46 protein-coding genes (2 of these 46 only partly in view) are annotated in these 57309 nt (G+C 68.6%); 21 read left to right on the top strand and 25 right to left on the bottom strand.

Annotated features, from left to right (window positions below; genetic code table 11):
* From ATO3_RS07055 to ATO3_RS07045, 3 genes are all read left to right on the top strand, one after another.
* Positions 1-1127, top strand: the 3' portion of a protein-coding gene (locus ATO3_RS07055; RefSeq protein WP_088649114.1) for a pyridoxal phosphate-dependent decarboxylase family protein. Its footprint begins 292 nt before the window's first position; only the last 1127 of its 1419 coding nucleotides appear in the window; its start codon lies beyond the left edge, outside the window; the stop codon is at positions 1125-1127.
* 15 nt (positions 1128-1142) lie between these two features.
* Positions 1143-1910 (top strand): HpcH/HpaI aldolase family protein, encoded by a 768-nt coding sequence (locus ATO3_RS07050; RefSeq protein ID WP_088649113.1) that lies wholly within the window; start codon positions 1143-1145, stop codon positions 1908-1910.
* Between the two features lie 158 nt (positions 1911-2068).
* Positions 2069-3091 carry an aspartate-semialdehyde dehydrogenase gene (locus ATO3_RS07045; protein WP_088649112.1) on the top strand — a complete coding sequence of 341 codons (1023 nt, stop codon included), beginning with the start codon at positions 2069-2071 and terminating at the stop codon, positions 3089-3091.
* 21 nt (positions 3092-3112) lie between these two features.
* Here ATO3_RS07045 and ATO3_RS07040 read toward each other — a convergent pair whose 3' ends face one another.
* Both ATO3_RS07040 and ATO3_RS07035 read right to left on the bottom strand, forming a co-directional pair.
* The gene (locus ATO3_RS07040; RefSeq protein WP_233152055.1) at positions 3113-3592 is read right to left on the bottom strand and encodes a hypothetical protein; all 480 of its coding nucleotides are present in this window, start codon (positions 3590-3592) and stop codon (positions 3113-3115) included.
* 154 nt (positions 3593-3746) lie between these two features.
* Positions 3747-4397, bottom strand: coding sequence for a carbonic anhydrase (locus ATO3_RS07035; RefSeq protein WP_088649110.1), 651 nt, complete (start codon positions 4395-4397; stop codon positions 3747-3749).
* Between the two features lie 166 nt (positions 4398-4563).
* Here ATO3_RS07035 and ATO3_RS07030 point away from each other — a divergent pair, with 166 nt between their 5' ends.
* The 3 genes from ATO3_RS07030 (at position 4564) to ATO3_RS07020 (ending at position 7362) form a co-directional block, all read left to right on the top strand.
* Positions 4564-4947 (top strand): hypothetical protein, encoded by a 384-nt coding sequence (locus ATO3_RS07030; RefSeq protein ID WP_198963218.1) that lies wholly within the window; start codon positions 4564-4566, stop codon positions 4945-4947.
* Between the two features lie 217 nt (positions 4948-5164).
* On the top strand, positions 5165-6547 hold the full coding sequence (locus ATO3_RS07025) for a leucyl aminopeptidase family protein (RefSeq protein WP_088649109.1): 1383 nt from the start codon (positions 5165-5167) through the stop codon (positions 6545-6547).
* Positions 6544-7362 (top strand): C40 family peptidase, encoded by an 819-nt coding sequence (locus ATO3_RS07020; RefSeq protein WP_088649108.1) that lies wholly within the window; start codon positions 6544-6546, stop codon positions 7360-7362. Before ATO3_RS07025 ends, ATO3_RS07020 begins: the two co-directional genes overlap by 4 nt.
* A 111-nt stretch (positions 7363-7473) precedes the next feature.
* Here the strand turns inward: ATO3_RS07020 and ATO3_RS07015 are convergent, their stop codons facing one another.
* Both ATO3_RS07015 and ATO3_RS07010 read right to left on the bottom strand, forming a co-directional pair.
* On the bottom strand, positions 7474-8700 hold the full coding sequence (locus ATO3_RS07015) for a hypothetical protein (protein WP_088649107.1): 1227 nt from the start codon (positions 8698-8700) through the stop codon (positions 7474-7476).
* A 237-nt stretch (positions 8701-8937) separates the two neighbouring features.
* Positions 8938-9291 (bottom strand): DUF2794 domain-containing protein, encoded by a 354-nt coding sequence (locus ATO3_RS07010; protein WP_088649106.1) that lies wholly within the window; start codon positions 9289-9291, stop codon positions 8938-8940.
* Between the two features lie 158 nt (positions 9292-9449).
* On the opposite strand from ATO3_RS07010, the gene paaI reads away from it, so the two are divergent.
* The gene (gene paaI / locus ATO3_RS07005) at positions 9450-9884 is read left to right on the top strand and encodes a hydroxyphenylacetyl-CoA thioesterase PaaI (protein ID WP_088649105.1); all 435 of its coding nucleotides are present in this window, start codon (positions 9450-9452) and stop codon (positions 9882-9884) included.
* A 214-nt stretch (positions 9885-10098) separates the two neighbouring features.
* On the opposite strand, the gene ATO3_RS07000 is transcribed toward paaI, so the two are convergent.
* From ATO3_RS07000 to ATO3_RS06985, 4 genes are all read right to left on the bottom strand, one after another.
* On the bottom strand, positions 10099-12141 hold the full coding sequence (locus tag ATO3_RS07000) for a DUF7408 domain-containing protein (RefSeq protein WP_088649104.1): 2043 nt from the start codon (positions 12139-12141) through the stop codon (positions 10099-10101).
* The gene (locus ATO3_RS06995; protein WP_088649103.1) at positions 12138-14915 is read right to left on the bottom strand and encodes a DUF4159 domain-containing protein; all 2778 of its coding nucleotides are present in this window, start codon (positions 14913-14915) and stop codon (positions 12138-12140) included. The genes ATO3_RS07000 and ATO3_RS06995 overlap by 4 nt, the downstream gene beginning before the upstream one ends.
* A 165-nt stretch (positions 14916-15080) precedes the next feature.
* Entirely contained in the window at positions 15081-15968 is an 888-nt protein-coding gene (locus ATO3_RS06990) for a DUF58 domain-containing protein (protein WP_088649102.1), read from the bottom strand.
* On the bottom strand, positions 15965-16987 hold the full coding sequence (locus ATO3_RS06985; RefSeq protein ID WP_088649101.1) for an AAA family ATPase: 1023 nt from the start codon (positions 16985-16987) through the stop codon (positions 15965-15967). The genes ATO3_RS06990 and ATO3_RS06985 overlap by 4 nt, the downstream gene beginning before the upstream one ends.
* Before the next feature lie 71 nt (positions 16988-17058).
* Here ATO3_RS06985 and ATO3_RS06980 point away from each other — a divergent pair, with 71 nt between their 5' ends.
* Entirely contained in the window at positions 17059-17652 is a 594-nt protein-coding gene (locus ATO3_RS06980) for a DUF1285 domain-containing protein (RefSeq protein ID WP_088649100.1), read from the top strand.
* A 223-nt stretch (positions 17653-17875) separates the two neighbouring features.
* Here ATO3_RS06980 and pbpC read toward each other — a convergent pair whose 3' ends face one another.
* Both pbpC and ATO3_RS06970 read right to left on the bottom strand, forming a co-directional pair.
* Positions 17876-19906, bottom strand: a complete 2031-nt coding sequence (pbpC, locus tag ATO3_RS06975) for a penicillin-binding protein 1C (protein ID WP_088649099.1) — start codon at positions 19904-19906, stop codon at positions 17876-17878.
* On the bottom strand, positions 19903-25320 hold the full coding sequence (locus ATO3_RS06970; protein WP_088649098.1) for an alpha-2-macroglobulin family protein: 5418 nt from the start codon (positions 25318-25320) through the stop codon (positions 19903-19905). The genes pbpC and ATO3_RS06970 overlap by 4 nt, the downstream gene beginning before the upstream one ends.
* A 158-nt stretch (positions 25321-25478) precedes the next feature.
* Here ATO3_RS06970 and ATO3_RS06965 point away from each other — a divergent pair, with 158 nt between their 5' ends.
* Entirely contained in the window at positions 25479-27668 is a 2190-nt protein-coding gene (locus ATO3_RS06965; RefSeq protein WP_088649097.1) for a response regulator, read from the top strand.
* Between the two features lie 9 nt (positions 27669-27677).
* Here ATO3_RS06965 and yaaA read toward each other — a convergent pair whose 3' ends face one another.
* The 3 genes from yaaA to ATO3_RS06950 form a co-directional block, all read right to left on the bottom strand.
* Positions 27678-28463: a peroxide stress protein YaaA gene (gene yaaA / locus ATO3_RS06960; RefSeq protein ID WP_088649096.1), complete on the bottom strand. Its 786-nt coding sequence runs from the start codon at positions 28461-28463 to the stop codon at positions 27678-27680.
* 127 nt (positions 28464-28590) lie between these two features.
* Positions 28591-30639 carry a DNA helicase RecQ gene (gene recQ / locus ATO3_RS06955; protein ID WP_088649095.1) on the bottom strand — a complete coding sequence of 683 codons (2049 nt, stop codon included), beginning with the start codon at positions 30637-30639 and terminating at the stop codon, positions 28591-28593.
* 170 nt (positions 30640-30809) lie between these two features.
* Positions 30810-31097, bottom strand: a complete 288-nt coding sequence (locus ATO3_RS06950; RefSeq protein WP_088649094.1) for a YggT family protein — start codon at positions 31095-31097, stop codon at positions 30810-30812.
* A 190-nt stretch (positions 31098-31287) separates the two neighbouring features.
* On the opposite strand from ATO3_RS06950, the gene ATO3_RS06945 reads away from it, so the two are divergent.
* The 7 genes from ATO3_RS06945 to ATO3_RS06915 all read left to right on the top strand — a co-directional run bounded on the left by ATO3_RS06945 (position 31288) and on the right by ATO3_RS06915 (position 38121).
* A complete protein-coding gene (locus tag ATO3_RS06945; RefSeq protein WP_198963217.1) occupies positions 31288-32655 on the top strand; it encodes an MFS transporter in 1368 nt (455 codons plus the stop codon).
* Complete coding sequence (gene mepA, locus ATO3_RS06940) at positions 32640-33509, top strand: penicillin-insensitive murein endopeptidase (protein ID WP_088649093.1); 870 nt, start codon at positions 32640-32642, stop codon at positions 33507-33509. Before ATO3_RS06945 ends, mepA begins: the two co-directional genes overlap by 16 nt.
* Positions 33506-34471: an esterase-like activity of phytase family protein gene (locus tag ATO3_RS06935; protein ID WP_088649092.1), complete on the top strand. Its 966-nt coding sequence runs from the start codon at positions 33506-33508 to the stop codon at positions 34469-34471. Before mepA ends, ATO3_RS06935 begins: the two co-directional genes overlap by 4 nt.
* 78 nt (positions 34472-34549) lie before the next feature.
* Positions 34550-35179: a queuosine precursor transporter gene (locus ATO3_RS06930; protein ID WP_088649091.1), complete on the top strand. Its 630-nt coding sequence runs from the start codon at positions 34550-34552 to the stop codon at positions 35177-35179.
* A gap of 445 nt (positions 35180-35624) precedes the next feature.
* Positions 35625-36044: an alternative ribosome rescue aminoacyl-tRNA hydrolase ArfB gene (arfB, locus tag ATO3_RS06925; RefSeq protein WP_088649090.1), complete on the top strand. Its 420-nt coding sequence runs from the start codon at positions 35625-35627 to the stop codon at positions 36042-36044.
* A 222-nt stretch (positions 36045-36266) separates the two neighbouring features.
* Positions 36267-37007, top strand: a complete 741-nt coding sequence (locus ATO3_RS06920) for a glucose 1-dehydrogenase (RefSeq protein ID WP_088649089.1) — start codon at positions 36267-36269, stop codon at positions 37005-37007.
* A 100-nt stretch (positions 37008-37107) separates the two neighbouring features.
* A complete protein-coding gene (locus ATO3_RS06915; RefSeq protein ID WP_088649088.1) occupies positions 37108-38121 on the top strand; it encodes a P1 family peptidase in 1014 nt (337 codons plus the stop codon).
* A gap of 66 nt (positions 38122-38187) precedes the next feature.
* On the opposite strand, the gene ATO3_RS06910 is transcribed toward ATO3_RS06915, so the two are convergent.
* The gene (locus ATO3_RS06910; RefSeq protein ID WP_088649087.1) at positions 38188-38610 is read right to left on the bottom strand and encodes a c-type cytochrome; all 423 of its coding nucleotides are present in this window, start codon (positions 38608-38610) and stop codon (positions 38188-38190) included.
* Between the two features lie 166 nt (positions 38611-38776).
* Between ATO3_RS06910 and idi the strand changes: the two genes are divergently transcribed.
* The gene (idi, locus tag ATO3_RS06905; RefSeq protein WP_088649086.1) at positions 38777-39295 is read left to right on the top strand and encodes an isopentenyl-diphosphate Delta-isomerase; all 519 of its coding nucleotides are present in this window, start codon (positions 38777-38779) and stop codon (positions 39293-39295) included.
* A gap of 250 nt (positions 39296-39545) precedes the next feature.
* Here idi and glpK read toward each other — a convergent pair whose 3' ends face one another.
* Genes glpK through ATO3_RS06885 form a run of 4 tightly spaced genes read right to left on the bottom strand, consistent with a single transcriptional unit; the run spans position 39546 to position 43773 of the window.
* Positions 39546-41024 carry a glycerol kinase GlpK gene (gene glpK, locus ATO3_RS06900; RefSeq protein ID WP_088649085.1) on the bottom strand — a complete coding sequence of 493 codons (1479 nt, stop codon included), beginning with the start codon at positions 41022-41024 and terminating at the stop codon, positions 39546-39548.
* A complete protein-coding gene (gene glpD / locus ATO3_RS06895) occupies positions 41021-42595 on the bottom strand; it encodes a glycerol-3-phosphate dehydrogenase (RefSeq protein WP_088649084.1) in 1575 nt (524 codons plus the stop codon). Before glpD ends, glpK begins: the two co-directional genes overlap by 4 nt.
* Positions 42596-42653: 58 nt before the next feature.
* Positions 42654-43286, bottom strand: coding sequence for a ferric reductase-like transmembrane domain-containing protein (locus ATO3_RS06890; RefSeq protein ID WP_233152054.1), 633 nt, complete (start codon positions 43284-43286; stop codon positions 42654-42656).
* A gap of 4 nt (positions 43287-43290) precedes the next feature.
* Positions 43291-43773 (bottom strand): peptidase associated/transthyretin-like domain-containing protein, encoded by a 483-nt coding sequence (locus ATO3_RS06885; protein WP_088649083.1) that lies wholly within the window; start codon positions 43771-43773, stop codon positions 43291-43293.
* Positions 43774-44078: 305 nt separating this feature from the next.
* On the opposite strand from ATO3_RS06885, the gene ATO3_RS06880 reads away from it, so the two are divergent.
* Both ATO3_RS06880 and ATO3_RS06875 read left to right on the top strand, forming a co-directional pair.
* Positions 44079-45563, top strand: coding sequence for an ABC transporter substrate-binding protein (locus ATO3_RS06880; protein WP_088649082.1), 1485 nt, complete (start codon positions 44079-44081; stop codon positions 45561-45563).
* A 309-nt stretch (positions 45564-45872) separates the two neighbouring features.
* Entirely contained in the window at positions 45873-46322 is a 450-nt protein-coding gene (locus tag ATO3_RS06875) for a hypothetical protein (RefSeq protein WP_088649081.1), read from the top strand.
* 115 nt (positions 46323-46437) lie between these two features.
* On the opposite strand, the gene ATO3_RS06870 is transcribed toward ATO3_RS06875, so the two are convergent.
* From ATO3_RS06870 to ATO3_RS06840, 7 genes are all read right to left on the bottom strand, one after another.
* Complete coding sequence (locus ATO3_RS06870) at positions 46438-47484, bottom strand: response regulator (protein WP_088649080.1); 1047 nt, start codon at positions 47482-47484, stop codon at positions 46438-46440.
* Positions 47477-47920 carry a response regulator gene (locus ATO3_RS06865; RefSeq protein ID WP_088649079.1) on the bottom strand — a complete coding sequence of 148 codons (444 nt, stop codon included), beginning with the start codon at positions 47918-47920 and terminating at the stop codon, positions 47477-47479. The genes ATO3_RS06870 and ATO3_RS06865 overlap by 8 nt, the downstream gene beginning before the upstream one ends.
* Positions 47917-50817, bottom strand: coding sequence for an ATP-binding protein (locus tag ATO3_RS06860; RefSeq protein WP_143747240.1), 2901 nt, complete (start codon positions 50815-50817; stop codon positions 47917-47919). Before ATO3_RS06860 ends, ATO3_RS06865 begins: the two co-directional genes overlap by 4 nt.
* A gap of 4 nt (positions 50818-50821) precedes the next feature.
* Positions 50822-51799, bottom strand: coding sequence for an ABC transporter substrate-binding protein (locus ATO3_RS28440; RefSeq protein WP_143747239.1), 978 nt, complete (start codon positions 51797-51799; stop codon positions 50822-50824).
* A 391-nt stretch (positions 51800-52190) separates the two neighbouring features.
* Positions 52191-53516, bottom strand: a complete 1326-nt coding sequence (locus tag ATO3_RS29450) for a calcium-binding protein (protein WP_088649076.1) — start codon at positions 53514-53516, stop codon at positions 52191-52193.
* A 350-nt stretch (positions 53517-53866) separates the two neighbouring features.
* Complete coding sequence (locus tag ATO3_RS06845) at positions 53867-55018, bottom strand: acetoin utilization protein AcuC (protein WP_233152053.1); 1152 nt, start codon at positions 55016-55018, stop codon at positions 53867-53869.
* A gap of 5 nt (positions 55019-55023) precedes the next feature.
* Positions 55024-56145, bottom strand: a complete 1122-nt coding sequence (locus tag ATO3_RS06840; protein WP_088649075.1) for a DUF3095 domain-containing protein — start codon at positions 56143-56145, stop codon at positions 55024-55026.
* Positions 56146-56266: 121 nt separating this feature from the next.
* On the opposite strand from ATO3_RS06840, the gene ATO3_RS06835 reads away from it, so the two are divergent.
* Complete coding sequence (locus tag ATO3_RS06835; RefSeq protein WP_088649074.1) at positions 56267-57214, top strand: ABC transporter permease; 948 nt, start codon at positions 56267-56269, stop codon at positions 57212-57214.
* Positions 57211-57309 carry the 5' portion of an ABC transporter permease gene (locus ATO3_RS06830; protein ID WP_088649073.1) on the top strand. 717 nt of this gene lie beyond the right edge of the window, so 99 of the gene's 816 nt are visible here — the first part of the coding sequence; the start codon lies at positions 57211-57213; the stop codon falls past the right edge of the window. The genes ATO3_RS06835 and ATO3_RS06830 overlap by 4 nt, the downstream gene beginning before the upstream one ends.

Below are 57309 nucleotides of genomic sequence, written 5' to 3'. Positions count from 1 at the left end.
TCGCGCCGAACTGCCTCATCTGGCAGACCTCTCCGGCGGGAACCGAGATGGAGACCCGCGTCATGGACTGGCTGCGCCAGGCCATCGGCCTGCCCGAGGGCTTTGCCGGGGTGATCCAGGACAGTGCCTCGACCGCGACACTTGCCGCCGTGCTGACAATGCGGGAAAGGGCGCTGGATTTCACCGGCAATACCAAGGGGCTGTTCGCGCGCGCGCCGCTGCGGGTCTATTGTTCGGCCGAGGTGCATACCTCGATCGACCGGGCGATCTGGATCGCCGGCATCGGGGCCGAGAACCTGGTGCGCGTGCCGATCAAGGGAGAGAACCGGGGCATGGACCCCGACGCCCTGCGCGCGCTGATCGCGGCGGACCGCGCGGCGGGGCTGCAGCCCGCGGGCGTGATCCTTTGCGTGGGCGCCACCGGGGTCGGCGCCACCGACCCGGTCGCGCAGGTCATGGAGGTCGCCGAGTCCGAAGGACTATATACACATGTCGACGCCGCCTGGTCCGGCTCGGCCATGATCTGCCCCGAGTTCCGCGAGATGTGGGCGGGGGTCGAGCGCGCCGACAGCATCGTGTTCAATCCGCACAAGTGGCTTGGCGCGAATTTCGACTGTTCTGCGCATTTCGTGCGCGCGCCCGAGGACCTTGTGCGGACGCTGGCGATCCGGCCGGAGTACCTCAAGACCCACGGCAAGGACGGGATCATCAACTATTCCGAATGGTCCGTGCCGCTGGGCCGCCGGTTCCGCGCGCTGAAACTGTGGTTCCTGATCCGCAGCTACGGGCTGGACGGGCTGCGGACCGTGCTGCGCAACCATGTCCGCTGGGCCCGCGCGCTGCATGACCGGCTGGCCGAAGAGCCGGGGTTCGAGATCGTCACCCCGCCGATGTGGTCGCTGTTCTCCTTCCGCTACGTGCCCGATGGGGCCTCCGACCTCGACGCGCTGAACCAGCGGCTGGTGGATGCGATCAACGACGACGGCCGGATCTACCTGACCCAGACGCGCGTCGACGGCGCCCTGGTGATCCGGTTCCAGGCCGGTTCCTTCGAGACGACAGAGGCCGACGTGATGATGGCGCTGGACGTGATCCGGGAGATCGCGCAGGGATTGGAGACAGGTTAACAGGAGGATCCGCCCATGCCCGCCCCCACGAACCAGTTCAAGCAACGGCTGCTGGCCGGAGAGACGCTGATCGGCTGCTGGCTGAGCTTCGCCGAGGCGGCCCCGGCCGAGATCATGGGCTCCATCGGGTTCGACTGGCTGCTGATCGACGGCGAGCACGGGGCGAACGACATCCGCTCGATCCGCGACCAGCTGATCGCGCTTGAGGCCAGCGTGTCCACGCCGATCGTGCGGGTGCCGACCGGGCTTGACTGGGTGCTGAAACAGACGCTGGACGTGGGCGCGCAGACGATCCTGGTGCCGCTGGTGGAAACCGCCGACCAGGCCCGGGCGCTGGTGCGGGCCTGCCGCTATCCGACCTCGGGCATCCGGGGCGTGGGCGCGGCGGCGGCGCGGGCGGGGCGGTTCGGCGGGCTGCCGGATTACGTGACCACCGCGAACGACCAGATCTGCGTGCTGGTGCAGGTCGAAACCGTCAAGGGGGTCGAGAACCTGGACGAGATCCTCGCCGTCGAGGGGATCGACGGGGTGTTCATCGGCCCGGCGGACCTGTCGGCCGACATGGGCCATCTGGGCAATTCCAAGCACCCCGAGGCGCAAAAGCTGATCTGCGACGCGCTGGACCGCATCGCCGCCTCGGGCAAGCCGCCGGGCTGCCTGGCCCTGGATGACGAGACGGCAGAGCTGTACCTGTCGCATGGCACGCGGTTCCTGGCGGTGGGAATCGATGTGCAGCTTCTGGTCTCGGCCGCGCGAGCGAAGATGTCGGCCTGGATGCGCTGAGGGAAAGGCGCCGGTTGCGGGCGGATCTGCCCCGGAACGGCCGCTTTCGCCGCGAAATCACGATGCATCATGGCCCCGGCAACCGGTATTCATGGCGGGGCCTATTTCATTCTGCGGGCCGATCCATTATGTCGCGCCCGTCAAAGGAGAACGAAGAGATGGGTTACAAAGTCGTCGTCGCAGGCGCCACGGGCAACGTGGGCCGCGAAATGCTCAACATCCTGGCCGAGCGCGCGTTTCCGGTGGATGAGATCGCCGTGCTGGCCAGCCGAAAATCGCTGGGCACCGAGGTGAGCTTCGGCGACACCACACTCAAGACCAAGGACCTGGACACGTTCGACTTCACCGGTTGGGACATCGCGCTGTTCGCCATCGGCTCGGACGCCACGAAGAAGTACGCGCCCAAGGCCGCGGCCGCCGGCTGCGTGGTGATCGACAACTCGTCGCTCTACCGCTACGACCCGGACGTGCCGCTGATCGTGCCCGAGGTGAATGCCGACGCGATCGAGGGATATTCCAAGAAGAACATCATCGCCAACCCGAACTGCTCGACCGCGCAGATGGTCGTGGCGCTGAAGCCGCTGCATGACCGGGCGCGGATCAAGCGGGTGGTCGTGTCGACCTACCAGTCCGTGTCGGGCGCCGGCAAGGACGGGATGGACGAGCTCTGGGACCAGACCAAGGCCGTCTACAACCCGACCGACGACAAGCCGGCGAAGAAGTTCACCAAGCAGATCGCCTTCAACGTGATCCCTCATATCGACGTCTTCATGGAAGACGGCTCCACCAAGGAAGAGTGGAAGATGGCCGCGGAGACGAAGAAGATCGTCGACCCCAAGATCAAGGTCACGGCGACCTGCGTGCGGGTGCCGGTCTTTGTCGGCCATGCCGAGGCGATCAACATCGAGTTCGAGGATTTCCTCGACGAGGACGAGGCCCGCGACATCCTGCGCGAGGCGCCGGGGATCATGGTGATCGACAAGCGCGAGGACGGCGGCTACGTCACGCCGGTCGAATGCGTGGGTGACTTCGCCACCTTCATCAGCCGGATCCGCCAGGACGGAACGATCGAGAACGGGCTGAACCTGTGGTGCGTCAGCGACAACCTGCGCAAGGGCGCGGCGCTGAACGCGGTGCAGATCGCCGAGGTTCTGGGCAACCGGGTGCTGAAGAAGGCCTGATGCCGGGTCATCGGGCGCCGGTCACGGCGTCTTCATGACCTCGAAGACATGATCGTCCATCTCCGGATCCTGTTCGGGGGTGGGCAACACCCGGTCCGTCAGCGAGCGGTGGCGATGACCGGGAAATGGCGCCCCGATGCGGCGCATCAGCCGGCTGTAGCCGAAGCCCAGGTCGGATGCCTTGCAGATCCGGCGTCCGTCGGGAAAGGCATGCAGCGCCAGCCCGCCGCCCGCTTCCCGCAATTCGAACCCCTTGTCACGCAGCCGCACGTGCAGGTCCTGCCACGTCGGGGCCTCGGACAGGTCGGGGGCGAGGCGCGCCCGCAAGGGAGCGACGAGCTGCTCATCCGCCCTGTCAGGCGGTCTCGCGTTGAGACGGCGCGAGATCTCCTTCGAAATCAGACGCCGCACCAGCTGGCCGGGGGTGATATCCTCGTCCCGGGCCATTTCGTGCAGGATCAGCCGCATGTCGCGCGGCAGCCGCAGGGGTTCTTCTTCCATAGCCATGCCCGGATCAGACCGGAGAAGGCTTAACAAACCCCTAAAATTTTATGGATCGCCCGGGCAAAATCAGGACCCGACGCGGCACCCGCACGGGGCGCGTTGCGCGGCGTCCCCGGAAACGGACCGCCGCGCCTTTGCTCGTCCCGCCGGATCAGACCGCCAGGAATTCCCCGCGTGCCGGGTCATAGACCTGCAGCCCGCCTTCACCGATATCGGTCCACAGCCCGTGCAGGCCCAGCTCTCCGGAGGCCACGCGCTCTTCCACGAAGGGGAAGCTCATCAGGTTGTCGAGCGAGGTCAGCACCGCCTCCTTCTCGAGCGCGCGTTCCTGCGCGACATTGTCCGGCAGGTCTGCCACCTTGTCGTACTTGGGCTTCAGGATATCCATCCAGCGGCCGACGAAGCTTTCCTTGACCTCCAGCTCGGGCGCGTCGCCCTTGCACATGTCCAGGCAGCCCTTCACGCCGCCGCATTGCGAATGCCCCAGCACCAGCAGGTGCGAGACCTTCAGAACCGTGACCGCGTATTCCACCGCGGCCGAGGTGCCGTGGTGGTCGCCGTCGGGCTCGTAGGGCGGCACCAGGTTGGCGATGTTGCGGTGGATGAAGAACTCTCCCGAATCCGCACCGAAGATCGAGGTCACGTGCACCCGGCTGTCGCAGCAGGAAATCACCATGGCCCTGGGGCGCTGCCCCTCGTCGGCCAGTTTTCGGTACCATGACCTGTTCTCGGCGAAAGAGGTCGCCTTCCAGCCGTGATACCGCTGGAGAAGGTAGTTTGGCAGAGGCCGAGCATGTTTCATGGTCCGTAATCCCTGGTTAGATGACGTGATCAAATGCGGTCGTCCCGCCGCAGATAAGCGCGTTTCGGGGAAAATTCGAGAGATAACAGATCCCGAGGGCAACCTTTTGCAAACATTCCTGCGCCAAGACTGAGCGTTGCCGTGGGGGCAATGATGTGGGGACAATATGGTGGTGGACGTTGTAGAACTGACGCCGGACGAAACCGTGCGGCTTGATCCTTCCCGTCTGGGAGATCTTTACCTTCAACTCGGAGAGGCTGGCGCGGAGGACGTGGTCTGCCGCGCGATCGAGGAGCTCGCCGTGCGCCTGTCGCATTGCGAACGGCTCTGGCGGCGCGACGACCTGGACGGGTTGCGCAAATGTGCCCGGTCGCTGATCGCCATTGCCGAACAGGTGGGGATGAACTCGCTCGCCCGGGTGGCCGGCGATGTCACCCAGGCGATCGACGCCTGCGACGGGGTGGCCACCTCGGCCACGCTGACCCGGCTGATCCGGATCGGCGCGCGCTCTCTGACCGCGGTCTGGGATCTGCAGGATCTCTCGGTCTGAACGTCCCTCAATGCCCTGACCTGACCGCCCGGCTCTGCCGGGTTTTCGTGTGTCTGGGGCCGGCCCGTGCTGCGATCCCGCCCTCCGGCAGGCGGCCGGGACCGCGTCACCCGCCGCCCTGGCCTGCCTTCCCCGACGGCCTCCGGCCCGACAGCCCCTTGCAGCCACCGCTGGCAGGCATAGTCTGTGCGCGACACTTGCCGGAGACCGCAGATCCATGCCCCTCACTTTCGCCGCCCCCGAGACCGACGCGTTACCGCTGCATATCCTTGCGCAGGACGGGCTGGACGATTTCCTCAAGGACCAGTCCGACCGGGTGACCGCCTGGGTCCGCGCCAGCGGCTTTGCCGCCGGCATCGGCGAGACGCTGCTGATCCCCGGGGCCGACGGCACACCGGAGCTTGCGCTGGGGGGCTTCGGGACCGCGGCACAGCGTGCGCGGGGCCGTTTCCCGCTGGCCGCCGTCGCCGCCAGCCTGCCTTCCGGCGCCTATCGCCTGGCCTCCTCCCTGCCCGCCGGTGACCTGGAGACCGAATGCCTGGGCTGGCTGCTGACCGGTTACGCCTTCACCGAATATGCCGGCACTCCGCGCGACGGCGCGACCCTCGTCGCCCCGGACGGTATCGACGCCGCCCGGGTCGAGGCGCTGGCCGCCGGCGAGGCGCTGACCCGCGACCTGATCAACACGCCCGCCAACGACATGGGCCCCGCCGAGCTGGAGGCCGCCGCGCGCGATCTCGCCACCCGTTTCGGCGCCGACATCTCGGTGACCGAGGGCGAGGCGCTGCTGGAGGCCAATTTCCCGCTGATCCACACGGTCGGCCGCGCCTCTACCCGCGCGCCGCGGCTGATCGACATGTCCTGGGGCTCGGACGGGCCGAAGCTGACGCTGGTCGGCAAGGGCGTGTGTTTCGACACCGGCGGGCTGAACCTGAAGCCCGGCGGGTCCATGGGGATCATGAAAAAGGACATGGGCGGCGCCGCGACCGTTCTGGGACTGGCGCAGGACATCATGGCGCTGGGTCTGCCGCTGCAACTGCGGGTGCTGATCCCGGCGGTGGAAAACGCGGTGGCGGGCAATGCCTTCCGCCCCGGCGACATCCTGCCCTCGCGCAAGGGGCTGACGGTCGAGATCAACAACACCGACGCCGAGGGGCGGCTGGTGCTGGCCGATGCGCTGGCGCTCGCCGATGAGGACAAGCCGGATCTCATCATCTCGATGGCCACGCTGACCGGCGCCGCGCGGGTCGCGGTGGGCCAGGACCTGGCGCCGTTCTACGTGGATGACGACAGCACCGCCACGGCACTTGCCTCGGCCGCGCAACGCGTGTCGGACCCGGTCTGGCGAATGCCGTTCCACAACGCGTACGAGCCACTGATCGAACCCGGCATCGCCGATCTCGACAACGCACCTTCTGGCGGGTTCGCCGGCTCGATCACCGCCGCGCTCTTCCTGCGCCGCTTCGTGACCGAAACCCCCTACATGCATTTCGACATCTACGGCTGGAGCCAGTCCTCCTTCCCTGCCCGCCCCAAGGGCGGCGTCGGCATGGGCGCGCGCGCCCTGCTGGAGGCCATTCCGGAGATCCTGAAGCAATGACCGACCGCCGGTTCTGGCGCGCCAACGCGCGCATCGGGCACGACAGCCTCGAAGGCCAGCTCACCGACCGCCCGCTGGTCCCCGGAGTGACCCGGAGGATCCGCGTGCCAGTGGCCGATCTCTGCGCCTCGCCCGGGGGCAAACGCGACAAGCAGCTTCTGTTCGGGCAGGCCTTTGTCCTGCTCGAAGAGCGCAACGGCTGGGCCTTCGGCTTCGACCCCGCCGACGGCTATGTCGGCTACCTGCGTGGCGACGTGCTGCACGATGCGCCCGAGCCGACCCATCGCGTCACCGCAAGGTCGACCCACATCTACACGCTGGACGACATCAAGTCGCCCGACCGGCTGCAGCTAAGCTGTTTCTCCGAGCTGGCGGTGGTGGACGAGACCGAGGAGTTCGCCGAGCTGACGACCGGCGGATTCGTCCCCGCGCAGCACTTGGCGCGGCTGTCCTGGCAGGCAGAGGATCCGGTGGCCGTCGCCGAGGCCTTTCTCGGAACGCCCTATCTTTGGGGGGGCAACAGCACGCTGGGGATCGATTGTTCGGGGCTGGTGCAATTCGCCTTCCACGCCGCCGGGCGCAGCTGTCCACGTGACAGCGATCTGCAGGCCAAACTCTGGGACGATGCCGGGGATGATCTGCGGCGCGGGGACCTGGTGTTCTGGAAGGGCCACGTTGCGCTCATGCTGAACGCAACGCAGATGATCCACGCCAATGCCCATCACATGGCCGTCGCGGTGGAGCCTTTCGAAGAGGCCCGCACCCGGATCGCGAAGAAGGAATTCGGCGAGATCCTGAGGATCGCCCGGCCCTGAGCCGCCCGGGCCGTCACCGGCCCTGGCCGCCCGGACCTTGCCGTTCCATACCCCGGGCGCTTGCGCATCATGGCCGGAACGCGCCCCGACCCCGGTCGGCGCGGGAGACGGTCAGCTTTCGACTTTCCCTTGCCGGGCCTCGCGCCGGGTCCGGGGCGCCTTCGGCCTCTTGCGGTCGGCGGCGGGGCCGCCCGGCTTTGCCTTCCGCGCCAGGGCGCGCAGGATCTGCGCCTCCTGCGTGGACAGGGTGCCGCCGCTCTCGATCTTGTCCGCCATCCCGGTCAGCGCCCGGGCATCTTCGGCCTCCAGCCCTTGTTCGGCGAAGGGCAGCAGCGCCGAGACGACATCGCCCACGATCTGCTGCACCTGCCCCATCGAAAGGTCCGGCCCCGGATCCGCCTGCGGACCGCCCGCGTGGAACCGGTTCCCGCACCCGAAATATTTCTGGAAGAAGGCCCGGTTGGAGGCATCGAACCTCTGCTCGATCTCGGCCCGCGCGTCGGATTGCACGCGCCCGACCTTCAGCGTCTCGACCTTAGACAGGGCCGCCTTGATCCGGCGGTTCAGCAGGTTCTGCCCGCCACTCTCCCCCTTCCAGTAGGGGATCCGGGCGTTCAGCGCGCGGAAGGCGCTGACCTGCAGCGCATAAAGCGATTCATTCGCGCTCTCGACCGAGAAATCGAGCGCACCCGCGTCCAGCGCCGGGTCGATCCGGTTCAGGAAATCCAGCCGGATGTCGCCGCCCGGAAACTCCGCCCGGTCGTAGATCCGGAAATCGCAATTCTCGCGCCCGAAGGCCGCCGCCCAGAGGTCGGCGACGGCCAGGTAATTGTAGAAGCCATCCTCGGGGCTGGCCGCGTTCAGGAAGCTTTGAAGGTCGGATCGAGCGTTCTTTTTCAGCGCGGTGCTGTAGCGGGACACGATCAGGTCGAACTGGTTGCGGAAGTAGCAGACGACCGTGACGTTGTCGAAGACCTCGACCAGAAACGCCCGCAGCGCCCGGATCTCGTCGGGATCGTCCATCCGGGCGTGCATGTATTCGCTGGTGATCACGAAATGGGAATGGGTCCTGGACGCCTCGGCGATCTCGGCCCGGAAGCGGTCCGGGAAGCCTTTGAAATGGGCCGCCTTCTGTTCGGGCGTGGTGATCCGCCGGGCCTTCGCCCAGCTTTCCAGGCGGGCCATGAAAAAGGCCGGCAGAAGGCGGTTGTTCGGTTTCTCCAGCATGTCGGAGAGATAGACGCCCCGCGCACTCAGCGCCTCGCGGTTGCTGTAGAGCCATTGCTGGATCAGCGTGGTGCCGGTCTTCGCCGTGCCGATATGGAGAATGCACTTCATGAATGGATGCCCTTGACGGTGCGTCCCGGCAATTGCGGCCCGGGACTGCCGCGTTCCAGCGCCGCCTGGCCGGCAGGAGGCGCGGCGACTATAGGCCGGCGCCCCCGGGGAAACACGCGAGAGTGAGCGGGGTTTCGGATGAACGCGACGTCAATCGCCGGGCACCGGACAGGCGTCCTGACCCCGGGAGTTCATCGCAGGCGTCCGGCCCGGGACGCCACGGCAGGCGGGGCCGGCCTAGTCCACCGCGCGGATCAGCTTGCGTTCCAGCACGCGCAGCACCGATTTCAGGTCATGGCCGCGTTTCAGGACCTGCCCGTCCATGCCGACGACGGAATACATCCCCTGCCGGTTGCGAAGCTTTGGCCGTTTCTCGATCCGATAAAGCGGGTTTTCCGCCGTCCGCCGGAACACCGAGAAGACGGCCATGTCCCCAAGGCAGGATATCCCGTAATCGCGCCATTCCCCGGCCGCCACCATGCGGCCATAGATCGACAGGATTTCGGAAAGCTCGCGCCGGTCGAATGCGACCTGGCTCGGGATCCCGCGGGAGGGGCCGGCGGGTATCGGCGTGGGCGGCTGCATGGTCATGTCCCAGAGTTGCGCTGAATGGCCGGCGATTCAAGCCTCTTGCATCAAAATGGACAACGCCCCTGCCGCCGCTGCCGCTCAACCTTGCACTCCCTGCGCCGGCTTGACCGGCGGGACTGCGGCGTGGTCCTGTCCCGGGGGCAGGGAGGATCATGCCGATGACGCCGCAGGAGCGGGCAGATCGCAGCGCGGCCGCGCTCTGGGAGGGGGATGCCGCCGCGCGGCAGCTGGGCGCGCGGCTCGACGCCATCGGCCCCGGCACGGCGACCCTGTCCTTCGAGGTGCAGGCCCAGCACCTGAACGGCCACGGCATCTGTCACGGCGGCTGCATCTTCACCCTGGCCGACAGCGCCTTTGCCTGTGCCTGCAACAGCTACAACCAGGTCACGGTGGCGCAGGAGAACACGATCACCTACCTCTCTCCGGGTCAGCCCGGCGAGCGCCTGAGCGCCACCTGCGTGGAGGTGTCGCGCATCGGCCGGTCCGGTGTCTACGACGTGACGGTGACCGGCCCGGACGGGCGCCGCGTGGCCCTGATGCGGGGGCTCAGCCGCACGGTCCGGGGCGTGATCTTTGCGGAAGAGGACGGCTGAGGCCGGTCTTGCTCCTCAAGCGGCTGCATTTTACCGACCGTTGAAATCGCGCATGCCGCGCGATGCCTCCGGCGGGAGGTATTTGGGCCAAGAAGAACGAGGGGGGCGTGCGAAAGGGCCCGCGCGTTCCGCCGGGAGCGGGAGAGCGGGCCCTGGGTTTACCTTTGTACGAGTACCTCTGCGGCAGTCTCTGAGCCCGGACGGCGCCGGGGGATCAGCGCCGGCCCTCGCGCAGCCAGCCGGCGAGGATGAAGCCCGAGGCCAGCAGCAGCACCAGCCAGGGCGGCAGGAGCGGGGTCTGGCGGACATCGCGGGTCTCGTAGGCGTCGCGGGGGGTCAGGCCGATCCAGCCGCGGCCCGCGGCCGGGCGGCCTTCGCGGACGTTGCGGAGGGTGGGCAGCCCCTCTTCGAGCCGCAGGATGCCGCCGCGCAGGGGGGCGAGGATCGGGTCGAGGATGTCACCGGTGGCGATGGTCTGTTCGAATTCGCGCGGGGCGGCGGGCCCGAGGCCGATGACCGCCTCCTGATCGCCTTCGGACAGCCGGTAAAGCCCGATTTCCGGGCCGTCGTACATCGCCTCATGGCGGCCCGGCGAGACCTCCTGGAGCGTGATCGTCTCCTCGGTGCCGTCGGGGCGGGTAACGGTGACCGTGCCCACGCTTTCGCCCAGGGTGCGGCGGATGATGCGCATGGTCTGGCCGGTGGCCTCGGCCCAGAGCGCCTCTTCCTCCAGCTCGGGTTCCTTCATCATCCAGTGGGCAAGTCGGCGCAGCAGTTCCAGCTGCGGGCCGCCGCCCTGGTAGCCGCGGTTCCACAGCCAGGCGTGATCGGAGGCCAGAAGCGCCACGCGCCCCTCGTCGACCCGGTCGAGAATCAGCAGCGGGCGGTCGTCGATGCCGGTCATCACCACCTCGCCCTCCGAGGGCGTCACGTCGATCTGGCGCAGCCAGGGGCCCCAGGTCTCCTGGCCCGACAGGTCAGAGGTCACCGGGTGGCGTTCGCCGATCTCGGTCACCGTGGGGCGGTACTGGTCCTGGATCACCCGCGCCGTGGGTTCGGCCGGCAGCACCGCGCCCAGGGGCGAGCGGTAGATGGAGGAGGCATTGGCGAAGTCGGGGCCAGCCGCCACCAGCACGGCGCCGCCGTTGCGGACATATTGCGCCACGTTGTCGAGGTAGAGCGAGGGCAGGATGCCGCGCCGCTTGTAGCGGTCGAAGATGATCAGGTCGAAATCGTCGACCTTTTCCAGGAACAGCTCACGCGTGGGGAAGGCGATCAGCGACAGCTCATCCACCGGCACGCCATCCTGTTTCTCGGGCGGACGCAGGATGGTGAAATGCACGAGATCGACGGAGCTGTCGGATTTCAGCAGGTTGCGCCAGGTGCGGCCACCAGGGTGGGGCTCGCCCGAGACCAGCAGAACACGCAGGCGGTCGCGGACGCCGTTCATCTGGATCAGCGCGGTGTTGTTGCGGTCGGTCAGCTCGCCCTCCGCCTCGGGGACGGAGAACTGGATCACGTTGCGCCCGCCATGGGGCAGGGTCACGGGCAGGTCGATGTCCTGTCCGATCGGCACGTCGTAGCGCGCCGGTTCTCCGCCATCGACCGAGATGTCGAGCGGGGCCGTCGCCGCCCCTTCCGGGGCGTCTCCGGTATCCTCGATGCGCAGGGTCAGGGTCACCGGCTCGCCGATGATGGCGAAGGCGGGGGCGTTGCGCACGGTCAGGCGGCGGTCCCAGTCGTCTTCGCGCCCCGTAAGAAGAAGGTGCGTGGGCGCCGGCAGGTCGGGGGCGAATTCCAGGTCGTGGACCCGGCCGTCCGACAGCAGGATGATCCCCGCCACGCGGGCGCGCGGTTCTTCGGCCAGCGCCTCGGACAGGGCGGTCATCGCCTGGGTGCCGGCATCGCCCGGCCCGTCGGGGATGGTCACGCGGCGCAGTTCCGTGTTGGGGCGTTCGGCGATCTCGGCGGCCAGCGCCTCGGCGGCCTCGGCGGTCTGGGTCGGGCGGTCCGACAGGCTCTGCGACGAACTTTCGTCCTCCAGCATCACCACGATGTCCGACAGGGGCGCGCGGTCCTCGACCTGGTAGGCCGGGCCCGACAGCGCGCCGACCACGACCAGCGCGGCCAGCCCGCGCAGCGCCCAGCCGGTCAGCCCGCGCCAGGCGGCAAAGATCACCGCGGCCAGCGACAGCACCGCCACCACGGCCAGCAATTGCCATGGGATCAGCGGATCGAAAACGAGTGTTCCAGTCATTGGCCAAGCCTGTCGAGGAGCGCAGGCACGTGCACCTGGTCCGATTTGTAGTTGCCCGTGAGCACGTGCATCACGAGGTTCACGCCGAACCGGTTGGCCAGTTCACGCTGCCGTTCGCCGGCAAAGCCGCGCCCCACCGGCAGCACCGGCCGCCCGCTCTGATCCACCGCCCAGGCGCCGGCCCAGTCGTTGCCGCCGATGATCACCGGCGTCACCCCGTCGTTGAGGTTGCGGAACGGCATGCCTTCGACCTGCTCGGCATCGGGCGGCGCGGATTCGACCCAGACATCGCGGTTGGCATAGCGGCCGGGGAAATCCTGCAGCAGGTAGAAGGTGCGGGTCAGCACGTGGTCATGCGGGATCGGCTCCAGCGGCGGGATGTCCAGCGGCGCGGCCAACCGTTGCAGGCGGCGGCCGTTCGGGCTCGAGGCACCGAAGCCGGCCACGTCGGCATCGCGGGTGTCGAACACGATCAGCCCGCCGGAACGCAGGTAGGCGTTGAGCCGGGCATAGGCCTCGGCCGAGGGGATCGGCTGATCCGCCGTGACCGGCCAGTAGAGCATCGGGTAGAAGGCGAGTTCATCGGTCTCAAGGTTCACGCCGGCGGGATCGCCCGGTTCGACCGAGGTGCGGTAGCGCAGCGTGTCGCCCAGCCCCCGCAGCCCCGCATGGGCCAGCTCGTCGACCTGCGGATCGCCCGTGATCACATGGGCCAGCACCAGCTCTTCGGTCGCGCGCAGGGCGGCGTCCTCGTCCGCCACGACCTGCGCCTGGCCCTGGTGCGCCATCGACAGGGACAGCCCCAGCGCCAGCATGGCCAGCGCCGCCGCGGCTGCCCGCTGCCCGCGCAGCCGGCCCGACAGCGCCAGCGAGGCCAGGATATCGGCCGCCAGCAGCCCCAGCGCCAGCGTCAGCAGCAGTCCGCCCAGCGGGCGTTCGGCGCCCAGGCCCAGCCCCTCGACTGGGACGTCGGCCGGCCATGTCGCGGGCATCAGCTCAGTCTCGGCGGTCAGCACGTTGCGGGCCAGCCTGCGGTCGCCGGACTCATAGATCCCGGGCAACAGCTCGGGGCCCAGCGGCGCCTCGGCCAGGTCGGGGCCGTCCACGCCGGGGCGTGTGCCAGCCTCGGACAGGGCGCCGTAGCCATCCATGACCTGGACCGGCTCCCATGTCGTGCCCTCCAGATCCATGGCCGAGGGCGCCTGTGTCGCGGTGGAAACCGCCAGCCGTTCCAGCATCTCGACGAAGAGACCCGAGAGCGGCAGGGTCGACCATTCGGCATTGGCGGTGACATGGAACAGCACCACCTGGCCCTGGCCCAGCTCCTTCCGGGTGACCAGCGGCGTGCCGTCGGCGAGCGAGGCGATGACGCGGTCGGCCAGGGTCGGGTCCGGCTGGGCCATGACCTGGGCGTTGACCGTGACGTCCTCGGGGATCGACAGGCCGAAGAAGGGGCTCTCGGCCGCGAAGGGCGCCAGGCCCTTGGGTTCGCCCCAGCTCATGGCGCCACCGACCGACCGGCCCCCGGCGCGCAGGCGCACGGGCATCAGCGGATCTTCGTCCTCGCGGCTGACATCGCTGGCGGCGAGCCGCGGCCCGGCAAAGCGCAGCAACATTCCGCCATCTTCGACCCAGGCGGCCAGCGCCTCGGATTCGGCCTGCGACAGGGTGGCGATATCGGCCAGCACGACCACGTCGGGATTTGCGGGCAGCAGGTCGAGCAATGCGCCTTCCAGCAGCTCGGCCGAGGGCAGCAGCGCCTGGTGCAGATAGTGCAACGGCGAAAGCAGCTGCAGCCCCTCGCGGTCCTCGCGGCCCGAGATCAGCGCGACCTCGCGGCGGCGCAGGCTGTCGTCGGTCAGCGTGGTGGCGCCGGCGGACTGCTGGGCCTGGATCTCGAACCGGGTGATCCGCGCGCGCAGCTCTGCGGGCAGGGACAGGGCGGTCTCGGCCTCCAGCGCGCCATCCTCGAAGGTGGCGGTCGCGGTGGAGAGAACCCGCGCCGTGCCGGCCGGGTCGCGCCCCTGGGCCAGGATCACCACGTCGCGAGACGGTCCGGCCACGGAGCGGCGAGCGGTCAGCACGATGGCGCCGTCGTCGAAGACTGGCGGGGCCAGTCCCATCACCGCGCTGCCGGTCTGATAGACCCGCAGATCGCCCCGCGCCTGCAGCGCCTCGGTCACACGCGCGCGGCCGTCGTAATCCAGCCCGTCGGAAATCCAGTGCGTGTCAAAGGTGCCGGCCTCGTCCAGCGCGGTCAGCATGGTGTCGATCTGGCGCTGCGTGGGGGCGTAGGGCGCGGGCGTCAGCCCCGCGATGCGACTGCGCCAGGCATCGGCGGCCTGAAAGCTGGGCGCCTCGGGATCGGTCAGACGCAGCACCGCGACGGGGCGGTTGGCGCGCCCGGCCTCGGCCAGTTGCGCGGCGACAAGGTCCTGCTTCTCGGACCAGCGGGTCGCCCCGGCCCAGGTGCCATCCAGCAGGATCAGAAGCGGCCCGCGCCCGCCCGCATCGCGCTGCGGGTTCAGGACCGGCCCGGCCAGCCCGACAATCACCGCGGCCACGGCAAGCACCCGCAGCAACAGCAGCCACCACGGCGTACGGTCGGTCACCGTGTCCTCGTCCGACAGCCCCAGCAGAAGCGCCACGCCCGGGAACCTCCGGCGGATCGGCGCCGGCGGCACCGCGCGCAGGATGATCCACAGCACCGGCAGTGCCAGAAGCGCCAGCAACAGCCACGGCGCGGAAAATCCGATGCCCGCAATCACGGTCATGTCATGCCTTTCCCCGGCGTTTCGGGGTCCATCCCCGCCGCCGGATTGTCACGTCGCGCCCGATGCGCGCGCAGGATGCGGCCTGGACGTCTCGGGCCCGGGCCGCCGGTTTGCAAACAGGATCGTCCGGGCCGCCGTGTCGTCCTGATGCGACGGCCCGGCGGATCACGATGTCCCCCCGTCCAGCGCCCGGTACAGCCACAGCAGCGCCGATTGCGCGCTGTCGCCGGTGTGATGCGTGCCGAACCGCCAGCCCGTCGCCCGGCACAGCCGCGACAGCTCGTCCTTCCGCTCTGCCAGCCGGTCCTTGTACCTGTCCCGCAGGTCGCCCGCCTTCAGCGTCTCGTGCCGGATCGAGCCGCCGACGCTTTCAAAGATCGTCCGCCCGTGGAACGGGAACATCTCTTCGGACGGGTCCAGCACCTGCATCAGCACGCCGCGCACGCCCCGGTCCGCCGCCTTGGTCAGCGCCAGCCGGACCTCGGCCATGTCGCCGAGGAAATCCGACAGGAACAGCGCCCGCGCATGCGGGATCATCGCCCGGTGTTCCGGCGGAGCATAGTCGGCGGCATCGTCCCGCGTAAAGAATTCGGCCAGCCGCATCACCTGCATGTTGCCGCGCCGGGGCGGCAGGGTGGTGCCGGTCAGGCCCACGCGTTCCCCACCCCGGATCAGCAGTACGGCGGTCGCCAGCCCCAGCAGCCGCGCGCGGTCGATCTTCTCGGGCAGCGCCGCCTTTCCGCCCGGTGCCGAGGTGAAGCGCATCGACGCGCCCTGATCTACCCACATCATCACCGATTGCGCGATCTGCCACTCGCGCTCGCGCACATATTGCTGATCGCCCCGGGCCGAGCGCCGGTGGTCGATCATCCGCCGGCTGTCGCCGACCTGGGCCGGGCGATACTGCCAGAAATCGTCGCCCATGCCGGCGCGCCGCCGGCCGTGATCGCCCAGCAGCACGGTGCCGGCCAGCTGCTCGGCCCGCGCCAGCAGCGGCGGCAGGGCCGAGGCCTCGGTCTCGGATCGCTGTCGAAGATCGCGCGCCGGGATCACGCGGCGGCCCCGGTTCCCGCGTCCGAGCCGGTCGCGAGGCTCGCGGCGGTGGTGTCGATCAGCTCGCTCAGGCTGTCGCCGCGGGCGCGGGCGGCGAAATTCAGCGCCATCCGGTGGCTCAGCACCGGTTTGGCCATGGCGATCACGTCCTCGGCATTGGGCGCCAGCCGCCCCTCCAGCAGGGCGCGCGCCCGCACCGTCAGCATCAGCGCCTGCGCCGCGCGCGGGCCCGGCCCCCATGCGACGGTATCGCGCACGCGCTCGGACACGCCGGGCTCGTCCGGACGGAAGGCGCGGACCAGATCGAGGATCAGCTCGACCACCGAATCGCCCACCGGCATCCGCCGCAGCAGCCCCTGCGCCGCGATCAGCTCGTCCCGGGTGAAGACCTGGTGCGCCTCCTCCTCGGTCAGACCGGTGGTCGCCAGAAGGATCTCCTTCTCGGTCGCGCGGTCCGGATAGGCCACGTCGATCTGCACCAGGAACCGGTCCAGCTGCGCCTCGGGCAGCGGATAGGTGCCCTCCTGCTCGATCGGGTTCTGGGTGGCCAGCACGTGGAACGGCGCCTCGAGCGCGCGATCCTCGCCGGCGACTGTCACGGTCTTCTCCTGCATCGCCTGCAGCAGCGCCGACTGGGTCCGCGGCGAGGCGCGGTTGATCTCGTCCGCCATCAGCAGCTGACAGAAGATCGGCCCGGGAACAAAGCGAAATTCCCGGCTGCCGTCCGCGTTGGTGTCCAGCACCTCGGAGCCCAGGATATCAGCGGGCATCAGGTCCGGCGTGAACTGGATGCGGTTGCCGTGCAGGCCCAGGACGGTCGAAAACGTCTCGACCAGCCGGGTCTTGCCCAGGCCGGGCAGGCCGATCAGCAGGGCATGACCGCCGCAGAGGATCGCGGTCAGCGACAGGTTCACCACCTGCTCCTGGCCGATGAAGCGCCGGGTGATCGAGGCCTTGGCCTCGGCCAGTTTCGCCTCGACCGCCTCGATCTCGGCGACAAGGTCCGATTGGTCCGACATGACAATCCTTTCGCGGCTTCTATATGCTGTTGGGAAAAAGTGTATCGCGGCAATCTGGAATGGCAAAAGCTATGAGTGGACAAAAACCCGTGACCCCCTCGGCAGATGGCATCGCTGCCTCAGCGAGGGCAGCCCGGTCCGGGGGCAAGGGCCGGGGTCTGCCGCCGGTGGAAAAATGGGATCCGCCGTTCTGCGGCGACCTCGACATGCGCATCGCGCGCGACGGCACCTGGTTCTACCTGGGCACCCCGATCGGCCGGCCGGAGCTGGTAAAGCTCTTCTCGTCGATCATCCGCAAGGACGGCGACGACTATTTCCTCGTCACCCCGGTCGAGAAGGTCGGCATCACGGTCGAAGACGCGCCCTTCGTCGCCGTCGATTTCGAGGTCCGAGGCGAAGGCGCAGACCAGGTTCTGGTGTTCGAAACCCATGTCGGCGACGTGGCCGAGGCCGGGCCCGAGCACCCGATCCGGGTCGAACGCGACCCCGAAACCGGCGAACCCTCGCCCTACGTCCTCGTCCGGCGCAACCTCGAGGCGCTGATCGACCGCAAGAGCTTCTACCGCCTGGTCGAGATCGGCGCCCACCACGACGGCTGGTTCGGCCTCTGGTCCGGCGGGGAATTCTTCCCGGTCATCCCCTCCCGCGAACTCGACGCCGCCTGACGCACGGCGCCCCTTTCCGCCGCGGCCCACACACGGGCTGCGCGCCTCCCCATGTCTTCACCTTTGCGAAATACCTCCCGCCGGAGGCTCCCGTCGCTTCCGCCCGCGCCCGGCCCGATCAGGCGCGCCATGCCTTGCAGCCGACCATCGGTCACCCGGCGCGTGCGTCCGTCCTTCTTCTTGGCCCAAATACCTCCCGCCGGAGGCACCGCGCCTGCGCGGTTCATCTCACCCGGATGCGCACGCGGTCCGACCGGCCGTCCGCGTCGATCACCGTCAGCGTCGAATAGCCCGGCCCGGGCCGCGCCAGTTCGACCACGCGGCGATGCAGCTCCGTCACTACCGGCGCCCCGTTCGCCAGCAGCGTGAAGGGCGCCGTGCCCCCGTCCAGCTTCACCACCAGCGGCACGTCCGGAAAGGTTGCGCCGTCGGGCGGGAAGGCCAGCCGCGGCGCCGGGGCGGCGGCCACGATCCGGTCGGGACCGAAGCGCTGCAAGGGGCGCGGCAGGTCGGCATTGGCAAGGATCAGCGTCGCGGGCGGCGGCGGCCGCAACGGCGTGGCCCGGGCACCAAGCCGCCCGAAGGCGGTGAACAGCACCGGCGCGGCCGAGGCCGCCCCGGACAGGCCCGGCACCGGGGTACCGTCGGCCCGCCCGATCCAGACACCGATCACGTGCCGCCCGTCGAACCCGATCGCCCAGGCGTCGCGGTACCCGTAGGATGTGCCGGTCTTGTAGGCGATCCGCCGGGGCGGCGCGCCGGGCGGCGGGGCAAGATCGGCAAGAATGTCGCTGACCTGCCAGGCCGCGACCTCCGACACCAGCCGGTCCGGCGCCGGCGCGGCCGCGGCCTCCGCGTGCAGCGGCGGGGCCAGTCCGCCGCCGGCGAGCCCCGCGTAGAGCTGCACCAGGTCCCGCAGAGTCAGCCCGACACCACCCAGCGCCAGCGCCAGGCCCGGGGCACCGCCCGGCAGCACCGGATCGGCTCCGGCACGGTCCAGGGCGGCCATCACATGGGCCGGGCCCAGCGCCTCGGTCAGCTTCACCACCGGCACGTTCAGCGACAATTGCAGCGCCTCGCGCATCCGCACGTCACCCTGGAAGGTGCCGTCGAAATTCTGCGGCGCGTAGCCCCGGAAGGTGGCCGGCGCATCGCGGATCACCGTCTCGGGATGGCCCAGCCCCCGGTCGAAGGCCAGCGCGTAGATCAGCGGCTTGAGCGTCGAGCCGGGCGAGCGCAGCGCCGTCACCATGTCGACATAGCCCTGCCGGTCGTCCATGTCCGAATAGCCGGGCGACCCGACCGAGGCAAGGATTTCGCCGCTCTGGTGATCGGCGGCAAGAATGGCGACCGAGATCTTCTCGCCCGCCGCAATGGCTGCGGACCGGGCCAGATCCTCCAGCCGCGACTGGATCTCGCGGTCGATGGTCAGGTCGAAACGCGCTCGGTCCGGCGCGGCCTCGTGCAGGGCATCGGCCAGGTGCGCGGCATGCTGGGGAAAGCGCAGCATGGTCGCGGGCACCGGGTGGGACAGGGCGGCCCGGTAGTCGCCCTCGTCCAGAAGCCCCGCGTCGAGGGCGCGGGTCAGGATCTTGTCGCGGGCCGCGCGGGCGTTTTCGGGGTGCCGGTCGGGGCGGCGGGCGACCGGGGATTGCGGCAGGGCCACCAGCAGCGCCGCCTCCTGCGGATCAAGCCGGGCGGGCGGCTTGCCGAACCAGGCCTGCGCCGCCGCGCGCACGCCCTCGAGGTTGCCGCCATAAGGCGCGTGCGTCAGGTACAGGTCCAGCACGCGGTCCTTGCCCAACCGCCGGTCCAGCGCCCAGGCCACGCGCATCTGCCGCAGCTTGCCGGCGATCTGTCCGGTCGTGCCGTCCTCCAGCAGGCGCGCGACCTGCATGGTAAGGGTCGAGCCGCCCGAAACCGCATGGCCGTACCACAGCGCCTGCGCCACGGCCCGGGCCATCGCGCGCAGGTCGACACCGGAATGGTCGTGATACCGCCGGTCCTCGTAGTTCAGCAGCATGGTGACAAATGCCGGATCCACCCCGCCGGGGCGCAGCCGCCAGATGCCGTCGGCCACCGGGTAGGCGCGCAGCAGGGCGCCGTCGCGGTCGCGCAGCTCGACCGAGGTGTCGGCCAGCGTCTCGGGCAGCACCGTGGCGTCGATCCAGGCGTCGAACCCGTCCCTTGCCCCGGCCGCCAGCAGCAGCACCACCGCGAGCCAGATCAGCCCCGTGCGCCGCAGCCACCTCATTGCGCGATGGTCACGCGGCCCGTCGCGGTACGGGCGCGGCGGTCGGGGCGGTACATGGCCTCTACCGTGGCGGCCGGATGGTGATAGCTGCCCGGGCTGACCGCGCGGGTCACATAGGCCAGCGTCACCGGCGCGCCGCCTCGGACATTGACGGCCGCGACGAAGCGGTCGGAGCGGAACTCGGCATGGTCCGCCTCGGTCGGGTCGAGCCACGACAGCGCGCCGACATCGCCGGAGCGCAGGAGGTTGGGATTGTCGATCTCGAAGCCCGCCGGCAGCGGGTCGTCGATGATCAGCCGCGCACCGACAGGTTCGGCAGAGGTGACGCGCAGCACGGTGACGAACCGGTCGCCCACGGCCCAGTCGCCCGGGTCAAGCCGCGCGCCGTCCATGCCGTAATATTCACGTGTGATCACATAGCCCGCGCCGCCCGCCGGCGGGGGCACGTCGGGCACGCCGATGGTGGTCACGGTGACATCCACAGCTCGGTCGCCGTCAGCTGTGATCACAACCTCGCCCGCATCGCCGCTTTCCCGAAGCCGCACGAAAGGCCCCTGGGCAGGCGCGCCGTCGATCAACAGGCCCGAGACCTCGGGCGACTGCACCAGCGCTTCGGCCGCAAGCAGGGTCCAGGCGCTCTCCTGGGTCGACCGGCGCCCGCTGGGCGCCGAGACGCGCTGAACAAGCGGGGCGAGGTCGACCGCATCGGACCCGCTGACCACCGCCAGCCGCAAAAGACCCGCCGCATCGCGCAGGTCGGAGCCGAAATCGGCGCGCCAGACGTCCTGCGGAAGGCTCTCGCGGCCCAGCTTCGCGCTCGCGGCGTGGAACATCTCGTCCGCGCGCAGCTGATCCCCGTAGGACGCCAGCGCGGCGCCCAACTGCGCCAGCGACAGCGCGGTGGAGAAATCGCCGGATTTCACGTCGGCGAAATAGCGCAGATCGGCCATGGATGCCTGCCCTTCCCGGGCCAGCACCATCAGCGCATAGGCGATGTCTTCGCCGCCCTCGTCGAAATCCGGGGCGTAGTTGATCCGGTTGCGCAGGTTGTCCATCGCCAGCGAGAAGGCGAGATCCGGCACCGCGTGCCCCCCGGCCCGCGCGCGGGAGAGGAAATCGGTGACATAGGCGTCGAGCCAGAATTCCCCGCTGTCCGGCCGCCAGAGACCGAAGGCCCCGTTGGGCGCCTGACGGGTCAGGATACGGTCCACCGCCTGGGCGATCCGGGTGTCGACATCGGATTGCGGCAGGCCCATCGCGCCGGAAACCGACGACAGGTAGAGCAGCGGAAGCGCCTGGCTGGTGACCTGTTCGGTGCAGCCGTAGGGATATCGGTCGAGCTGCGCGAGCAGGCCGGGCACGTCGAAGCGCGCCAGCGGGCCGGCGGAGATCAGGGCCTCACCGGTGCCGGGGCGCAGGTTGGCGAAGACATTGTCGTCGAAGGTGAAACTCTCGCCCTGCGACAGCCGGAAACGCCGGGTCTCGGCCACCGCCGGATCGTTGGAACGCACCGGCAGGGTGATGGTCTGCGTGAGTTCTGTACCATCGGGCGTGGTGAGCGTCAGCGTCACCGGGTAATCGCCAACCTCACCTGCCGTGACCGGCAGTCTCAGGCGTTCCGTCGCGCCCTCGCCCAGGGTCACCGAGGCGGGCAGCGCGCCGGCCTCCAGCCCGGGCGCGTCGAGCGAAAGGGCAACCTTTCCGGCCGGACCATCGGCATGGATCAGTTCCAGCGAGATGCGGCTCTGGTCGCCGGGGGCCAGGAAGCGCGGGGTGATCAGCGTGGCCACGACCGGGTCGCGGACCAGCATGTCGGCCTGGGCCTGCCCGACGCCGGTGTCGGACCAGGCCACGGCCATCAGCCGCACGGTGCCGTTGAAGGCCGGCAGAGGCACCTGCACCTCGGCCCGTCCGTCGGGTCCGATCTGCACCGGGCCGTCGAACACCGCCATCAGTTCCTGCGTCGGCGGCGGGCTTTCGCGGCGCAGCCCGTCACCGGCATCGCCGCCCGAACGCACGCGGCCCATCGCCCCGGTCATCCCGTCGATCAGCCGGCCATATACATCGCGCATCTCCACGCCCAGCCGGCGCTGGCCGAAGTAATGCGCCTGCGGATCCGGGCTTTCAAATCCGGTCAGGTTGAGGATGCCCAGGTCCACCGCGGCAAGGGTGACCCAGGCCGTCTCGCCCTCGGCCATGCCGTCGACCTCGATCCCGATGGGGACCGTGCTGCGCGGCTGCACCGTCCCGGGGATGTCCAGGGCGACATCCAGCGCCTTGTCGCCCGGGGAAATCGCGGCATGTGCCACCCCCAGCGCCCGCGCCGGGCCAAGCGCCTCGGCCACGTCCATCGGGCGCAGCACCGTGGCGGTGACATAGGCGCCGGTGCCCCAGGCCTCTGTCACCTCAAGCGGGATCTCGGACGCGCCCTCGGGCACCTCCACCGCCTGCCGCGCGATGACCCGGTCGGACATGACCGAGATCAGCGCCGTGCCCGCGTTGCGCGGCACAAGCCGCAGGATCGCCGTGTCACCCGGGCTATAGGACGCCGCGTCCAGCGACATCTCAAGCCGGTCGGGCGTCGTGGCGGCGTCCGCGGCCGCGTACCAGCCGGCGTCGAAGCTGACCGAGGCGGCGGTGTAGTCGCCTCCGACCCGTTCCACCACCAGCTCGTACTGCCCCCAATCGACCTGCGCCGAGACCGAGGCCGCCAGCCGTCCCGGCGTGGCCATGCCCGAGGCGACACGGGTGCGCCGCTCGATCGGCTCCCAGGTCCAGTTGCCGTAAAGCTGATACCATTGATAGCGCGTTTCGACCCGGTTCAGGGTCCATTGCACCTGCATCTCCACCTGCTCCAGCGCAGGCGACAGGGCTATGATGTCAAAGCCCGCCTCGGCGCCTTCGGGCACCATCATGTCGTCGAACCGCGGCTTGATCCCGATCACCGGGCCGGACGGCAGGACCGGGGCCGAGATCCGGCGTTCCACTGGCCGCGCGGCGCCGTCGGCGACCCGGGCGGTCACCTGCGCCTGAAGCGGGCGGTCGGCCCCGGGCATCTGGGGGATCTCCACCGCGATCCGCGCGATGCCGTCGGCATCGGTGCGTTCGCCGCCGAAGAAGCTGCGCACCGGCGACAGGCCGGTGTCATGGCGGCCGAAGCGGTAGCCGGGCCAGGCCTCGACCGTCTCGGCCGGGCTCAGCAACACAGAGCCCTCGACATCCAGGTCGGCGCCGGGCGCACCGAAGAGATACCGCGCCTCCACCGTCAGGGGCGGCACGTCGCCGGGGCGCAGGGGCGCGGCCGGCAGGGAGAGGTCGAAGTCGATGCGTTCGGGCAGGAAATCCTCGACCAGCAGCGCCTGCGAGGCAAGCGGCGGCGCATCGGCGTCGACATGGATGTCCAGCGTCCAGGGTCCGCGCGGAACGGTCTCGCCCAAGGCGATGTCGAAGACGTGGCCGCCGGCGACCCCGCCGTCCGACACGATCCGCGCATGTTCCACGCCGTCGGGGCGCTTCAGGATCGCGATCAGCGGCATGTCGGGGATCGCCGCGGCCTCGGCATCGCGGGCAAGTGCCGTGGCATGGATCGACTCGCCGGCGCGGTAGGCACCACGATCGGTGGTCAGGAACACGTCCACCGGACCGGGCGACGGCCGCCCCTCGACCCCGCGGTCCGACAGGTCGAAGGCCGGGTCGGTCAGCGACAGGAACGCCATGTCATCGCCGGTGCGCGCCACGATCAGCGCGGGCGCTGCGGCCCCGGTGCCCCGGGCCAGGCCGGGGGCAAAGAGAGCGTGGCCCTCGGCATCCGTTTCCGCCTCACCCAGCACGGCGTTGGCACGCGACACCAGCTGCAGCGAGACGCCGTCCAGCGCCGTGGTTTCGGCCAGGCTGCGCACGTCCACATGCAGCCCGTCGCTGCCCGAGAGCGTCGCAAGGCCAAGGTCCGTCAGCACGAACCATTGGGTGGCGCCGGGCTGGTCATAGGGATCGGCCCCCGGGATTCGCGCCGTCAGCGTGTAGATCCCCGGCGGCTGGTCGGCGATCGCCTCTCCCATCGGCAGGCGCGTGGTCATGTCGCGGTTCAGCGTGGTCTCGACCTCGGCCGTGCCGGTCCAGACCTCTTCGGCCATCGCATCCGAGAACTGCTCGGCCTGCCAGTAGGACAGCGGCCGGGCGAACATGTCCTCCTGGAAGGCGCGCACCAGGTTGCGGTCGCTGACCCGTTGCAGGACCAGGTCCAGCTCTGTCGTGTTCACCGTCTCGACCGGCAGGTTGGCGCCAGCTGCGCGCGGCAGCACATAGGACCGCCCCGGGAACCGGACCGAAGGGCCGCGATCACGCACATATTGCGTGATTTCCACGTCTTTCCAGAGGGTTTCGCCACTGGCCGCCGGCAGCCCCTCGCGCAGGGTAAACCGGTAGCGTTCCCCGTGTTCCACCCCGTCGAGGCAAAGCGACTGCCCCTCGGCCACCACCGCGAGCCGGTCGTCGTCGAGGCCCACGAAGGGCGCGTAATCCTGCCCGGCGCGGATCAGCTCTTCGGAGAATTCCACGCAGATCCGGGGCGCGGCGGCATCGCTGTCGACCCGCGTGTCGGCGACGCGGAAGCCATATTGCCGGATCGCCTCCTCCAGCGCCTCGTCTATATCGGGGCGCGGCTGCGTGGCCTGCGCCAGCCGCAGCGCGCGGATCATGTCGCGGCCGCGGTTCACCCGCTCCAGCGCCTCCGACATCTCGATCAGCGCGGCGGCGCCCTGGCCCGGGCTGGTCGCGCGCAGGTAGCCGTTGGCCGAGGCCCGCAGCGCCCGGTCGGCAAAGCGCCGCTGCTCTGCGCTGTCGCCGTCCAGCGCCAGCAGCAGCCGCGCGTATTCCGTCCAGAGATCGGCGCGGTCGCTCACCGACACGGCCATCCCGATGAAGCGCATCGCCCGCGCCGGATCGCCCGCCTGCGACGACGCCCGCGCGCCCTGCAGCAATTCGTTCAGATCGGCGCCGCCAGCCGAGTGGCGCAAGCCCAGGTCCCGCGCCTGCCGCCCGGCGGCGGCCAGCACATCATCGCCGAGAAAGTCGATATCCGCCGCCCGCGCCCGCGCGGACTGCAACAGCCCCAGGTCCATCGGCACTTTCGCGGCCGAAATCGCGCCCTCATAGGGCTGGCGGTCGGAAATCGTGCTTTTCGGGAAGCAGGAATTGGAGCGCGCGTTGAAGGTGAAGGCCGCGCAGGCCGCGTCGGCCGCACATTGGCGAAGGCAGCTGTCGAGGTCGGTGTCGAACAGCGCCTGCAGGTCCGATCCGTAGAAATCCACATCGCGCGAAACCACGAATCGCGCGTCCGGAACCGTCTGCGCCATGGCGGGCAGGCCGCCCAGGGCCAGGACCGCACTTGAAATCAGGGCGTTCAACCAACGCATGATCGTCTCCTTCCGCTCTTGCCTTCAGGATCGCACGGGCCACGGCACCGAGGCAACGATTCCTCCCCGTGCCCCCGGTGATAGCCTGCAGGGATTAAGCCATTCTTCACCGTGATCCCGGAGGATGCCGGCGAAGATTGTCGGGAGAATCCGGGTCCATGAGTCTGGCCAACAAACTGGCGGAGGAACGCCGCGCGCGGCTGGCGGCCGAACGCCTGCTGGAACTGAAGCAGGCGGAGCTGTCCGCCGCGAACCGCAAGCTGGGCCGCCACGCGCTGGCGCTGACCAAGAAGATCGGCCTGACCCAGGCCGAGATGACGACAGTGCGCGACGAGAACGAGCGGTTCCGCTCGGACCTCAGCGCCGCCAACCAGAAGATCGAGCTGGCCGAGCGGCGCCTGTGGCATTCGATCCAGTCGATCCGCGACGGCTTTGCCTTCTTCGACGCCGACAACATCATGATCGGCGCCAATTCCGCCTATCTCTCGATCTTCGACGACATGGACGAGATCGCCCCCGGCGTGGCCTATACCCGCATCCTGCAGGTCCTGACCGAGGAGGGCATCGTCGACACCGGCGATCTGCACCCCGCCGACTGGCGCGAGATGATGGCCGAGCGCTGGCACGCGCCGACCCCGCCGCCGATCAACATAAGGCTCTGGAACGATGAATATATCCGCCTGGTCGACCAGCGCGGCCATGGCGGCGACGTGGTCTCGCTGGCGCTCAACATCACCGAAACCGTCCGCTACGAGGAACAGCTGAAGGCAGAGCGCGAGAGGGCCGAGGCCGCCAACCGCGCGAAATCCGCCTTTCTCGCCAACATGAGCCACGAGATCCGCACGCCGATGAACGGTGTCGTCGGCATGGCCGAACTGCTCGCCGACAGCGACCTGACCGAAGAACAGCGGCTCTACGTCTCCACCATCCGCAATTCGGGCGAGGCGCTCTTGGTCATCATCAACGACGTGCTGGATTACTCCAAGATCGAGGCGGAGAAGCTGGTCCTGCACCCCGAACCCTTCGATCTGGAACGCTGCATCCATGAGGTGGTCACGCTGCTGCAGCCCGCGGCACGCGACAAGGGGCTAGCGATGCTGATCGACTTCGACATGTTCCTGCCCACGCGCTATGTGGGCGACCCCGGGCGGATCCGTCAGGTGCTGACCAACCTCATTGGAAACGCGGTGAAATTCACGCTTGAGGGCCACGTTCTGATCCGCGTGACCGGCGTGCCCGAACAGCCCGGGCAAGAGGCGTCGATCCATGTCACGATCGAGGATACCGGCATCGGCATCTCGCACCAGAAGGTCGAAGCGATCTTCGGCGAATTCAACCAGGTCGAGGGCGAGGCCAACCGCCATTTCGAGGGCACCGGCCTCGGCCTCGCCATTTCCCGCCGGCTGGTCGAGATGATGAACGGCCGGATCTGGGTCGACAGCGAAGAGGGCAAGGGCTCGTGCTTCGGCTTCCAGCTGGGCATGGTGGCCGAGGGGGCGCAGCCGCAGGTGCCGCACCTGCCGCACGGGTTGCGCCGGGCGGTGGTGGTGGATCATCACCGGGTCAACGCCTCGATCCTCGACAAGCAGCTGCGCCAGCTGGGGATCGAGGTCACTGTCTGCACCTCGACGCCCGAGGCCCTGGACAGGACCGACGCCTCGGTCGGGCTGGTGATCTGCGAACACACGATGGCCGAAATGGACGGGTTCGAGCTGGCCGAGGCGCTTCGCGACAAGGGCATCACGGCGCCGATCCTGATGCTCAGCTCGACCCCCGATTACGCCGACAACGATCCGGCCCGCGCCCTGGTGACGGCGGTGCTTCAGAAACCCCTGTCGCGCAGCGACCTCTTCGCCGCCCTGTCGGAACTGCCCGAACCGGCCGGCCCCATGCCCGCGGAAGAGCCCGAACCGGAGCCCGCACCGCCGCCGCGCGATCGCCCCCTGCGCATCCTCGCTGCCGAGGACAACAAGACCAACCAGCTGGTCTTTCGCAAGATGATCAAGGACCTGGATATCGAGCTGCGCTTTGCCTTCAACGGGCAGGAGGCTGTCGATGCGCATCGCGAGTTCGCGCCCGACCTGATCTTCATGGACATTTCAATGCCCGGCATGGACGGGAAGGAGGCCGCCTCGCTGATCCGCGCCGCCGAGGCGGAGGCCGGCGGCGACAGGCGCGTGCCGATCATTGCCATGACGGCCCATGCCATGGATGGCGACCGCGAAGAGATCATGGCCTGCGGGCTGGACGATTACCTGACAAAGCCCCTGCGCAAGGCCGCGATCCACGAGCGCATCGCGCAGAACTGCCCCGAAGGCGTGCGCCCGCCCCTGCCGATCCCGGCCTAGGCGCCTGCTTCAGGCCGCCTTGCCCGCCGCCTCGTAGGGGCGCACGAAGACCGGCGCATCCGGCTTCGACCGGTCGGGATCGAAGCGATAGCCGCCGTAATCGAAATCGCGCAGCCCCTCGGCATCGCTCAGCCGGTGCTGGATCACGTAGCGCGCCATGCTGCCGCGGGCCTTCTTGGCAAAGAACGATACGATCTTCGCCTCGCCCTCCTTGTCCTCCAGGAACACGGGGGTGACGATCCGCAGCCCCAGCGCCTTGGGATCGACGGCGCCAAAATATTCCTGGCTCGCGCAGTTCACCAGCGTGTCGGTGCCCAGCGCCTCGGCCTGTGCCTTCAGCGCCTTCGCCGGCCCGTCACGCCAGTACTCATAAAGCGACTTGCCCCGCCGCGTCTTCAGCCGCGATCCCATCTCGAGCCGATAGGCCTGTATCGCATCCAGCGGCCGCAGCACGCCGTAAAGCCCGGACAGGATCCGCAGGTGCTCCTGCGCCCAGGCCATCTCGTCGTCTTCCAGCGATCCGGCATCGAGCCCCTGGTAGGTGTCACCGGCAAAGGCCAGCACCGCGGGGCGCAGATCATCGGCGCCGGGCGTGTCGGAAAAATCGCGGAACCGGTCGCGGTTCAGCCGGGCGAGATCGTCGCTCAGGCTCATCAACCCCTTGAGATCCTTGAGCGTCAAGTTACGCATGGTCTTCGCCAGCTTCTGCGCGTCCGCCTCGAATTCCGGCGCGGTCACCTCGACCGAGCGTTCCGTCCAGTCCAGCCGCTTGGCCGGGGAAATCACCACGAGCATGTCTTCTCCTTCCGGTCGTCACGCGCCGCCGGCGCCCCCCTGGTGCAAAGGGCAGGCGGGGCTGGCGGGGAGGGTGGGCGGGAGCCTGCCCCGCCTGCCCGGCCCGCCGATTGGCGTTTCCGCAGATCTAGCCCGCGTCCCGCAGAACGTCCAGAAAGGCCGCGCCGAAGCGTTCCGCCTTGCGCTCGCCCAGCAGCCGCTCCAGCCGCACCGGATCACCGTCGCGCATCTCGGCCACCTTGGCCAACTCGCCCACCGAACAGCTCAGCGGTTTTTCCGTCCCGTCCGCCCCGCGCAGCAGCCCGGTCTGCGCCTCCTGCAGCCGGTCAAAGACGTCGCCCGCCCCGTCGCGCATCGCCAGCCTGCGCCGCGCCGGATGCACCGGATCCCCGGCCGCGCCGCGGATCACCTCGAGGAAATCGGCGCCGTATCGTTCCAGCTTCTTCGCGCCGACCCCGCCGATCCGCGCCATCTGGTCCAGCGTTTCGGGCCGCACCTCGGCCATCTCGGTCAGGGTGCGGTCGGTAAAGATGATATAGGCCGGCACCTGCGCCGCCTCGGCCAGCGCGCGCCGCTTGGCCTTCAGCGCCGAGAACAGCGGTGCGTCCTCGTCCGACACCATCGCCCGCACCGCCGGCGTCGACACCGCCTTCTTCACACTGTCGGCGCGCAGCGTGATCTCTTCCTCGCCGCGCAGGATCGGGCGGGCGCTTTCCGTCATCCGCAGGGCGCCGTGGCGTTCGGGATCGGGCCGCACCAGGTCGCGCCCCATCATCTGGCGAAAGATCGCCTGCCATTGCTGCTTGTTGTACTCCTTGCCGACGCCGAAGGTCGGCAGCTGGTCATGCCTGCGCGCCTTCACCTTGTCAGTCTCGATCCCCAGCAGGATGTCGACCAGGTGCCCGGTGCCGAAATATTCGCCCGTGCGCAGGATCGCCGACAGCGCCATGCGCACCGGAGTTGTCGCGTCGAAGGTCTCCGCCGGGCGGTCGCAAAGGTCGCATTGCCCGCAGGTGACCTCGTGCTCGCCGAAATAGCCCAGCAGCGTCTTGCGCCGGCATTCCATCGCCTCGGCCAGGCCCAGCAGCGCGTTCAGCCGCGCGTGGTCCGCCGCGCGGCGTTCGGGCGGGGCGAGGCCCTCGTCGATCTGGGCGCGGCGCAGGCGGATGTCCTCGGGCCCGAACAACGTCAGCGTCTCGGCCGGGCCGCCATCGCGGCCCGCGCGGCCAATCTCCTGGTAATAGCTCTCGATCGACTTGGGCAGATCCGCATGGGCGACCCAGCGGATGTCGGGCTTGTCCACGCCCATGCCGAAGGCCACCGTCGCCACGACGATCAGCCCGTCCTCGCGCGCGAACCGCTCTTCGACCGCTCGGCGGTCGGCCGGATCCATGCCACCGTGGTAATGGGCGGCCGAGTGGCCCTGGGCGTCCAGCGCGCGAGCGAGATCCTCGGTCTTGGCGCGGGTCGAACAATAGACGATGCCGCATTGCCCGCGCCGCGCCTCGGCAAAGTCCATGATCTGCTGGCGCGGCTTGTTCTTGACCGCGAAGGCCAGGTGAATGTTGGGCCGGTCGAAGCCGCGCAGGAACTGGCGCGGGGCCTCTGCGCCGGGAAAGAGCTTCTCCACGATCTCGGCCCGGGTTTCCGCATCCGCCGTGGCGGTGAAGGCCGAAACCGGCACGTCCAGCGTCTGCCGCAGCTGGCCGATGGCCAGGTAATCGGGGCGGAAATCATGGCCCCACTGGCTGACGCAATGCGCTTCGTCCACCGCGATCATCGACACGCCCGCCCGGCGCAGCGAGGCGACGGTGCCTGACGAGGCCAGCCGCTCGGGCGCCATGTAAAGCAGTTTCAGCCGCCCCTCCTGCAGCGCCTCGTGCACGGCGGCGGTCTCGTCCTCGGTATTGCCCGAGGTCAGCGCGCCGGCGGCGATGCCGGCCTCCTGCAGGGCGCGGACCTGGTCGCGCATCAGCGCGATGAGAGGGGAGATCACCAGCGTCACACCGTCGCGCATCAGCGCGGGCAGCTGGTAGCACAGCGACTTGCCGCCGCCCGTGGGCATGATGGCCAGGACATTCTCGCCCCCGGCCACGGCCATGACGATCTCTTCCTGCCCGGGTCGGAACGCGTCGAATCCGAAGACGTCGCGCAACAGCGGAAGAGCGCCGGTCATGTCTGCCTCGAAATGGTTGCCTGTTCGTTATCAGAATCATCGCAGATGAAGATTCGGTGAACAAGCCTGCAACGGGGTCGCAGCCCGGCAGGACCTGCACGAACACGGCATCTGCGGTCCGCGGGTCCAGAAAATTCGACGAATTTTCTCGGCCAGCCGACCGGCCGGGGTCAGTAGAAACCGAAGATCGTCGGCAGCACGTAAGCCCGCAGCGAGATCACGATGATCAGCGCCACCAGCGGCGCCAGGTCGATCGCGCCGGTATTCGGCAGGATGCTCCGGATCGGGCGATAGATCGGCTCAAGCAGCTGGTTCAGGCCCGACCAGATCTGGTAGACCAGCGGCTGGCGCGTGTTCAGCACCTGAAAATTGATGAGCCAGCTCATGATGATATGCGCAATCATGATGAAATACACCACGCTCAGGATAAGCTGCAGCGGCCCGTAGATCGCCATCATCGTCGCATTCTCCTCTACCCGACGCCCCGGAGCCCCAGGCGCCACGATTCCCGTGCCGCCCCGGCGTCCGACCATTCCGACCTAAGCCGCGCCGCCCCGCAGGGCAAGTCCCGCGCGGCTATCTGTCCAACTTGTTCTTGCAGTTAGGTTAATTTCCCTGCCATATCGTGTGAACTCGCGAGATCACCCCATGACAGACATTCGAGCACGCCGCCGGCGCATCTGGGGCTGGTACTTCTTCGACTGGGCAAGCCAGCCGTACAACACGCTTCTGATGACATTCATCTTCGCCCCCTACATCCGCGAGCTCATGGGCAGCGGATCCCGGGCGCAATCGGCCTGGGGCTTCGGCGTCGGTGCGGCGGGGCTGATCATCGCGGTGCTGGCGCCTGTCCTGGGGGCGATGGCGGACCTGTCGGGCAATCGCCTGGGCTGGATCCGGCTGTTCTCGGTGTTTTACGTGGCGGGCGCGGCGGGGCTGTGGCTCGCGGCGCCGGGTCAGTTCAACCTGGTACTGACGCTGGTGCTCTTCGCGATCGGCATGATCGGGATGGAATTCGCGACGATCTTCACCAACTCCATGCTGCCAGACCTCGGCCCGCGGTCCGAAATCGGGCGCATCTCGGGCAATGGCTGGGCCTTCGGCTATGCCGGAGGGCTGCTGGCGCTGGTCATCATGCTGCTGTTCTTCGCCGAAAGCGGCGAGACCGGGCGCACCTTCATAGGCCTGCAGCCCGCCTTCGGCCTGGATCCGCAGGCGCGCGAGGGCACGCGGTTCGTCGGGCCGCTGACGGCGCTGTGGTACATCGTCTTCATGCTGCCCTTCTTCCTCTGGGTCCGCGACCCGGCACCGCAGCGCGCGCCGAAAGGCGCCCTGCGCGCGGCGCTGCGCGACGTGGCCGGCACTGTGCGCAACCTGCCGCGCACGCCCTCGTTCTTTGCCTATCTCGGATCGTCGATGTTCTACCGTGACGGGCTGAACGGCATGTATGCCTTCGGCGGCATCTATGCCTCGGGCGTGCTGGGCTGGTCGGTGGTCGACACCGGCATCTTCGGCATCACCGCGATCATTTGCGGCGCGCTCTTCGCCTGGGCCGGCGGCCACCTGGACGACCGGTTCGGGCCCAAGCCCGTCATCACCACCTGCATCCTGATCCTGACCGCCGTCGCCGTGGGCATCGTCTTTGTCAGCCCCACCAGCGTCTACGGCCTCCCCGTGCCCGAAGGATCGGCCCTGCCCGACATCGCCATGTACGTCATGGGCGCCCTGATCGGCGCCGCGGGCGGCGTTCTGCAATCGGCAAGCCGCTCCATGATGGTCCGCCAGGCCAACCCCGAGCGCATGACCGAAGCCTTCGGCCTCTATGCGCTGGCCGGAAAGTCCACCAGCTTCGTCGCCCCGCTCAGCATCGGCGTGGCCACCTGGGCCAGCCAGAGCCAGCAGATCGGCGTAAGCCCGCTCATTGCGCTTTTCGCCATGGGTCTTATCCTGCTCGCATGGGTCAAACCCGACGGAGATTCCCGCAGCCGAGAGCCCGCCACATGCGTCACCTCGTAACCATCGCCTTTCTACTGGCCACGTTCGCTCTGCCTGCCGCGGCCCAGCCGCTGGCCAAGACCTTGTTCGGAGCAGAGCGAAATGGCTCGCCCCATCAACCCGAACCCTTCGGTTCCTATTCCAAGGGCTGCCTGGCCGGAGGCCAGCAGCTGCCCGAAACCGGGCCGACATGGCAGGCCATGCGCCTGTCGCGCAACCGGAACTGGGGCCACGAACAGACCATCGATTTCATCGAGGATCTGTCGCGCTTTGCCGCCACCCAGCCGGGGTGGAACGGGCTTTACATCGGCGACATCAGCCAGCCGCGCGGCGGGCCGATGCTGTCGGGCCACCGCAGCCACCAGATCGGCATGGATATCGACATCTGGATGCGCCCGGCGACCGACCTGCGCCTGTCCCGCAACCAGCGCGAAAACATCTCGTCGATCTCGATGCAGCGGGCCAAGGGCGCCTATGTGAACGATCAATGGACCCGCGCGCATCACGAGATCATCAAGAAAGCGGCAAGCGACCGGCGCACCGCACGGATCTTTGTCTTTCCCGGCGCCAAGGTGCAGATGTGCCAGGACGAGCGCGGCAACCGCAACTGGCTGCGCAAGGTGCGGCCGTGGTGGGGACATCATTACCATTTCCACGTGCGGCTGAACTGCCCGCGTGGCGCGAGCGGCTGCGTCGAACAGAACCCGCCCCCGCCCGGGGACGGCTGCGCCGAAGCACAGGAATGGGTGAACAACATCCTCAACCCGCCGCCGCCGAAGCCGCGCGATCCCAATGCCCCCGCCGCAGCACCGCGCCGGGAATACCGGCTCGCCGATCTGCCGCAGGCCTGTTCCATCGTGCTGAACCCGAATTGAGCCGGTCCCGGGCCCGTCTCGCCCTCGCAATCGTTGCCCTGGCCGGCCTCACCCCGCCGGCCGGTGCCCAAGGTGCCCGGCCCGGGGCCGAGCTGATCGGCACGCTGAGGCTCAGCCACGATGCGCCCTGGTTCGGCGGCTTTTCGGGGATCGAGATGTCCCCGGACGGCGCGGCGATGCTGCTGATCAACGATCGCGGCCGCTGGGCCCGCGCGCTGATCAAACGCGAGAACGGCGTGCCCGTGGCCGCGACCGGCTGGAACAGCGCCCGAATCTCCGGCCCCGACGGTCGGCCGCAGCCGCGCGAGCGCACGGATTCCGAGGGGCTGGCCCGGCTGCCCGGCGGCGGGCTCTGCATGTCCTATGAAGGCCCCGATCCCGGCGTCGATTGCCATGACGATCTGCGTGCCCCGGCCCGCACCCTGCCGCCGCACCCGGATTTCGCCGACATGGGCCTGAACAGCAGCCTCGAGGCGCTGGCCGCTGACGGGATGGGCCGGCTTTACACCATGCCGGAGCGTGTCACGCCCTCGGGCGCGCCGACACCGGTCTACCGCTGGGACGGCACGGCATGGGAGGTGGTGATGCAGCTGCCCGAAAGCGGCTTTCGCCCGGTCGGCGCGGATATCGTCGAGGAACAGTTCTATATCCTGATGCGCCGCTTCGGGCCGCTTGGGTTCAGCACACGGCTGATCCGGCTGCCAGTCACGGGTGGCAAGGTCGAGATCCTGCTGCAGACCGGGCCGGGCATCCACGACAACCTCGAAGGCGTGTCGGTCTGGCGCAATGCCGCAGGCGCGCTGGTGGCGACGATGGTGTCGGACGACAACATGAACTGGTTCCAGCGCTCCGAGATCGTGGAATACCGCCTGCCCGAGCCGCCCGCGCAGCGCGACGCAAAGGCCGGGACCAAAGGCACGCCGGTCGCCGTCCCTCTTGCATCCGCGGCGCGAAGCCAGTAAGCGCCGCGCCCATCCGCCGTCTCTTCGGAGGGTCCGGCGGAACAAGTCGCCGCAACCTTGTCAAAACGGGCATCAGACATGACACGCAAACTCTGGCCGGGAATCCTGGCCATGGCCGCCATCGTGGTGGCCTCGAACATCCTCGTACAATTCCTCTTCGGCCAATGGCTGACCTGGGGCGCATTCACCTATCCGCTTGCCTTCCTCGTGACCGACCTGACCAACCGGATCTACGGCGCGTCCCAGGCGCGCAAGGTGGTTCTGGCGGGCTTTGCCGTCGGCGTCGCCTGTTCGTTCATCGGCACCCAGATCACGGGCGAATTCGGGCCCCTGGTGACGCTGCGCGTGGCGATCGCCTCGGGCCTCGCCTTCCTGACGGCGCAGCTGCTGGACGTCGCCGTCTTCTCGGCCCTGCGCGGGCGGGCCTGGTGGCAGGCGCCGCTGGTCTCGACCCTGCTGGGCGCGACGCTGGACACGGCGCTGTTCTTCACCATCGCCTTCTCGGCCGCCTTTACCTTCATCGACCCCGCCAACGACGTGAGCTGGGCCAACGAGGCGCTGCCGCTGCTGGGCACCGGGCCCATCGCGCCGCTGTGGATGTCGCTCGCCGTGGCCGACTGGGGCGTGAAACTGGCGCTGGCGCTTCTGGCGCTGATTCCCTTCCGCCTGATCCTGCGGCGGTGGACCGCGAAAGGTGCAATTGCGTGAAGATTTCGCTTGGTGGATCCGCGTTCTTCGTGCCACGCTGAGGACAGGTTTCAACAACGTGAAAGGAGGTGGTCCAGTGTCAAGAAAGGTATTGGAGCGAGGTGTCGGGACAAGTCCGGAGGCCGCCCACTGAGGCAGTCCTTGGCGGTTGGTCCGACGGATGATCCGGACACTGTCCGGCTCTGACCGACCCACCTCCCTAGCTTTCGAAGGGCCGTCCGGCGAACCGGGCGGCCCTTTTTGTATCCGGGTCGTTTTCCTTTGGTCACTTTCCTTGGCCGAATTTCCCTTGATCGCTTTCCTCGGATCACTTCCCCTGAAGCACCTTGAATCACTGGTCCACGCGCCCGGCCCATGCGGCCTTTTCGGGCAGGCGTGCCCGGCTTGCCCCCTCCCCGGTCGCGGACCGCTTTTTCCGCCGCCGACAATGGCGTATGACGGCCCCATGTTGCGGATAACCGACAAGATCGCGCTGGAAGACTGGGAGCTGACCGAGCAATTCGTCCGCGCCAGCGGCCCCGGCGGTCAGAACGTCAACAAGGTCTCCACCGCGGTGGAGCTGCGCTTTGAAGCGGAACGCTCGCCCGCGCTGACGCCGCCGGTGAAGGCGCGGCTGCGGCGGCTGGCCGGGCGGCGCTGGACGCAGGAAGGTGCTCTGGTGCTCTTCTGCGACGAGACCCGCAGCCAGGCCCGCAACCGCGAGATCGCGCGCGAGCGTCTGGCCGAGCTGATCCGCAAGGCGCTGGTCGCCCCCAAGCGCCGCATCGCCACGAAACCCACCCGCGCCTCGCAGCGCCGCCGGATCGAGGCGAAGAAGCAGCGCGGATCGGTCAAGGCCCTGCGCGGCAAGGTGCAGGACGACTGAACCGGGTTTCGGCCGGGCGCACCCGCCCGTCGCGATTGGTGCCCGAACCAGTGGCATCCCCACCGCATCCTCCCGCTGCCCTCATCGCGGGATGGCGATCCTCGCGCCCCGTCTCTCGTGCCAAGCCCTTGATTTCCCATCCACGGGCCCAGAGAAAAACCGTTGGCCCCGCTTTCGCCTCGTGGTCTATCGTCCCCGCAGGAGAGAGGGAGGGAGACCCAAATGCGCCTGCAGGACAAGACAGCGATCATCACCGGGGGCGGCTCGGGCTTTGGCGCGGGCATCGCGCGCAAGTTCGCCGCCGAGGGGGCGAAGGTCATGATCGCCGACATCGACACCGAGGCCGCGCGCGAGATCGCGCAGGAGGTCGGCGGGGTCGCGCACACGGTCGACGTGGCCTATGGGCCAAGCGTGGAGGCGCTGGCCAAGGCCGCCCTGAAAGGGCTGGGCCATGTCGATATCCTGGTCAACAACGCCGGGGTCACGCATCTGCCGACCCCGATGGAGGATGTCTCGGAAGAGGATTTCGACCGGGTCATGGCGGTCAACGTGAAATCCGTCTACCTGACGGCCAAATACCTGGTGCCGCACATGAAATCCCGGAAAAGCGGCGCCATCCTGAATGTCGCCTCGACCGCCGGCGTCTCGCCCCGGCCGCGGCTGAACTGGTACAATGCCTCGAAAGGCTGGATGATCACTGCGACCCGCACCATGGCCGTCGAACTGGCGCCCGAGGGCATCCGCGTCAACGCCGTGAACCCGGTCGCCGGGGAAACCCCGCTGCTCAAGAGCTTCCTGGGCGAGGACACGCCCGAGATGCGCGCGAAATTCCTGTCCACCATCCCTCTGGGCCGGTTTTCGACGCCCGAAGACATCGCCAACGCCGCCTGCTACCTGTGTTCGGACGAGGCCAGCATGGTCACCGGCGTCGCCATGGAGGTCGACGGCGGCCGCTGCATCTGAGCACCCCGAAGGGGCGCCCCCCGCGCCTGCGTCAGCAGGCGCAAAACCTCATACGCGGCCCCGCCCGGGGCCGCGGTCCCCAAGCCCCGAAGAGAGCCGAATGCACCCCGGACCGAAGAACCTGATCACCGACATCGCCGGCCTGAAGGTCGGCAATGCCGCCGATGCCACACTGAAATCCGGCACCACCGTGCTGACCGCCGATGCCCCCTTCACCGCCTCGGTCCACGTGATGGGCGGCGGCCCCGGCACGCGCGAAACCGACCTTCTGGCGCCCGACAAGTCGGTGGCGCAGGTCGACGCGCTGGTGCTGTCGGGCGGCTCGGCCTACGGGCTTGATGCCTGCGGCGGGGTGATGGCCGGGCTGCGCGCACAGGGGCGCGGCTTTCGCATCGGCCCGGCGGTGATCCCGCTTGTGCCCGGGGCGATCATCTTCGACCTGCTCAACGGCGGCGCCAAGGACTGGGACGCGACGCCCTATCCCGACCTTGGCCGCGCCGCGCTGGAGGCCGCGCGGCCCGATTTCGGCCTGGGCACCGCAGGCGCGGGAACCGGGGCGCTGACCGCGATGGTGAAGGGCGGGCTGGGGTCGGCGTCGCTGGTGCTGGACAGCGGGCATACCGTGGGCGCGCTGGTGGTCAGCAACCCGATGGGCGCGGTCACCACGCCCGGCGACCGGCATTTCTGGGCCGCGCCCTTCGAAATCGACGGGGAATTCGGCGGGCTGGGCCCCGACCCGGCCTCGGGCCTGGGCCGCGTGCTTGACAGCCGCAAGATGCGCGCCTTCAGGACCGGCGCCAGCGAGCGTGCCAATACCACCATTGCCATCGTGGGCACCGACGCGGATCTGACCAAGGCCGAATGCCAGCGCCTGTCGATCGCCGCCCATGACGGCATCGGGCGCGCCACAGTGCCGGCCCATGCCCCCGGCGACGGCGACCTGGTCTTCGGCCTGTCGACCGGCGCCCGGCCGGTCGCGCCCGGTGCCCGGCTGCTTGACCAGATCTGCCATGCCGCCGCGCTGTGCCTGGCCCGCGCCATCGCGCGCGCCATCTACCACGCCCGGCCCGAACCGGGCGACCTGCTGCCCTGCTGGTCAGAGCTGAACGGCTGAGAGCTCATACGACAACGGCCGCGGAACTGCCGCGGCCGTCCTGGGTCACTCCCGACAGGGCGGGGCTTATTCGCCCGACACGCTCACCAGGTACGCATAGATGTCATCGCCGCCGCTGCGCAGCTTGAATGCCATCTTCGACCGGGCCGAGCTGTCGTCCAGCTGTTCTTCCAGCCAGGCGCTCGGATCCTCGACATAGGCGGTAAAGTTGTCGAAGTCCCAGACCGCGCCGGTTTCGCCCACGGCCACGATCGAGTCGCCATAGTTGAAATCGGTCCCCGCGACGGGTCGGCCGATCACACCGTAAAGGTTCGGGCCGGTCTTGCCGCCCTTCACGATCACGTCTCCGTTGTCGGCGACGATCTCGTGGCACGCCTTGCACTTGCGGAAATCCTTCTCGCCGGCGGCGGCGTCACCGGTCTCGTGTTCAGCTGCCAGGACCGGCGCGGCCAGCAGGCCGGCGATCACGGTTGCAACGATGCGATGCATGTGTCCTCACTCCTTAATCGTTCTTGGCAAAGTTGTATGGCCCGCCGCCACAGAGTCAACGGCACCTTCGGAGGATCACCCGCGCGGCAAACCGCCCCGGGGGGCCCTGCCCTGCGCAGGGCAACCGGCCTTGCCTTGACCGCCAATGCCCCCTATCTGCCCGCGCATGACGCAAATTCCCGCCTGGATCGACGACCGCCTTGCCCCGGTCGACAAGCTGCATGCCCATGTCGCCGGGCTGCGTCACAAGGCCGTGTCGGTCTTTGTCCGGAAGGGAGAGGAGATCCTGCTGCAGCGCCGCGCGATGGGCAAGTACCACACCCCCGGGCTCTGGGCGAACACCTGCTGCACCCATCCCCACTGGGACGAGGCCCCGCGCGATTGCGCCCTGCGGCGGCTGGAGGAAGAGCTGGGCATTGCCGGGCTTTCGCCGGAGTTCCGGGAGCAGCTTGAGTACCGGGCCAGTGTCGGCGGCGGCATGGTCGAGCACGAAGTGGTGGATGTCTTCGTCGCCGAGGCCGGCGCGGATCTGGCGCCGGTGCCGAACCCCGACGAGGTGATGGACATACGGTGGAGCACATTGCCCGCGCTGCAATCCGAAATCGCCGCGGCACCGGAGCGCTTCACACCCTGGCTGAGGATCTACCTGGACCGGCACCTGGACGGAATCCTCGGAGGGCGCTGACCTCGGGCGTCGTGCGGGTCGCTGGCCGGGCTCTGGAGTATTTTGTCCAAGAAGAAGACAGGGGCGCGGTGTCCTTGTCTGCGCGGACGGTGCCCGGGGGCGGCCGGGGGATGAGGTATTTGTGCAAAGGTGAAGACAGGGGGGCGGCGCATCCGGGGCCGGCCGTGTCGCGGCTGGTCCGCAGGGGAGAGGGGCACCGGGGACGGTGTGTCGCGGAGGCGGTGGTCGGTGGGGAGGTCTGGCCCGGGCCTCAGAAGGCCAGGGCGGCGTCCACGGCGCGTTTCCAGCGGGCGTAATCCGACGTGCGGCTGTCCTCGTCCGATTGCGGTTCGAACCGGCGGTCGAGGGCCCACATGGCGGCGAAGCCTTCGGCATCGGGGTAGACCCCGGCGCGCATGCCGGCGAGCCAGGCGGCGCCCAGGGCGGTGGTTTCGGCCATCACCGGGCGATCGACCGGGGCGCCCAGCACGTCGGACAGGCGCTGCATCGTCCAGTCGCTGGCGACCATGCCGCCGTCGACACGCAGCACGGTGTCGTCGCTGCCGGCACCGTCGGCGCGCATCGCTTCCCAGAGGTCGCGGGTCTGGAAGGCCACGCTTTCCAGCGCCGCCCGCGCGAACTCTGCCCGGCCCGAGCCGCGCGTCAGCCCGAAGACCGCCCCGCGGCAATCCGGCGCCCAGTAGGGCGCGCCCAGGCCGGTGAAGGCGGGCACGAGCGTCACGCCCTGTGCGGCGTCGGCGGCTTCGGCCAGGGGCCCGCTCTCGTCGGCCGAGCCGATGATCTGCAACGCGTCGCGCAGCCATTGCACCACCGCGCCGGCGATGAAGATCGACCCTTCGAGCGCATAGGTGACCTGTCCGTCCAGGCGGTAGGCGACCGTTGTCAGCAGCCGGTTCTGCGAGCTCACCCGGTCCGGGCCGGTGTTCATCAGCGCGAAGCAACCCGTGCCATAGGTGGATTTCATCATCCCGGGCTGGAAACAGGCCTGGCCCAGCGTCGCCGCCTGCTGATCGCCCGCCACGCCCAGGATCCTGACCGGTGCGCCCAGCAGTTCCGTCTCGCCGAACTCGGCCGCGCAGTCGAGCACCTCCGGCAGCATCTCCATCGGGATGCCGAAAAGCTTGCAAAGCTCCGGGCTCCAGTCCTGGGTGTCGATGTCGAAGAGCGCGGTGCGCGAGGCGTTGGTCGCCTCGGTCACGTGGCGCTTGCCGCCGGTAAGCCGCCAGATCAGGAAGCTGTCGACGGTGCCGAAGAGCAGCTCTCCCTTCGCCGCGCGTTCGCGGCTGCCATCGTGCTGGTCGAGGATCCAGGCCAGTTTCGTGGCCGAGAAATACGGGTCGAGCAGGAGGCCCGCGGTCGATGCCACCAGGTCTTCGTGGCCCTCGTCGCGCAGTTTGGCGCAGAAGGCGGCGGTGCGGCGGTCCTGCCAGACGATGGCACGGCCCAGGCATTTTCCGGTGTCGCGTTCCCACACCAGGGTGGTTTCGCGCTGGTTGGTGATGCCGATCCCGGCGATGTCGGCGGCGTTCAGCCCGGCTTTCTCGACCGCCTGGCGCAGGGTGGCTTCGACGCTGTCCCAGATCTCTTCCGGGTCGTGTTCCACGTGGCCCGAGGCGGGGTAATACTGCGGGAATTCCTGCTGGGCCGAGGCGACGGGGCGCATCTTGCTGTCGAAGACGATTGCCCGGCTGGACGTGGTGCCCTGGTCGATGGCAACGATATGGCTCATTTGGTCCTCTCCTCTTCCCGCTGTCCGGCCCGCCGGTCCGCCATCCAGGCGCCCAGGGCCGCGGCCTCGTCCTCCGACAGCCGCAGGCCCAGCTTGGTACGGCGCCACAGGATGTCCTCGGCCGCGCAGGCATATTCACGGTCCATGAGCCACGTGACCTCGGCCTCGCTCAGCCCGCCGCCGAAATCGCGGCCCAGGTCGTCGCGCGTGGCCGCGTCGCCAAAGATGTCGCCAACCTGCGTGCCATGGGTCCGGAACAGCCGCAGCGCTTCGGCCGGGTCCAGGAACGGGTAGCGGTCGCACAGCGCGGTGACCGCGCCCGGCACGTCGCGCACCGCGATGTCACCGCCCGGCAGCGCGACACCGGCGGTCCAGCTGCCCTTGGCCACCGGCAGGACGCTTCCGATCTTTTCCAGCGCCGATTCCGCCAGCCGCCGGTAGGTGGTGATCTTGCCGCCGAAGACCGACAGCAGCGGCGCTGCGGTGGTTTCCAGCGTCAGCACGTAATCCCGCGTCGCCGCCGTGGCCGAGGTCGCGCCGTCGTCGTACAGAGGCCGCACCCCGGAATAGCGCCAGACGATGTCGTCGCGCGTCACCGGCTTGCGGAAGTAATCCGAGGCGAAGGCCAGCAGGTAATCGGCCTCGGCATCGGTGCATTCGGCGGGCGTCTGCGGATCGGGGTGATCGCGGTCGGTGGTGCCGATCAGGGTGAAATCCTGTTCATAGGGGATGGCGAAGATGATCCGCCCGTCGGTGCCCTGGAAGAAATACGCGCGGTCGTGGTCGAAAAGCCGCTTCGTCACGATATGGCTGCCGCGCACCAGCCGCACCTTCTCGGCGGTGTTCACATGGGCCACACGGCCCAGCACATCCGCCGCCCAGGGGCCGCCGGCATTGACCAGCAGCCGCGCCTGGTGCGTGGTCTCCTCTCCGTCGGCATCGCGGCAGGTGATCTCCCAGTGATCGGCCGCGCGATGGGTCGAAACCACCTCGGTCCGGGTCATGATCTTCGCGCCGCGCGCCTCGGCGTCACGGGCGTTCAGGACGACCAGCCGCGCATCTTGCACCCAGCAATCGGAATATTCGAACGCCTGCTGAAAGCGGTCCTGCAACGGTTTCCCCGCCGGATCCTGCGTCAGATCCAGCCGCTTGGTGCCCGGCAGGATCTCGCGCCCGCCGAGATTGTCGTACAGCATCAGCCCCGCCCGGATCATCCAGCTGGGCCGGCGGCCCTTCATCCAGGGCATCACCGAATTCAGCAGCTTCGCCGCCGGGGTTTCCGTATCGAACCGCATCTCCGGGCTCAGCGGCAGCACGAAGCGCATCGGCCACGAGATATGCGGCATCGCCTTCAGCAGCGTCTCACGCTCCTGCAGGGCCTCGCGCACCAGCCGGATCTCGAAATACTCGAGGTAGCGCAGCCCGCCGTGGAACAGCTTGGTCGACGCCGAAGAGGTCGCCTGTGCCAGGTCGCTCTTCTCGGCCAGGGTCACCGACAGGCCGCGACCCACCGCGTCGCGCGCGATGCCGCAGCCGTTGATGCCGCCTCCGATGACAAATATGTCGTCCATGCGCCTGCTCCCATCGGTCCGGACCTGTGTAAAGCCCGATGCAACCGGGCTTCAACCGTCAAAACCCCTGACGGGCCCGACGTTTGAGGACGATAGGCCGGAGCAGCCGCAGGTCCAGCAGCGCGGCCAGCGTGGCCATCAGGACCGCCGCCAGCAGGACCGCCTTCGATGCTGCGCCCATCGCGCCCTCGATCCGGGCGGCGTGGATGCAGGTGGTCACCACCACGCCCAGCGCCAGCGCGTTGTGCAGCCAGCGCCACAGTCCCGGCGGCAGGCCCAGCCGGCGGCGCAAGACCACCAGCAGGGCGGTGATCACGATCCCCCACATCGCCAGGAAGCCATGTACCGAAAACGGCGTCGGCGCGCGCAACAGCAGCACGTCGACCGTGTCCATCGGCGATGTCAGGTAAAGCCCGCCCACATGCACCGCCACGAAGGCCACCAGCAGGGTGCCGATCCTCCGGTGCCAGCGGGTCGCCGCGACGGGCGACAGCCCCGGCAGGTAGCCCGCCGCCAGCAACGGCTGCAGCAGCATGAGAGACAGGCAGAGGATCCCGGCGAAGCCGCCGACGATATAGGCGGCATTGCGATAGGCCAGCCAGGGGTTGAACGCCGCCAGCACCACCGGCACGATCATCACGGCCAGCACCGCGCCCCAGGCCAGGGGCACGTTCCAGGTCCGTCCGGTCACGGGATCAGGCCGGCGCCAGCACGAAATCCGCGGTGACCGAGGTATCGCTGGCCGACGGCATCACCGGGCGCAGGAAGACGGTTTTGAAATCGGCATCGTCATAAGCCAGGTGCGCATGCGGCTGCCCGAAGTTCGGCACGATCTGCTCCATCTCCAGCTCGAACTGCCCGCCCTCCCCGGTCAGGACAGAGCCATGGTTGCGCGGCTCGCGCTCGCCGCCCAGCGTCGTGGCGGCCCAGATCTGGATGCGGACGTTGCGCAGCGGCGCCCCGTCCCCCGCGCGCAGCACCTTTCCGCGCACGAAGAATCCGTTGCCCAGCTTGTCGACAAGGGGCGCGCCCGGTCGGTAATTGTTGGCCCCGCCGCGCATGGTCTGCGTCGGCTGATAGGCCTGCGCCAGCGCGCCGATCGGCCACTGCAGGGCCCCGGCGCCGGCCAGCCCGGCGGTGATCAGAAAGGAACGGCGGTTGTAGAACGGTGCGGTCATAAGGATCTCCCTTGCCCGGGACGCGCCTGCAAGGGCGCGGGTCTGGGCGGCGGTCACATATAGTCCTGCACCTTATCATAGCGCGTCCGGGCCCATCCGGCATCCCGCGCCGCCTCAACATTCCCGTGAGGCCGGCTCTGTGCCCCCGGCATCGCCTTCGGGACCCATCCCCGGGCCTGATCTCCGGCGCCGGTGTGCCGGGCGACCCGATCCGGGACAAATCTCTTGTCAGGACAGGGGTTCTTGCCAACACTGCCGCCAAGGGCCGCGCGGAACCTGCGGCCAGGACGATAGGGAGTAAGACCATGTCACGTTTCACCCGGCGGCTGGGGTTTGCCGCTGCGGCCGCCCTGCTGGCCGGTGTCACCGCCGCCCAGGCCCGCGACACCATCACCATCGCCATGCAGCTTGAACCGCCGCATCTGGATCCGACCTCGGCCGCGGCGCAGGCCATCGATTCGGTGGTCTACACCAACATCTTCGAAGGCCTCACCCGCTTCATGGGCGACGGATCGGTCGTGCCCGGTCTCGCCGAAAGCTGGGAGATCTCGGACGACGGGCTGACCTATACCTTCCACCTACGCGAGGGCGTGACCTTCCACGACGGCTCGGCCATGACCTCCGAGGACGTGAAGTTCTCGCTCGACCGCGCCCGCGCCGACGACAGCCAGAACGCGCAGAAGGCGCTCTTCACCGGCATCGCCTCGGTCGAGACACCCGACGACAGCACCGTGGTCGTCACCCTGAGCGAACCCAACGGGTTGTTCCTGTTCAACCTCGCCTGGGGTGACGCCGTCATCGTCGCGCCCGAAAGCATCGAGACGATCACCACCAACCCCGTGGGCACCGGCCCCTATACCTTTGCCGATTGGGTGCAGGGCGACCGGATCGAGCTGACGCGCAATCCAGATTACTGGGGCGACCAGCCGGCCATGGCCTCGGCCACGTTCAAGTTCATCTCGGATCCCACCGCCGCCTTCGCCGCGATGATGGCCGAGGATGTCGATGTCTTCACCGGCTTCCCCGCGCCCGAAAACCTGCCCCAGTTCGAGGCCGATCCCCGCTTCCAGGTGCTCGTCGGCTCCACCGAGGGCGAAACGATCCTGTCGATCAACAACAAGATGCCGCCGCTGGACAACGTGAAGGTCCGCGAGGCGATCGCCCATGCCATCGACCGGCAGGCGATCATCGACGGCGCCATGTTCGGCTATGGCACGCCCATCGGCACGCATTTCGCGCCGCACAACCCGGCTTATGTCGACCTGACCGGCACGTCCGACTACGACCCCGAGAAGGCCAAGGCCCTGCTGGCCGAGGCCGGCTTTGCCGACGGTTTCACCACCACGCTGAAACTGCCGCCCCCGTCTTATGCCCGCCGCGGCGGCGAGATCGTCGCCGCCCAGCTCCGCGCCGTGGGGATCGAGACGGAAATTTCCAACCTCGAATGGGCGCAATGGCTGGAACAGGTCTTCAAGGGCAAGGATTTCGGCCTCACCATCGTCAGCCATACCGAACCGATGGACATCGGCATCTATGCCCGGCCGGATTACTACTTTCAGTATGACGATGCCGAGTTCCAGGCCCTGATGTCCAAGCTTGACGCCACCACCGACCCGGACCAGCGGGCCGAGATGCTGGGCCAGGCGCAGACGATGATCGCCGAGGATTACGTCAACGGCTACCTCTTCCAGCTGGCCGCGCTGACCGTGGCCAAGGCGGGGATCGAAGGGCTCTGGGCCAATGCGCCCACCGCCGCCACCGACCTGACCGGCGTGACCTGGCCCGACTGACGCGCCGCCCTGACAGACTGCCTTCCCGGGCCCGGCCACATCGGCCGGGCCCTCTTTGCTTGCGCGCCCGGACTGCGACGGACAGGCCCGAAGACGCGTTCCATCCTATTAAAATTCAAAGATAATCTTCGCCCCGGGACATCAAAAAGCCCGAATATGGACGACGAAACTCCCCGGCTGCCGGCGATACCGCCCTCATCGGCAGCGGTTGCCGGGGCAGACACCCGGCCAGCCAAAGCCAAAGCAGGGACGCTTATTCCACAATGACCACCCGGCGGCGCCGGGCTTCAGATCAAAGGAACCACAGACATGGCATTTGGCAACTTCGCACGCTTCACCGGCCTCAACTCCACCACCGCCGAAGAGACGATCGACACCACTCCCGTGCTCAACGACGAGGCCGGGACCATGATCACCGGGCTGGCCAGCGGCGGTATCGACAGCTTCGATTTCACCACCATCACCTCCTCGCCCGAGGATCCGGCCGCCGAGTCGACCACCGTCAACGTCGCCAGCTTTTCCTATGACACCGGCGATGCGGGCCACAGCCTGCTGGGCTACCTGAAGGCCTGGACCTATGCCCAGCAGGTCGACGCGGATCTCGAGGCCGCCGGGCTGGAAGAGGTCTATGCGGTGGCACTGAAGAACGACGCGGGCGGTTTCGACATCAAGGTGGTCGACGTGGTCGAAGAGGTGCTGGACGAGCCGCTCACCGGGTTCGACTTCGACTTCGGCTTCGATTTCGCGTTCTTTTCCTGATCCCTGCTCCGGCGCGGCGGGCCCCTCGGGACACATTCCGCCGCAGGTGCCAAAACGGCACGCCGGACACCGGAACGGCCGCGCCCCCACGCGGCCGTTCCCTTGTTCCGTGCGCTCAGGTGCCGCGCAGGTCCAGCCGCCGCACCTCGACCTCGCCCAGCCCCTTCAGGGGTCGCGTGCCGATGCTGACCGCCTCGCGCCCCAGGTGCGGATAGGCCGCCGCATCCACGTACAGCCGGTCCGTCCCGGGCAGCGCCGCCAGCCGCGCGGCGGCATTCACCGTCTGGCCCCAGACGTCAAAGCCGAACCGCCGCCGCCCGATCACACCCGACACCACCGGCCCGTAGGACACCCCTCCCCGCAGCCGCCAGCCCGGCTGGATCCTGGCCATGCCGGCGACCAGCGCCTCGGCGCAGGCGGCACAGGCGGCCACCGGATCGGGATGCGGACGCAGCAGGTCGCCGGTGACGATCACCGCGTCGCCCACCGTCTTGATCTTCTCCAGCCCCTGATCCTCGACGACGCGCTCGGCGAGGTCCACGAAGCGGGTCAGCCCGGCCATCACCTCGGGCAGGGGCGTGGCCAGCGTCAGCGGCGTGAACCCGGCGATATCCAGGAACATCACCGCCACCTGCGCATGGAACCGCGGCTGCACGGTGCCGGTCGCGGTCAGCTCGGCCACCGCCTCCTGCGGCAGCAGCGCCGACAGCAGTTCGTCCGCCCGCTGCCTCTGGCGCTCGATCTCTGCAAGGTACCGCCGTTCCTGCGATTTCCACCGCCCGCGCTCCAGCGCCGCCTCGATCCGCGCCTCGAGGATCATCGGCTCGAAGGGCTTCGGCAGGTAATCCAGCGCGCCCAGCTCTATGCCCTTGGCCACCGCCTCGATGTCATGCAGGGCCGAGATCACGATCACTGGGATCTCGCGCCGCGCCTCGTCGGCGGCAAGCCGGCGCAGCACCTCGTAGCCGCTGAGCCCCGGCATCATGATGTCCAGCAGAACAAGATCCACGCTGTCCCGCGCAAGGACCTCCAGCGCCTCGACGCCATCGACGGCCGTGATCACGTCATGGCCCAGGTCCTCGATCTCCTGCACCAGCACATCGCGGTTGAAGGCCTCGTCATCGACGACAAGGATCCGTGCCCTGTCCGCCGCCTCAGGCATCGGCCGTGCCGTCGTCGCGCGCCTTGCGCTGCATCGCCACCCCGGCCAGCAGCCGCAGCAGCGCGATGTCGTCCACCGGTTTCATCATGTAATCGTCGCAGCCCGCCTGCAGCGCCTTTTCCTTGTCGCCCGACATGGCATGGGCGGTCAGCGCCACGACCCAGACATCGCCGCGCCAGGGCTCCGGCGCGATCCGCCGCGCGATCTCCCAGCCGTCGATCACCGGCAGCGACAGGTCCAGCAGGATCACGTCCGGCGGCCGGTGGTCGATCGCGGCCATCGCCTGGCCGCCATCCACGGCCACACGCAGGTGGCACAGCCCCTCGAGGATCTGCACCATCAGGTCGCGGTTGATCTCGATATCCTCGACCAGCAGCACGTCCAGCTTGGGCAGGTTGCGCAGCGCCGAGGCGCCGTTCTGATCCGGAAATGTCATCCCGACGCCTCCCGCCGTTCCTCGGACCCCGCGCCGCCCGTTCCCAGCGTGCGCGGCAGCCGCAGGATAAAGACCGACCCCTTGCCTACCTCGCTGCGCAGGCTCACCTCGCCGCCCATCAGACGCGCCAGCCGCTGGCTGATCGTCAGCCCCAGCCCGGCGCCGCCGCGCTTGCCGGGCGGCACGTTGTCGACCTGGCCGAATTCCTCGAAGACACGGTCCTGCATCTCGGGCGCAATGCCCGGGCCGGTATCCGCGACCTCGATCACCAGCGTCCGGGCATCGCCGCCGACCCGCGCGATGATCGCGCCGGTTTCGGTGTGCCGCGCCGCATTGCCCAGCAGGTTGGTCACGATCTGGCGCACCTTGGCGGCATCGCCCACCGCGTCGCTCCCCAGATCGCCCGACCCGTCGTCCTGCGGATCCCCGGCCCATACCTCCAGCCGCACACCCGGGGTCACGATCGGCTCGATCGTGCGCATGCATTCCTTCACCAGCCCCTGCGGCGAATAGCGCGCCACCGCCACGTCCGTGTGCCCCGCCTCGATGCGCGAGATATCCAGCACCTCGTTGATCAGCTTCAGCAGGTGTTCACCGCTGATCTGGATCTTCTCGATATTCTCGCGCTGCCGGTCGGGGATCTGCCCCTTGGTGTGCCGCGCCACCAGCCGGCTGAAGCCGATGATCGCGTTCAGCGGCGTGCGCAGCTCGTGGCTCATGCTGGCCAGGAAGCGCGACTTCGCGGTGTTCGACCGCTCCGCCTCTTGCAGCGCAGCATCCAGCGCCATTTCCCGCTGCCGCCGCTCGGTGATGTCGCGCACCACGCAGACGATGCCGCCGTCGGTGGTCATGCCCAGCGACAGTTCCTGCGGAAAGCTCTTTCCGTTGCGCCGCAGGCCCCAGGCCTCGCCCCGCCAGCGGCCCACGCTGCCCAGGATCGGAAAGATATCCTCCTCGAACCGCCCCAGCTCGTCGGCGTCATACAGATCGCGCCAGCTGTGGCCCATCATCTCTTCGCGCGGGTAGCCGTAGATATCGGCATGCGCCTGGTTCACGTAGATATACCGCCCCTGCGGATCCAGCAGCGCCATCCCGTCCAGCGAGGCCTCCATCCCGTCCAGGTGATGCTGCAGCCGCGCGGCCGCCTGTTTCAGCTCGGTCACGTCGTAATAGGTCAGCATGTGGCCGCCATCGGGCAGGGCCACGCAATCGTGGCGCAGGATCTCGCCGGTGTTCAGCTTCAGCTCGCCGGGCCGGGTGCTGTTGGTGCGGATGTCCTCCAGCCGCTGGTCGATCCAGGCCGCCATGTCATCGCCCGGCACGCTCCACAGCCCCTTGCCCAGGGTGTGTTCGATATCCTCGCGCAGGGTCCGCGGCCGGTCAAAGAAATCCTCCGGCATGCGCCAGATCCGCTTGTAGGCATGGTTGGCCAGGCGGATGTTCAGATCGCCGTCCAGGAACAGGACCCCGTACTGGATATTGTCCAGCAGCACGTTCAGCTCGCGGTTCCGCTCCAGCTCGCGCTCGGCCCGTTCGCGTTCCACCAGCTCCTGCGACAGCTGCGCGTTCAGCTGGCTCAGCTGCGCGTTGCTGTCCTTCAGCGAGGTTTCCCGCCGCTGCAATTCATGGATCAGCTCGCGAAAGACCCGGCCCAGCGCGCCGAACTCGTCGTCGCGGTCCACGATCCGGCCCAGCGCCGCGTCGCTTTCGGCCGGGGCATCGCGCCGCGCCATTTCGGCCGCCAGCGTCAGGTCGCCCAGCGGCTGGCCCACGTCGCGGCGGAACACCACGGCCAGGATCGACAGCTCCAGCAGCAGCGCCAGCAGGCCGAAGCCAAGGATCAACATCGCCACCTCGCTGGCCTGCGTCGCGATGCTGCCTTTGGGGAACAGCGTCAGCAGGTACCAGCCCGGGCCGTCGATCCGGGTCACCGCCAGGACCTCGCGGTGACGGTCCAGCTCGGCAATGCCGCCCGGCTCGGTCTCCTGCGCGGCCCGAAGGATCGCGGCCAGGTGCGGCTCTCCGGTCTCGTCCACCGGCAGCGCACCGCCGCGCGCCTGGATCGCTTCCATGTAGCGCGGATGCGCCACCAGCCCGCCCTCGGCATCGATGATCAGCGTCGTCGCGCCCTCGAAATCCGTGTCCAGCACCCGGTCGAACAGATCCCTGAGCAGCAGGTCATGGCCGACCCAGGCCACGGTCTCGCCCGCCACCTTCACCGGTTGCGCGGCCGAGATCAGCCAGTCGTTCGCCCCGTAATCGAAGTAAAGCCCCGACCACCGCGTCGCTGACCCGTCGCCCTGCGCCCCGCCCACGGCGCGCGCGGCCTTGCCAAGGATCTCCCAGTCCGCGTTCCCGGTGGCCCAGGGCCTGTCGGGCCAGTACATGACCACGGCACTGCCGGGCAGGATCACGTAGGCATTGGGAAACCGGTCGACCAGCGCCGGGCCGAACCGCTCCAGCACCTCGGCCCCGGCCAGCAGCACCGCGCGCCTCTGCGCATCCATCCGCGCCGTCTTGGCCACGAAGCCGGTGATCGCGCCGTCGCTGGCCCTCAGGGTCCCGTCCGGAGCCGCACCGAACAGCGCACCGAACCCGGCCCCGGCCCCCTCGGCCCCGATCCCGGCGATCCGCTGCTCCATCTGGGCGCTCAGGATCGCAAGGCTGTCGGCCGCCTCGGCAAAGGGCACGGTCTCGCGCACGCGCCGCGCCTCGACATAGCGTTTCAGCCCCTCGATCGCCTGGCTTTCCAGACCGGAATGCACGCTGCCGTAGCTGATCGCCGTCGCCGCCAGCACCACAAGCGCGATCCGCAGGCCGATCCGCGTGATCGACCGCCGCGCCAGCGTGCCTTCGTAGGGCGGCCGCCCCCTGCGTTGCGTGAGATCCGCCGGCATCGCCCTACTCGACCATCCGTGCCAGCGCCGGGGCTTCCTCGATCCCCAGCCGCCGGGCGATCCGCGGATTGAACAGCAGCTGGCCCTTCGTGTTATGCGCCAGCGGGATCTCGGACGGCGACACGCCATCCAGGATCCGCAGCGCCGCCTGCGCGGCCCACTCGCCCTGTTCCTCGGGCAGCTTGCCGACCCCCAGCAGCGCATAGGGCATCAGCCATTCGAAATCGGTCCCCGTGGGGATCCGCGTCCGCGTCTCCGCCAGCTGCCTCGCCGCCGGCGCGTCCCAGTCGGTCAGCGCGCCGACCCCCAGCAGCATCAGCATGTCCACCTCGCCCTGCGCCGCCTCGAACGCCTCGGCCCAGCCGGCATAGGAGCTCACCAGCCAGGTCCGCGCATAGTCGACGCCGAAGAGCTTCTCGTGAAACGCCTGCTCCTTGCGCTTGGTCGGCGTGTCCTCGGCCAGATAGCCGATCCGGTCGCCCTTCGCATGGGCGCGCAGCAGCCGCAGGATCTGCGGAATGGGCGATACCTCGACCATGCCGGTCGCATTGGCATAGGGCAGCCCGTAGATCCCGGCATCCCAGTTCAGCCCGCAGAAGACGAACGGAACATCCGCATCGCGGAAATGCGGCATCAGCAGGTATTTCACCGCGTTGTCGTCGCTCACCGTCACGACATCGGGCTGCCAGTCGGCGATCACCCGCGCGGCCTCGGCCGCGGCCCCGGTCATCTCGGCCTCGGAACTGCGCCGCTTGGTGTCCATGTGCAGCACGCGCACCTCGACCCCCTCCGCCTCCAGCGCCGAAACGAAAGCGGCGGCGATCCGGTCGTTCCATTCGTTGCCCCGGTGATAGCTGTCCACATGCAGGACACGGCGGGTGCCGGTCTGCGCGATCAGAGGAGAAGACAGGACGGGCAGGGCCATCGCACCGCCAAGAACGGCACGGCGCGACAGAACCTGTTTCGGAGCGGGCCGATACATGGCGAAATTCCGTGAAAAAATAATTTGGGTATTCTGAAAGTCGGAGCACTCTACACGAATTCGCGAGGCTCCGCATCGTCATGAAAACCTGACCTTTGCAGGGCGGCGGAAAATCTTCGTCCAGAGGATCAATTTGTCTGTTTCGAACAACCGAAAGGCCGAAGAATTTGGCCTATCACAACCCTGAGGGGTCCATCCACGCCTCCGGCCCCTGCGCCACACCTGACGCGCGACTCACCCGGATTTCTGCAAAATGGGACATTGTCTCACTTGCTGGACAAGAGACTTACCCGGATCCGGTCTGTTGTCCCATATCCGAAAATGCAAAGGGCCGGACCACTCCCGGCCCGGCCCCTGCGTTCCACACGTCCGGCGGGACGCCCGCCCGGGGTCAGCCGAAGCTGATGTCGATGGACGGCACGAAATCGTCGGCCACGTCGCGCACCAGGACGGTCTGATCGCCCGCGTCGCCCAGATCGACGGTAATCAGCACGTCGTCGCCCTGAACGCTGGTGGACACGTCGTCCTTCGTGATGCCCAGCGCAAAGACGATCCCGTCAAAGCCCACTTCGAAATCGGTGATGATGTCCTGGCCGAACTCGGCTTCGAAGATGAAGGTGTCGGTGGTGTTATCCCCGCCCGGGCTGCCGTTGTTGCCCGACAGGATGTCGTTGCCCCGGCCGCCGTTCAGCACGTCGGGGCTGGCGCCCGACCTCAGCCGGTCATGGCCCGCGCCGCCGAACAGCTCGTCGCTGCCGTCGTCGCCCATGATCGTGTCGTTGCCGCCGCCGCCATACATGATGTTGGTGCCGGCGCCGCCGCGGATCATGTCGTCGCCGCCGCCGCCGTAGATCAGGTCCGACCCGTTGCCGCCGTTCAGCTCGTCGTCGCCGGCGTTGCCCACGATCCGGTCGTCGCCCGCGCCGCCGCGGATCACGTCGTTGCCGTCGCCGCCGCGCAGGTCGTCCGACCCGGAGCCGCCGATGATCAGGTCATCGCCATTCTCGCCCAGGATCGTGTCGTCGCCCGCGCCGCCGTCCAGCTCGTCATTGCCGTTGCCGCCAAAGATGCGGTCCGACCCGCCCCCGCCCGAGATCGTGTCGTCTCCGCCGTCGCCCCAAAGCTTGTCCCTGGCGGTGCCGCCGTCGATCTTGTCGTCGCCCGACCCACCGTGGATCTCGTCGCGGCCCTCGTCGCCGCGCAGCGTGTCGTTGCCCGATCCGCCGTAAAGCGTGTCGTCGCCCGTCAGCCCCTCGAGGATGTCATCGCCGCCGTTGCCATAGGCGATGTCGTCGAAAGAGCCGAGGATATAGACATCCGTCAGGTCGCCGCCCACGTATTTGTACTGCAGCGGAATGACGAGAAGATCGTCGAAATCGACATTCGGGTTGGATGCGTTGCTGTTGAGCGTGTCCAGCGCCACGTCGAGCTGACCGAAGGTCCAGTTGTTCTCGGGCTTGCTCTCTTCATAGCCGACGAACTTCTTGACCCGCCCGGTATAGCGCCCGGTCTCCTCGTCTATGCCGAAGCCGGTGCCGTGCAGCGTCTGGACATAGGTGGTGCTGTTGACGAAGCCGCCGGGAAAGACCAGCCGCGCCTCGTTCTTGGAAATGATCTCGTAAGTGCCGCTCTGCTTCGACAGCCCGTTCACGAAATTCGGACCGAAAAATTCACCTTCGATGGTGACGTTCGTCGTTGTGAAATTTACTCCAGCCATGGTCTGGTCACTCCCCGTACATTGGTACTGCGCGAACTCGTCCGCCGCGTGAGCGGACTATCGGGCGGAGCGAACCCCACGTAAAGCGTTCTAAAGCGCGCCGGAGAGGCATCGGAAGATTGTAATCGAAGAGACTGTCATCCGCAGGCCTATTGCCCCGGAATAAAGGCGATCAGGTGGCGCTTGGAACAACCTTGGGATGCATCCACCTTCGGGCGCGCCCACGGCCCGGACACCGGCGCGGCCCGCCCCCGGCGCCCTCTGGGCCATTTATGAACGACCGGTAAATCCGCCGCTGCAACGCCTTGATTTCTTTAGACCGGGCACATGTCCCACGCGTGGGACATGTCTCAGACCGCGGCCCGCAGCCGGCCCCGCAGCACCCCGATCCGGTGCCGGATCTCGGGCCGCACGGGGCCGCCTCTGGGCCGGTCGCGCAGGGTGGTGAACCAGTGATCCGGCGGATTGCGGCCCCGCCTGTTGCCCGGAAAGCTCAGCGCGCGCTGAATTGCCTCCGCCCCCGGGGTCAGCCGGTCCGGCACCTCGATCCCGTTCAGCGTGGCCCAGACCCCGGTCCACAGCCGCCCGACGGACCACGGGTTGTACCCGCCCCCGCCCAGCACCAGCAGACGCGGCGCCATCCCCATCAGGGCGGCGACGATCTCCCAATGGGCATTGTTCGACAGGCCCAGATGCGACAGCGGATCCTCCTCCACCGCGTCCGAGCCGCATTGCAGGACCACCGCCTGCGGCCGAAACGCCGCCACCGCCGGCTGGATCAGCCCCTCGCGGATCGCGTCCATCTCGTCATCATTCAGCCCGCGCGGCACCGGCAGGTTCAGCGCCGAGCCGCCCGCATCATCCTCCAGCCTGCCGGTGCGGGGCCAGAGCCCCTCCTCGTGGACAGAGATCATCAGGCAATCGGGATCGCCGGAAAACCCGACCTCGACCCCGTCGCAATGATGCGCGTCGATATCCACGTAGGCGATGCGCCGGACCCCGTGATGGCGCAGCGACAGCATCGCCAGCACCGGATCGTTGAGAAAGCAGAACCCGTTGGCCCGCCCCGGCATGCCGTGATGCGTGCCCCCGGCCGGATGATAGACGACGCCCCCATCCTTCAGCAGCTCGCCCGACAGGATCGAGCCCCCCGCCGCCGTCGCGGGCCGGCGGTAGATCTCGGGATAGACCGGGTTCGACACGGTGCCGATACCGAACCGCGCCCGCTCCTCGGGCGTGACCGCCTGCGTCGCCTCGGCCCGCAGCAGCGCCGCGACATAGTTGGGCCGGTGCCAGCGTTCCAGCAGGTGCGGCTTCGCCCGGGGCGAGGTCAGATAGACATCCCCCGGCAGCCAGCCCATCGCCCGGCTCAGATCCATCACCGTGGAAACACGCGGCACCCGCAGCGGATGCCAGCCGGCATATTTCGACCGGCGATAGATCTCCGACCCGATGAACAGCGGCCGCTCTCGCGCCACGCCCCTGGCTTCATCTTTGCCCAAATACCTCAATCCCGCCCTTTCAGCCGCGCCGCCGCCCTTGTATAGCCGCCGGCCGCGCCATCCACGAAATGCAGGTGATCGGATTGCATGACCGAGGGCACGATGCAGGTCATCATCGCCTCCTCCTGCTCCTGCACGCCATAGCGCGCCACCCCGTCCGCCACGGCCCGGTCCAGCCGCCCGGTCAGCCGCGCCAGCGTGGCCGCGTCGCAATCCAGCGTCATCTTCAGCCCGTCGTCGAACTTGCGGAAATCGGCGTTCAGGGCGGTGTCCCTCTTGTAACCCACCGGATCGAACCCGCCCGGCCGCCAGCCCCGGGTCAGCACCAGCCAGGCGAACAACGTCTCGGCCATCAGCGCCAGCTTGCCCTTGCCCGTGGCCTTCGCCTCCAGCTCCACCCCCGGCGAGGGCCAGGAGACATCGGGCCCCTCTTCCGGCATCGGGTGGCCGCCGCGCTCCAGCGTGCCGGTCAGGGTCAGCACCTCGCCGCAAAGTGCCTCGAAATCCGCCGGATCGGCGGCGGGCGCGGGCAGCACCAGCAGGGACACGATCTTCCCGTGGCGCGCCCGGATATGCGACCAGCGGCACGAAAGCCCCGTCAGGTCCGGCATCGCCCCGGGCGCCGCCGGCTCCATGCCGATGCGGCCGGCCTTCAGCTCTGCCTCGGCCCAGCTGAGCCCGCCGCCCGAGAACATGGCGTAATCCACCCCGTCGCTGACCGCGTGGCGCGCGACCCGCAGGTCATGGCCCGCCGCGCGGATCTCGGACACCGGGATCATCGCCGCCCGCAGATCCAGGCCAAAGGCATCCCGCGCCCAGGCCTGCACCGCCCGCAGCGCGCCGCGCGCCGTCTGCTCCGCCTCTGCCGGCACCGCGAAAGAGGCGCCGTCACCGCCGAAGACCGCCGGAAAGGCCTTGCCCTCAAGCGCGTTGCGCGTGGCCGAAATCACCGCCGCGCCGACCATGTTCACCGTCTTGTAGGCGCCGCGCTCGATCGCTTGGGTCGAATTGGCGATGTCGGCCACGCCGACACACCAGTCCCCGGGCACCGGCACGTAGACCCCGGCCCGGCAAAAGGCCTCGAAGGCCGGCACCGGCCGCAGGTCATCGTAGAAAGGGTCGGACATCGGCTGCCTCCGGCGGGTCGCCCCTTCTTCCTGCCTCTTGCGGGGCAATGCGCGCAAGTCACGTTTGCGGGCGATCGTTTGCCTCTGGACCGCCCCTTGGCCCGGTCCTAACGTGCCGCCAATGCTGCGCTACACGCTCAACCGCCTGGCTTCGCTGGTTCTCAGCCTCGCCCTCGCCTCGGTCGCGATCTTTTTCGTGATCGAGGTCGTGCCCGGCGATCCGGCCAGCTACATGCTGGGGATCAACGCCCAGCCCGACACCGTCGCCGCGCTGAGCGCCGAGCTGGGGCTCGATCAGCCCCGGTTGGAGAGGTACTTCAGCTGGATCAGCGGCATGCTGACCGGGGATTTCGGCACCTCCTACACCTATCGGACGCCGGTGGCGCAGATGGTGGCCGACCGGCTGTGGATCACCGTGCCGCTGGCGCTTTATGCGCTGGTGCTGTCGCTGCTGGTGGCCTTTCCCGCCGGGATCTACGCCGCCGCGCGGCGGGGCAAGCCCGGCGACACGGTGGTGATGGGGGCGACCCAGCTGGGCGTGGCGGTGCCGAATTTCTGGTTCGCCATGTTCCTCGTGCTGATCTTCGCGATCCGCTTCCGCTGGTTCAACGCCGGCGGCTTCCCCGGCTGGGACGACGGCATCGGCGCCGGGCTCTGGGCGCTGACCCTGCCGGCCATCGCGCTGGCCCTGCCGCAGGGCGCGATCCTCGCCCGCGTAATGCGCTCGGCCCTGATCGACGTGCTGGGCCAGGATTTCATGCGCACCGCCCGGGCCAAGGGGCTGACCCGTCGGCAGGCCCTGTGGCGCCATGCCCTGCGCAACGCGATGATCCCGGTGCTGACCATCATCGGCATGCAGTTTTCCTTCCTCGTGGCCGGCACGATCATCATCGAACAGGTCTTCTACCTCCCCGGCCTCGGGCGGCTGATCTTCCAGTCGATCTCGGCCCGGGACCTGATCGTGGTGGAATCGGTCATCATGCTGATCGTCTTCGCGGTGATCGCCATCAATTTCCTCGTCGACCTCGCCTATGCCTGGGTCGACCCCCGGCTGAGGTCCCGGACATGAGCCGCAATTTCCTGATCGGTGCAATCCTCGCCGGGGCGATGGCGTCGCTGGCGCTGGTGTCGCTGGTCTGGACGCCCTACGACGTCACGCTGCTG

Origin of the sequence: Marinibacterium profundimaris, assembly GCF_002210095.1 — a bacterium.
GTDB classification, from domain to species: Bacteria; Pseudomonadota; Alphaproteobacteria; order Rhodobacterales; family Rhodobacteraceae; genus Marinibacterium; species Marinibacterium profundimaris.
This window is presented reverse-complemented; position numbering and strand designations above follow the sequence as displayed.

What these genes read in the sequence shown, in the direction of transcription:
- arfB (WP_088649090.1), top strand. Translation starts at nt 35,625, where the DNA reads ATGTTGCGGATAACCGACAAGATCGCGCTGGAAGACTGGGAGCTGACC.
- ATO3_RS06980 (WP_088649100.1), top strand. Translation starts at nt 17,059, where the DNA reads ATGAGTGGACAAAAACCCGTGACCCCCTCGGCAGATGGCATCGCTGCC.
- ATO3_RS29450 (WP_088649076.1), bottom strand. Translation starts at nt 53,516, where the DNA reads ATGGCTGGAGTAAATTTCACAACGACGAACGTCACCATCGAAGGTGAA.
- ATO3_RS06865 (WP_088649079.1), bottom strand. Translation starts at nt 47,920, where the DNA reads ATGACATTTCCGGATCAGAACGGCGCCTCGGCGCTGCGCAACCTGCCC.
- glpK (WP_088649085.1), bottom strand. Translation starts at nt 41,024, where the DNA reads ATGAGCCATATCGTTGCCATCGACCAGGGCACCACGTCCAGCCGGGCA.
- ATO3_RS06880 (WP_088649082.1), top strand. Translation starts at nt 44,079, where the DNA reads ATGTCACGTTTCACCCGGCGGCTGGGGTTTGCCGCTGCGGCCGCCCTG.
- ATO3_RS06970 (WP_088649098.1), bottom strand. Translation starts at nt 25,320, where the DNA reads ATGCGTTGGTTGAACGCCCTGATTTCAAGTGCGGTCCTGGCCCTGGGC.
- ATO3_RS06835 (WP_088649074.1), top strand. Translation starts at nt 56,267, where the DNA reads ATGCTGCGCTACACGCTCAACCGCCTGGCTTCGCTGGTTCTCAGCCTC.
- ATO3_RS07015 (WP_088649107.1), bottom strand. Translation starts at nt 8,700, where the DNA reads ATGAAGTGCATTCTCCATATCGGCACGGCGAAGACCGGCACCACGCTG.
- ATO3_RS07035 (WP_088649110.1), bottom strand. Translation starts at nt 4,397, where the DNA reads ATGAAACATGCTCGGCCTCTGCCAAACTACCTTCTCCAGCGGTATCAC.
- ATO3_RS06995 (WP_088649103.1), bottom strand. Translation starts at nt 14,915, where the DNA reads ATGACCGTGATTGCGGGCATCGGATTTTCCGCGCCGTGGCTGTTGCTG.
- ATO3_RS06910 (WP_088649087.1), bottom strand. Translation starts at nt 38,610, where the DNA reads ATGCATCGCATCGTTGCAACCGTGATCGCCGGCCTGCTGGCCGCGCCG.
- yaaA (WP_088649096.1), bottom strand. Translation starts at nt 28,463, where the DNA reads ATGCTCGTGGTGATTTCCCCGGCCAAGCGGCTGGACTGGACGGAACGC.
- ATO3_RS07010 (WP_088649106.1), bottom strand. Translation starts at nt 9,291, where the DNA reads ATGACCATGCAGCCGCCCACGCCGATACCCGCCGGCCCCTCCCGCGGG.
- mepA (WP_088649093.1), top strand. Translation starts at nt 32,640, where the DNA reads ATGCGTCACCTCGTAACCATCGCCTTTCTACTGGCCACGTTCGCTCTG.
- ATO3_RS07040 (WP_233152055.1), bottom strand. Translation starts at nt 3,592, where the DNA reads ATGGAAGAAGAACCCCTGCGGCTGCCGCGCGACATGCGGCTGATCCTG.
- ATO3_RS06875 (WP_088649081.1), top strand. Translation starts at nt 45,873, where the DNA reads ATGGCATTTGGCAACTTCGCACGCTTCACCGGCCTCAACTCCACCACC.
- ATO3_RS06870 (WP_088649080.1), bottom strand. Translation starts at nt 47,484, where the DNA reads ATGCCTGAGGCGGCGGACAGGGCACGGATCCTTGTCGTCGATGACGAG.
- ATO3_RS07000 (WP_088649104.1), bottom strand. Translation starts at nt 12,141, where the DNA reads ATGACTGGAACACTCGTTTTCGATCCGCTGATCCCATGGCAATTGCTG.
- ATO3_RS06965 (WP_088649097.1), top strand. Translation starts at nt 25,479, where the DNA reads ATGAGTCTGGCCAACAAACTGGCGGAGGAACGCCGCGCGCGGCTGGCG.
- idi (WP_088649086.1), top strand. Translation starts at nt 38,777, where the DNA reads ATGACGCAAATTCCCGCCTGGATCGACGACCGCCTTGCCCCGGTCGAC.
- ATO3_RS06945 (WP_198963217.1), top strand. Translation starts at nt 31,288, where the DNA reads ATGACAGACATTCGAGCACGCCGCCGGCGCATCTGGGGCTGGTACTTC.
- ATO3_RS07045 (WP_088649112.1), top strand. Translation starts at nt 2,069, where the DNA reads ATGGGTTACAAAGTCGTCGTCGCAGGCGCCACGGGCAACGTGGGCCGC.
- ATO3_RS06930 (WP_088649091.1), top strand. Translation starts at nt 34,550, where the DNA reads ATGACACGCAAACTCTGGCCGGGAATCCTGGCCATGGCCGCCATCGTG.
- ATO3_RS06950 (WP_088649094.1), bottom strand. Translation starts at nt 31,097, where the DNA reads ATGATGGCGATCTACGGGCCGCTGCAGCTTATCCTGAGCGTGGTGTAT.
- ATO3_RS06885 (WP_088649083.1), bottom strand. Translation starts at nt 43,773, where the DNA reads ATGACCGCACCGTTCTACAACCGCCGTTCCTTTCTGATCACCGCCGGG.
- ATO3_RS06985 (WP_088649101.1), bottom strand. Translation starts at nt 16,987, where the DNA reads ATGTCGGACCAATCGGACCTTGTCGCCGAGATCGAGGCGGTCGAGGCG.
- ATO3_RS07030 (WP_198963218.1), top strand. Translation starts at nt 4,564, where the DNA reads ATGGTGGTGGACGTTGTAGAACTGACGCCGGACGAAACCGTGCGGCTT.
- paaI (WP_088649105.1), top strand. Translation starts at nt 9,450, where the DNA reads ATGACGCCGCAGGAGCGGGCAGATCGCAGCGCGGCCGCGCTCTGGGAG.
- pbpC (WP_088649099.1), bottom strand. Translation starts at nt 19,906, where the DNA reads ATGAGGTGGCTGCGGCGCACGGGGCTGATCTGGCTCGCGGTGGTGCTG.
- recQ (WP_088649095.1), bottom strand. Translation starts at nt 30,639, where the DNA reads ATGACCGGCGCTCTTCCGCTGTTGCGCGACGTCTTCGGATTCGACGCG.
- ATO3_RS07050 (WP_088649113.1), top strand. Translation starts at nt 1,143, where the DNA reads ATGCCCGCCCCCACGAACCAGTTCAAGCAACGGCTGCTGGCCGGAGAG.
- ATO3_RS06860 (WP_143747240.1), bottom strand. Translation starts at nt 50,817, where the DNA reads ATGCCGGCGGATCTCACGCAACGCAGGGGGCGGCCGCCCTACGAAGGC.
- ATO3_RS28440 (WP_143747239.1), bottom strand. Translation starts at nt 51,799, where the DNA reads ATGTATCGGCCCGCTCCGAAACAGGTTCTGTCGCGCCGTGCCGTTCTT.
- ATO3_RS06840 (WP_088649075.1), bottom strand. Translation starts at nt 56,145, where the DNA reads ATGTCCGACCCTTTCTACGATGACCTGCGGCCGGTGCCGGCCTTCGAG.
- glpD (WP_088649084.1), bottom strand. Translation starts at nt 42,595, where the DNA reads ATGGACGACATATTTGTCATCGGAGGCGGCATCAACGGCTGCGGCATC.
- ATO3_RS06915 (WP_088649088.1), top strand. Translation starts at nt 37,108, where the DNA reads ATGCACCCCGGACCGAAGAACCTGATCACCGACATCGCCGGCCTGAAG.
- ATO3_RS07025 (WP_088649109.1), top strand. Translation starts at nt 5,165, where the DNA reads ATGCCCCTCACTTTCGCCGCCCCCGAGACCGACGCGTTACCGCTGCAT.
- ATO3_RS06920 (WP_088649089.1), top strand. Translation starts at nt 36,267, where the DNA reads ATGCGCCTGCAGGACAAGACAGCGATCATCACCGGGGGCGGCTCGGGC.
- ATO3_RS07020 (WP_088649108.1), top strand. Translation starts at nt 6,544, where the DNA reads ATGACCGACCGCCGGTTCTGGCGCGCCAACGCGCGCATCGGGCACGAC.